Origin of the sequence: Salipiger thiooxidans (assembly GCF_900102075.1) — a bacterium.
Taxonomy (GTDB): domain Bacteria; phylum Pseudomonadota; class Alphaproteobacteria; order Rhodobacterales; family Rhodobacteraceae; genus Salipiger; species Salipiger thiooxidans.
This window is the reverse complement of the sequence record NZ_FNAV01000004.1, coordinates 57409-114142: the sequence shown is the minus strand read 5'-3', so window position 1 is coordinate 114142 and position 56734 is coordinate 57409. Positions and strand designations below refer to the sequence as shown.

50 protein-coding genes and 1 riboswitch (2 of these 51 running past the window's edge) are annotated in these 56734 nt (G+C 70.0%); of the genes, 34 read left to right on the top strand and 16 right to left on the bottom strand.

Translation table 11 applies throughout. The features are described 5' to 3' along the window. A protein-coding gene (locus BLQ77_RS06905; RefSeq protein WP_008885644.1) for a PQQ-dependent methanol/ethanol family dehydrogenase crosses the window boundary here: on the top strand, nt 1–616 show its 3' portion. The gene continues 1151 nt to the left of window position 1, outside the view; only the last 616 of its 1767 coding nucleotides appear in the window; its start codon lies beyond the left edge, outside the window; its stop codon occupies nt 614–616. A gap of 554 nt (nt 617–1170) precedes the next feature. Here BLQ77_RS06905 and cobO read toward each other — a convergent pair. Then, entirely contained in the window at nt 1171–1794 is a 624-nt protein-coding gene (gene cobO / locus BLQ77_RS06900) for a cob(I)yrinic acid a,c-diamide adenosyltransferase (RefSeq protein WP_089957146.1), read from the bottom strand. Nucleotides 1795–1831: 37 nt separating this feature from the next. Then, nucleotides 1832–2028: riboswitch (cobalamin riboswitch) on the top strand. A gap of 97 nt (nt 2029–2125) precedes the next feature. Between cobO and BLQ77_RS06895 the strand changes: the two genes are divergently transcribed. Genes BLQ77_RS06895 through cobJ form a run of 7 tightly spaced genes read left to right on the top strand, consistent with a single transcriptional unit; the run spans nt 2126 to nt 10127 of the window. Beyond that, entirely contained in the window at nt 2126–2521 is a 396-nt protein-coding gene (locus BLQ77_RS06895; RefSeq protein WP_089957143.1) for a DUF1636 family protein, read from the top strand. Beyond that, nucleotides 2518–3576, top strand: coding sequence for a cobalamin biosynthesis protein CobW (cobW, locus tag BLQ77_RS06890; protein ID WP_089957140.1), 1059 nt, complete (start codon nt 2518–2520; stop codon nt 3574–3576). The genes BLQ77_RS06895 and cobW overlap by 4 nt, the downstream gene beginning before the upstream one ends. A 9-nt stretch (nt 3577–3585) precedes the next feature. After that, nucleotides 3586–6885: a cobaltochelatase subunit CobN gene (gene cobN / locus BLQ77_RS06885; protein WP_089957134.1), complete on the top strand. Its 3300-nt coding sequence runs from the start codon at nt 3586–3588 to the stop codon at nt 6883–6885. Beyond that, nucleotides 6882–8018: a ferredoxin-like domain-containing protein gene (locus tag BLQ77_RS06880; RefSeq protein ID WP_089957131.1), complete on the top strand. Its 1137-nt coding sequence runs from the start codon at nt 6882–6884 to the stop codon at nt 8016–8018. Before cobN ends, BLQ77_RS06880 begins: the two co-directional genes overlap by 4 nt. Beyond that, nucleotides 8015–8644, top strand: coding sequence for a precorrin-8X methylmutase (locus BLQ77_RS06875; protein ID WP_089957128.1), 630 nt, complete (start codon nt 8015–8017; stop codon nt 8642–8644). Before BLQ77_RS06880 ends, BLQ77_RS06875 begins: the two co-directional genes overlap by 4 nt. Beyond that, nucleotides 8641–9381 carry a precorrin-2 C(20)-methyltransferase gene (locus BLQ77_RS06870; RefSeq protein ID WP_089957124.1) on the top strand — a complete coding sequence of 247 codons (741 nt, stop codon included), beginning with the start codon at nt 8641–8643 and terminating at the stop codon, nt 9379–9381. Before BLQ77_RS06875 ends, BLQ77_RS06870 begins: the two co-directional genes overlap by 4 nt. Next, nucleotides 9378–10127: a precorrin-3B C(17)-methyltransferase gene (gene cobJ / locus BLQ77_RS06865; RefSeq protein WP_089957121.1), complete on the top strand. Its 750-nt coding sequence runs from the start codon at nt 9378–9380 to the stop codon at nt 10125–10127. Before BLQ77_RS06870 ends, cobJ begins: the two co-directional genes overlap by 4 nt. Here the strand turns inward: cobJ and BLQ77_RS06860 are convergent. Further along, entirely contained in the window at nt 10103–10855 is a 753-nt protein-coding gene (locus BLQ77_RS06860; RefSeq protein WP_089957118.1) for a cobalt-precorrin-6A reductase, read from the bottom strand. The genes cobJ and BLQ77_RS06860 overlap by 25 nt on opposite strands. Here BLQ77_RS06860 and cbiE point away from each other — a divergent pair. Genes cbiE through cobF form a run of 6 tightly spaced genes read left to right on the top strand, consistent with a single transcriptional unit; the run spans nt 10854 to nt 16039 of the window. After that, a complete protein-coding gene (gene cbiE / locus BLQ77_RS06855) occupies nt 10854–12050 on the top strand; it encodes a precorrin-6y C5,15-methyltransferase (decarboxylating) subunit CbiE (RefSeq protein WP_089957114.1) in 1197 nt (398 codons plus the stop codon). The two genes, BLQ77_RS06860 and cbiE, sit on opposite strands and share 2 nt — an antisense overlap. After that, nucleotides 12047–12445 (top strand): cobalamin biosynthesis protein, encoded by a 399-nt coding sequence (locus BLQ77_RS06850; protein ID WP_089957110.1) that lies wholly within the window; start codon nt 12047–12049, stop codon nt 12443–12445. Before cbiE ends, BLQ77_RS06850 begins: the two co-directional genes overlap by 4 nt. Beyond that, complete coding sequence (gene cobM / locus BLQ77_RS06845) at nt 12442–13248, top strand: precorrin-4 C(11)-methyltransferase (protein ID WP_089957103.1); 807 nt, start codon at nt 12442–12444, stop codon at nt 13246–13248. Before BLQ77_RS06850 ends, cobM begins: the two co-directional genes overlap by 4 nt. Next, entirely contained in the window at nt 13241–14572 is a 1332-nt protein-coding gene (locus BLQ77_RS06840) for a cobyrinic acid a,c-diamide synthase CobB (protein WP_089957100.1), read from the top strand. The genes cobM and BLQ77_RS06840 overlap by 8 nt, the downstream gene beginning before the upstream one ends. Next, a complete protein-coding gene (cobA, locus tag BLQ77_RS06835; RefSeq protein WP_089957096.1) occupies nt 14569–15288 on the top strand; it encodes a uroporphyrinogen-III C-methyltransferase in 720 nt (239 codons plus the stop codon). The genes BLQ77_RS06840 and cobA overlap by 4 nt, the downstream gene beginning before the upstream one ends. A gap of 13 nt (nt 15289–15301) precedes the next feature. Further along, nucleotides 15302–16039 (top strand): precorrin-6A synthase (deacetylating), encoded by a 738-nt coding sequence (gene cobF, locus BLQ77_RS06830; protein WP_089957093.1) that lies wholly within the window; start codon nt 15302–15304, stop codon nt 16037–16039. 307 nt (nt 16040–16346) lie between these two features. Here the strand turns inward: cobF and BLQ77_RS06825 are convergent, their stop codons facing one another. The 5 genes from BLQ77_RS06825 to phnC form a co-directional block, all read right to left on the bottom strand. Then, nucleotides 16347–16958: an LbetaH domain-containing protein gene (locus BLQ77_RS06825; protein WP_089957090.1), complete on the bottom strand. Its 612-nt coding sequence runs from the start codon at nt 16956–16958 to the stop codon at nt 16347–16349. After that, entirely contained in the window at nt 16958–18262 is a 1305-nt protein-coding gene (gene phnE, locus BLQ77_RS06820; protein ID WP_089957087.1) for a phosphonate ABC transporter, permease protein PhnE, read from the bottom strand. The genes BLQ77_RS06825 and phnE (BLQ77_RS06820) overlap by 1 nt, the downstream gene beginning before the upstream one ends. Beyond that, the gene (gene phnE, locus BLQ77_RS06815; RefSeq protein ID WP_089957083.1) at nt 18262–19122 is read right to left on the bottom strand and encodes a phosphonate ABC transporter, permease protein PhnE; all 861 of its coding nucleotides are present in this window, start codon (nt 19120–19122) and stop codon (nt 18262–18264) included. Before phnE (BLQ77_RS06815) ends, phnE (BLQ77_RS06820) begins: the two co-directional genes overlap by 1 nt. 233 nt (nt 19123–19355) lie before the next feature. Beyond that, complete coding sequence (gene phnD, locus BLQ77_RS06810) at nt 19356–20255, bottom strand: phosphonate ABC transporter substrate-binding protein (protein WP_089957079.1); 900 nt, start codon at nt 20253–20255, stop codon at nt 19356–19358. A gap of 59 nt (nt 20256–20314) precedes the next feature. Then, a complete protein-coding gene (gene phnC / locus BLQ77_RS06805; protein WP_089957075.1) occupies nt 20315–21133 on the bottom strand; it encodes a phosphonate ABC transporter ATP-binding protein in 819 nt (272 codons plus the stop codon). A 299-nt stretch (nt 21134–21432) separates the two neighbouring features. Here phnC and BLQ77_RS06800 point away from each other — a divergent pair, with 299 nt between their 5' ends. The 7 genes from BLQ77_RS06800 to BLQ77_RS06770 all read left to right on the top strand — a co-directional run bounded on the left by BLQ77_RS06800 (nt 21433) and on the right by BLQ77_RS06770 (nt 29398). Then, the gene (locus BLQ77_RS06800; RefSeq protein WP_089957071.1) at nt 21433–22824 is read left to right on the top strand and encodes a hypothetical protein; all 1392 of its coding nucleotides are present in this window, start codon (nt 21433–21435) and stop codon (nt 22822–22824) included. A gap of 70 nt (nt 22825–22894) precedes the next feature. Beyond that, nucleotides 22895–23956 (top strand): dipeptidase, encoded by a 1062-nt coding sequence (locus tag BLQ77_RS06795; RefSeq protein WP_089957068.1) that lies wholly within the window; start codon nt 22895–22897, stop codon nt 23954–23956. A gap of 79 nt (nt 23957–24035) precedes the next feature. Then, nucleotides 24036–25637: an ABC transporter substrate-binding protein gene (locus BLQ77_RS06790; RefSeq protein WP_089957064.1), complete on the top strand. Its 1602-nt coding sequence runs from the start codon at nt 24036–24038 to the stop codon at nt 25635–25637. Between the two features lie 54 nt (nt 25638–25691). Next, nucleotides 25692–26753, top strand: coding sequence for an ABC transporter permease (locus BLQ77_RS06785; protein WP_089957060.1), 1062 nt, complete (start codon nt 25692–25694; stop codon nt 26751–26753). Next, complete coding sequence (locus BLQ77_RS06780) at nt 26750–27682, top strand: ABC transporter permease (protein WP_089957056.1); 933 nt, start codon at nt 26750–26752, stop codon at nt 27680–27682. The genes BLQ77_RS06785 and BLQ77_RS06780 overlap by 4 nt, the downstream gene beginning before the upstream one ends. Nucleotides 27683–27791: 109 nt before the next feature. Further along, nucleotides 27792–28649, top strand: a complete 858-nt coding sequence (locus BLQ77_RS06775) for an ABC transporter ATP-binding protein (protein ID WP_089957052.1) — start codon at nt 27792–27794, stop codon at nt 28647–28649. Then, the gene (locus BLQ77_RS06770; RefSeq protein ID WP_089957049.1) at nt 28646–29398 is read left to right on the top strand and encodes an ABC transporter ATP-binding protein; all 753 of its coding nucleotides are present in this window, start codon (nt 28646–28648) and stop codon (nt 29396–29398) included. The genes BLQ77_RS06775 and BLQ77_RS06770 overlap by 4 nt, the downstream gene beginning before the upstream one ends. Nucleotides 29399–29659: 261 nt before the next feature. Here BLQ77_RS06770 and BLQ77_RS06765 read toward each other — a convergent pair whose 3' ends face one another. The 6 genes from BLQ77_RS06765 to BLQ77_RS06740 form a co-directional block, all read right to left on the bottom strand. After that, nucleotides 29660–30688 (bottom strand): Atu2307/SP_0267 family LLM class monooxygenase, encoded by a 1029-nt coding sequence (locus BLQ77_RS06765; protein ID WP_089957045.1) that lies wholly within the window; start codon nt 30686–30688, stop codon nt 29660–29662. A 99-nt stretch (nt 30689–30787) separates the two neighbouring features. After that, nucleotides 30788–31429, bottom strand: coding sequence for an aspartate/glutamate racemase family protein (locus BLQ77_RS06760; RefSeq protein ID WP_089957042.1), 642 nt, complete (start codon nt 31427–31429; stop codon nt 30788–30790). Between the two features lies 1 nt (nt 31430). Further along, nucleotides 31431–32267: an ABC transporter permease gene (locus tag BLQ77_RS06755; protein ID WP_089957038.1), complete on the bottom strand. Its 837-nt coding sequence runs from the start codon at nt 32265–32267 to the stop codon at nt 31431–31433. A 52-nt stretch (nt 32268–32319) separates the two neighbouring features. Continuing rightward, nucleotides 32320–33174 (bottom strand): ABC transporter permease, encoded by an 855-nt coding sequence (locus tag BLQ77_RS06750; protein ID WP_089957034.1) that lies wholly within the window; start codon nt 33172–33174, stop codon nt 32320–32322. A gap of 123 nt (nt 33175–33297) precedes the next feature. Beyond that, nucleotides 33298–34563, bottom strand: coding sequence for an ABC transporter substrate-binding protein (locus tag BLQ77_RS06745; protein WP_008886299.1), 1266 nt, complete (start codon nt 34561–34563; stop codon nt 33298–33300). A 57-nt stretch (nt 34564–34620) separates the two neighbouring features. Then, on the bottom strand, nt 34621–35592 hold the full coding sequence (locus BLQ77_RS06740; RefSeq protein WP_040384459.1) for an ABC transporter ATP-binding protein: 972 nt from the start codon (nt 35590–35592) through the stop codon (nt 34621–34623). A 247-nt stretch (nt 35593–35839) separates the two neighbouring features. On the opposite strand from BLQ77_RS06740, the gene BLQ77_RS06735 reads away from it, so the two are divergent. From BLQ77_RS06735 to BLQ77_RS06680, 12 genes are all read left to right on the top strand, one after another. Further along, nucleotides 35840–36529, top strand: coding sequence for a GntR family transcriptional regulator (locus BLQ77_RS06735; RefSeq protein ID WP_008883639.1), 690 nt, complete (start codon nt 35840–35842; stop codon nt 36527–36529). Beyond that, the gene (locus BLQ77_RS06730; protein ID WP_089957030.1) at nt 36526–37344 is read left to right on the top strand and encodes a GNAT family N-acetyltransferase; all 819 of its coding nucleotides are present in this window, start codon (nt 36526–36528) and stop codon (nt 37342–37344) included. The genes BLQ77_RS06735 and BLQ77_RS06730 overlap by 4 nt, the downstream gene beginning before the upstream one ends. Before the next feature lie 95 nt (nt 37345–37439). Beyond that, nucleotides 37440–38024 (top strand): ANTAR domain-containing response regulator, encoded by a 585-nt coding sequence (locus BLQ77_RS06725; protein ID WP_008885510.1) that lies wholly within the window; start codon nt 37440–37442, stop codon nt 38022–38024. Continuing rightward, the gene (locus tag BLQ77_RS06720) at nt 38021–39196 is read left to right on the top strand and encodes a CmpA/NrtA family ABC transporter substrate-binding protein (protein ID WP_089957027.1); all 1176 of its coding nucleotides are present in this window, start codon (nt 38021–38023) and stop codon (nt 39194–39196) included. The genes BLQ77_RS06725 and BLQ77_RS06720 overlap by 4 nt, the downstream gene beginning before the upstream one ends. A gap of 281 nt (nt 39197–39477) precedes the next feature. Beyond that, a complete protein-coding gene (locus tag BLQ77_RS06715) occupies nt 39478–40839 on the top strand; it encodes a CmpA/NrtA family ABC transporter substrate-binding protein (protein WP_089957023.1) in 1362 nt (453 codons plus the stop codon). A gap of 202 nt (nt 40840–41041) precedes the next feature. After that, nucleotides 41042–42124, top strand: a complete 1083-nt coding sequence (locus tag BLQ77_RS06710; protein WP_040384099.1) for an ABC transporter permease — start codon at nt 41042–41044, stop codon at nt 42122–42124. Between the two features lie 100 nt (nt 42125–42224). After that, a complete protein-coding gene (locus BLQ77_RS06705) occupies nt 42225–43919 on the top strand; it encodes an ABC transporter ATP-binding protein (protein ID WP_089957020.1) in 1695 nt (564 codons plus the stop codon). A 69-nt stretch (nt 43920–43988) separates the two neighbouring features. Further along, entirely contained in the window at nt 43989–44930 is a 942-nt protein-coding gene (locus BLQ77_RS06700; protein ID WP_008884448.1) for a GAF domain-containing protein, read from the top strand. 14 nt (nt 44931–44944) lie between these two features. Beyond that, nucleotides 44945–47377, top strand: a complete 2433-nt coding sequence (gene nirB / locus BLQ77_RS06695) for a nitrite reductase large subunit NirB (RefSeq protein ID WP_089957016.1) — start codon at nt 44945–44947, stop codon at nt 47375–47377. Continuing rightward, entirely contained in the window at nt 47374–47706 is a 333-nt protein-coding gene (gene nirD, locus BLQ77_RS06690) for a nitrite reductase small subunit NirD (protein WP_089957012.1), read from the top strand. The genes nirB and nirD overlap by 4 nt, the downstream gene beginning before the upstream one ends. Further along, a complete protein-coding gene (locus tag BLQ77_RS06685; RefSeq protein WP_089957008.1) occupies nt 47706–50342 on the top strand; it encodes a nitrate reductase in 2637 nt (878 codons plus the stop codon). Before nirD ends, BLQ77_RS06685 begins: the two co-directional genes overlap by 1 nt. Then, nucleotides 50339–51301, top strand: a complete 963-nt coding sequence (locus BLQ77_RS06680; protein WP_089957003.1) for a glycosyl transferase family protein — start codon at nt 50339–50341, stop codon at nt 51299–51301. The genes BLQ77_RS06685 and BLQ77_RS06680 overlap by 4 nt, the downstream gene beginning before the upstream one ends. A gap of 277 nt (nt 51302–51578) precedes the next feature. On the opposite strand, the gene gghA is transcribed toward BLQ77_RS06680, so the two are convergent. The 3 genes from gghA to BLQ77_RS06665 all read right to left on the bottom strand — a co-directional run bounded on the left by gghA (nt 51579) and on the right by BLQ77_RS06665 (nt 56394). Continuing rightward, complete coding sequence (gene gghA, locus BLQ77_RS06675; protein ID WP_008884183.1) at nt 51579–53984, bottom strand: glucosylglycerol hydrolase; 2406 nt, start codon at nt 53982–53984, stop codon at nt 51579–51581. Between the two features lie 577 nt (nt 53985–54561). Beyond that, on the bottom strand, nt 54562–55167 hold the full coding sequence (locus BLQ77_RS06670; protein WP_089956999.1) for a 2-hydroxychromene-2-carboxylate isomerase: 606 nt from the start codon (nt 55165–55167) through the stop codon (nt 54562–54564). A gap of 207 nt (nt 55168–55374) precedes the next feature. Beyond that, a complete protein-coding gene (locus tag BLQ77_RS06665; protein WP_089956996.1) occupies nt 55375–56394 on the bottom strand; it encodes an AraC family transcriptional regulator in 1020 nt (339 codons plus the stop codon). 121 nt (nt 56395–56515) lie between these two features. Between BLQ77_RS06665 and BLQ77_RS06660 the strand changes: the two genes are divergently transcribed. Continuing rightward, on the top strand, nt 56516–56734 hold the start of the coding sequence (locus tag BLQ77_RS06660; protein ID WP_089956993.1) for an acyl-CoA synthetase. Its footprint extends 1449 nt past the window's final position; 219 of the gene's 1668 nt are visible here — the first part of the coding sequence; the start codon lies at nt 56516–56518; the stop codon falls past the right edge of the window.

Below are 56734 nucleotides of genomic sequence, written 5' to 3'. Positions count from 1 at the left end.
GGAAAACCGCCCCGGCGATCCCACCGCGGCGGCGGATGGCGGCAAGGGCGAGGTGGTGTTCTCGGCCCCGGGCTTCCTCGGCGGCAAGAACTGGATGCCGATGGCCTACTCGCAGCACACCGGCCTGTTCTACGTGCCCTCGAACGAGTGGGGCATGGACATCTGGAACGAGCCCGTGACCTACAAGAAGGGCGCCGCCTACCTCGGCTCGGGCTTCACCATCAAGCCCATGTACGAGGACCACATCGGCTCGCTCAAGGCCATCGACCCGGCCACCGGCGAATGGAAGTGGGAGTTCAAGAACGAGGCTCCGCTCTGGGGCGGCGTGATGACCACCGCCGGCGGGCTGGTGTTCACCGGCACCCCCGAGGGCAAGTTCCTGGCGCTCGACGACGAGACCGGCGAGGTGCTCTGGAGCTTCCAGACCGGCTCGGGCATCGTCGGCCAGCCGATCACCTGGGACATGGATGGCGAGCAGTACGTCTCGGTCGTCTCGGGATGGGGCGGTGCGGTTCCGCTCTGGGGCGGCGAGGTCGCCAAGAAGGTGAACTACCTCAACCAGGGCGGGACGGTCTGGACCTTCAAGCTTCCCAAGCAGCTGGCATCCGCCAACTGAGCGCTCCCCTCCCGGAGCAAGACCGGATGCGCCGCCCCTCGGGGTGGCGCATTTTTCTTTTGGTCTGTGGGTCGGCGGGGGGGCTGGTGCGGAAGCGTTGGCTTCGGTGGCGGGGCCATGGTCTGACACGGACGGGTCGACCAGGGACGCGGACTGGTGGTCCCGGCCCGGAGGTGGCCGGACGGCCGGCGCCGCTCACCCGGTCCATGCGTTTGGCGTGGCGGCCGGGAAATGCTCTGCCCACCGCTTCCGGCGCGAAACGACGTCAAATCCTGGCGCCTCTCGACCAGCTCACGAAATCCGGTCGCGGGGCGGCGGCGGCGGCGAGAATCACCGTCGGGAAGCGTTTTGCGGCGGCCGGTCTGAGCTTTGAGCTTGGCCGGTCACCCACACACCTTTTCAGGCCCCAGAGTTCGCCGATTTGGCCCCCCCCCGAGACGGGCGAAACCTGTCAGGGCCGCGAGATCGTTTCCGACTGGGGCACTCTGCCCCCTCCTGTGCAGGGTCAGGCCTGTCCGGCGGCCCGTCAGACCTCGGCCCCCACAATCCGAAACTCAGAATTCCACGCCCTTCTGCGCCTTGATGCCGTCGCGGAACGGGTGCTTGACCAGCGTCATCTCGGTCACCAGGTCCGACGCCTCGATCAGCTCGGGCCTGGCGTTGCGGCCGGTGAGGCAGACGTGGGTCATCTCGGGCTTTTGGGTCAGCAGGAACTCCACCACCTCGTCGATGTCGAGGTAGTCGTAGCGCAGCGCGATGTTGATCTCGTCGAGCAGCACGAAGCGGATCTCCGGGTCGAGGATCTGCGCCTTGGCGATCTCCCAGCCGCGTTGGGCCGCGGCGATGTCGCGCTCGCGGTCCTGCGTCTCCCAGGTGAAGCCCTCGCCCGAGATGAAGAACCGGCACTCCGCGGCGAAGCGGGTGCGGATCATCTCGGCCTCGCCGGTGACCCATGTGCCCTTGATGAACTGCACCACGGCGCAGGGCATGCCATGGGCGATGCAGCGCAGGATCATGCCGAAGCCCGACGAGGACTTGCCCTTGCCGGGGCCGGTATGGACCATGATCAAGCCCTTCTCCTCGGTCTTGCCCTCCATCAGCCGGTCGCGCGCCGCCTTGATCTTCTTCATCTTTTCCGCGTGGCGGGTGTTGACGTCCTCGACGGTTCCATCGGTCATGGCGGATACGGCTCCTTGACACTTGCCTCGTTTCGCGGCCATCTGGCGCGCAGCTGGTGCCTGTGTAAACAGGTGAAAAGGGAATGTGCAGCCGCAAGGTCAGCACAGCCGCCCCCGCGACCGTGACCGGAGAGGTCCCCGAAGCCACTGGCGCAATGCCGGGAAGGACGGGAGACCGAGGGCCGCAAGGCCCGAATCCGCAAGCCGGGAGACCTGCCAGCGACCGAAGACATGGACCGGACGGGGTGAGCCGGTGTCGGAGCAGGACCGTTGCACCGATGCGAGGTCCCGTTGCGCGCTCGTTCCCCCGCCCCTTGCGTTGGAGACCCGGATGAGCGCGACCGTCGAGCTTCTGATTTGCGTGAAGTGCCGCAAGGGCACCGAGCCGCCCGCCGACGAACGCCGGCCCGGGCAGCGGCTCTTCGACGAGATCGCCGCGTGCGAGATCCCCGAGGGCGTCACCGTGAGCGCGGTGGAATGCCTGCAGAACTGCGATGCGGGCTGCACCGTCGCCATGCGCGGCGACGGGCGCTGGACCTATGTCTACGGCGGCATCGACGAGGACAGCCAGGCCGGCATGCTGCTCGGGGGCACGGCGCTCTACCGCGCGGCCCCCGACGGGCTGATCCCGTGGCGCAGCCGTCCCGAGCATTTCAAGCGCAACTGCGTGGCGCGGATCCCGCCGCCCACGCCCTCCCCTTCCCAGCACAAAGGTGGCTCAGAATGACCGACCTCTCGAAACTCCCCGTCACGGTGATCACCGGCTTCCTTGGCTCGGGCAAGACCACGCTGATCAGCCAGCTGATGCAGAACCCCGGCGGCAAGCGCCTTGCGGTGATGGTCAACGAGTTCGGCGACGTCGGCGTTGACGGCGAGATCCTCAAGAGCTGCGCCATCCCCGACTGCCCGGCCGAGAACATCGTCGAACTCGCCAACGGCTGCATCTGCTGCACCGTGGCCGACGACTTCATCCCCACCATCGAGGCGCTGATGGCGCTCGAGCCGCGCCCGGACCACATCCTGATCGAGACCTCGGGGCTGGCGCTGCCGAAACCGCTGCTCAAGGCCTTCGACTGGCCCGACATCCGTTCGCGCATCACCGTCGACGGCGTCATCGCGCTGGCCGATGCCGAGGCGGTGGCCGCGGGCCGCTTCGCCCCCGACGTGGCCCGGGTCGATGCCCAGCGTCTGGCCGACGACAGTCTCGACCACGAGACGCCGCTCTCGGAGGTGTTCGAAGACCAGATCGCCTGCGCCGACATCGTGCTGCTGACGAAGCCCGACCTCGCCGGCCCCGAGGGCGTGGCCAAAGCGAGGGCGGTGATCGCCGCCGAAGCGCCGCGGCCGCTGCCGGTGATCGAGGTCGCCGAGGGCGTGGTGGACGCGCGCGTGATCCTCGGGATCGAGGCGGCGGCGGAAGACGACATGGACGCCCGGCCGAGCCACCACGACGAGGCCCATGACCACGATCACGACGACTTCGAGAGCATCGTGGTCGAGATCCCCGAGCTCGACAGCCCCGCCACGCTGGTCGCCGCCATCGAGCGGCTGGCAAACGAGCAGAACATCCTGCGGGTCAAGGGCTATGCCTCGGTGCGCGGCAAGCCGATGCGGCTGCTGGTGCAGGCGGTGGGCGCGCGGGTGCGCCACCAGTTCGACCGCCCCTGGAAATCCGACGAGCCGCGCGCGGGCCGGCTGGTGGTGATCGCCGAGCACGACGACATCCGCCCCGAGGCGATCGCGGCGGTGCTCGGCGCCGTGCCCGCCCCCGCAGCGGAGTAACGCCCGCCAATGCACGTCGTCTTCCGCGAGAGCCACGGGCTCGAGGAAACCGCCACGCCCACCGACCTCGGGCAGGATCCGGCGGAGCTGGTGGTGCTGTCCTTCTCGGACAGCGATCTCGGCGCCTTCGCGGCCGGATGGCATCGCGGTGGCGGCGCGCAGGGGCTGCCGTCGCTGCGGCTCGCCAACCTCGCGGCGCTGCGCCACCCGCTCTCGGTCGACACCTACGTCGAGCAGACCCTCGGCGGCGCGCGCGGCATCCTGATCCGGCTGATCGGCGGCGTGCCCTACTGGGACTACGGGCTGCAGCAGGTGCGGGCGCTGGCCATGGCGCGGGGCATCGCGCTGGCGGTGCTGCCCGGCGACGGCCGCCCCGATGCGCGGCTCGACGCGCTCTCGACGCTGCCGGTCTCGACCCTGCGGCGGCTGGCGCATCTCTGCGACACCGGCGGTGCGGTGGCGGCACAGGCGGCGCTGGCGCAGCTGTCGCTGGCGGCGGGGCTCTACGCGGCCCCGGTGCCGGGCTCCAAGGCGCTTCCGCCGGTGGGGTTCTGGACGCCCGAGACCGGGGCGCTGGCACCCGACGCGGCGGCCCACTTGTGCAAGGAGATGACCGGCGAGCGGATCCTCGTGGTCTTCTACCGCTCCTATCTCGTGGCGGCGGACATGGCGCCGGTCGAGGCGCTCTTCGCCGCCTTCCGCGCCCGGGGCTTCGCGGTGCTGGGGCTCTTCGCGCCGTCGCTCAAGGCCCCCGAGGCGGCGCCGGAACTGGCCCGCGCCGTGGCCGGGATCGCGCCTTCGGCCATCGTCAACGCGACGGCCTTCTCAGGGCGCGGCGACGGCGGGGCCTCGCCGCTGGATGCGGGCGGCGTGCCGGTCTTCCAGGTGGCGCTCGCGACCTCGACGCACGCGGCATGGGAAGAGGCGGACCGGGGGCTCTCGCCCGCGGACCTTGCCATGCACGTGGTGCTGCCCGAGGTCGACGGCCGGATCCTCGGCGGCGTGGTCTCGTTCAAGGAGCCGGGCCTGCGCGACCCCGAGCTGCAATTCGCGCGCTATGTGCACGCGCCCGATCCGGACCGGGTCGCGGCGTTGGTGGCGCGGGTCGCTGGCTGGCTGCGGCTCGCACGCAGGCCCGTGTCCGAGCGGCGCCCGGCGCTGGTGCTCTCGACCTACCCCGGGCGCGAATGGAACCTCGCGCATGCGGTGGGGCTCGACGCGCTGGCCTCGGCGCGGGCGATCCTCGGCGATCTCGACGCCGCCGGCTATACGACCGCCCCCCTGCCCGAGGATCTGGCCGCAGCCTTGCTGGAGCGGCGCGAGGCCTGGCCCGTTGCCGAGTACCGCGCGGCCCTGTCGCGCCTGCCCGAACCGCTGCGCGAGGCGCTGCACGCAGCGTGGGGCGCGCCCGAGGATGATCCCGACGTCACCGACGGCGCCTTCCGCTTCGCGCTGCTGCGCGCTGGCCGCGCAGTGCTGGCGCTGCAGCCTGAACGCGGGTCGCAGGCGCTGCGCAGCGATGAATACCATGATCTTCAGCGGGTGCCGCGCCACGCCTATGTGGCCTTCTACCTCTGGCTTCGACAGGCAAGCGACGCGCTGGTCCACATCGGCGCCCACGGCACGCTCGAGTGGCTCCCCGGCAAGTCGGTGGCGCTGTCCGACGGCTGCTGGCCCGAGGCGCTGACCGGCGACCTGCCCGTCGTCTACCCGTTCATCGTCAACGACCCCGGCGAGGCGGCGCAGGCCAAGAGGCGCATCGGCGCGGTCACGCTCGGCCACCTGCCGCCGCCGCTCAAGGCCTCGGGCACGCCGCTGCGGCTCGCCCGGCTCGAGGCGCTGCTCGACGAGTTCTCCAACGCCGACGGGCTCGACCCGCGCCGCCGCGACCGGCTGCAGGACGACATCCGCGCCGAGGCACAGGCGCTGGGGGTCGAGGCCGATCTCGGGCTCGACGGCGCCGCCTGCCCCGCCGAGGCGATCACCCGCATCGACCGCTTCGTCTGCGACGTGAAGGACAGCCAGTTCGGCGAGGGGCTGCACGTCTGGGGCCGACCGGCACAGCCCGGCGCGCCCTTCGAGACCGCCGCCTCGGTCAATGCAGAGCGGCAGGCGCTGCTCGACGCGCTCGACGGGCGGCGCATCGACGCCGGGCCCTCGGGCTCGCCCTACCGTGGCCGCGGCGACGTGCTGCCGACCGGGCGCAACCTCTTCACCACCGACCCGCGCGCGGTGCCGACGCGCGCCGCTTACGCGCAGGGTGTCCGGCTCGCCGACGAGCTGATCCGGCGCCACCTGCAGGACGAGGGCGACTGGCCGCGCGGCCTGGTCGTCGACCTCTGGGGCTCGGCCACCATGCGCACCGCGGGCGAGGAATTCGCCATGGCGCTGCACCTGCTGGGGTGCCGGCCGGTCTGGGACGCGGGTTCCGAGCGGGTGAGCGGCGTCGAGGTGCTGCCCATCGCCGAGCTCGACCGGCCCCGGCTCGACGTGACGCTGCGGGTGTCGGGGCTGTTCCGCGACGTCTTCCCCACGCTCTCGACCCTTTTCGGGCAGGCGGTGCGGGCGCTGACGGCGCGCGACGAGGCGCCGGACTGGAACCCCTACGCGGGCCACGCCGCCACGGCGCGGGTCTACGGCCCGGCGCCGGGCAGCTTCGGGCTCGGCATGGGCGCGACGCTCACCGACTACGGCGACGGGGGCCGCCACGCCGCCGGCGAGGCCTGGCTTGCCGCCTCGTCCTGGGCGCTCGACGCGGGCGACGCCCGGCACGACGCCGAGGGGCTGCGCGAACGGGTGGCGGCGGCAGAGGCCTTCGTACACCTGCAGGACCTGCCCGAGACCGACCTGCTGCTGGCCGAGGATTACGCCGCCCACGAGGCCGGTTTCGCCGCCGCGCAGGCGATCACGGGGGGGCGCGCCGCGCTCTGGCATCTCGACGCAACCGATCCCGCCCGCCCCCGCGCCCGCCAGCTTCCCGAAGAGATCGCCCGCGTGGTCCACGCCCGCGCCGCCAACCCCGGGTGGATCGCGGGCATGCGCGCCCATGGCTTCCGCGGCGGTGCCGAGATCGCCGCCACGCTCGAGCACATGGCGGCCTTCGCCCATCTCGCCGGTGCCGTGGCGCCGCATCTCTTCGACCTCTACCACGAGGCCACGCTTGGCGACCCGGAGGTGACGCGCTTCCTGCAGGAGGCCAACCCGCAGGCGCTCGAGGCAATGCGCGCCCGCTTTCGCGCGCTCCTCGACGCCGGGCTCTGGGTGAGCCGCAGCAATTCCGTCCGCGCGGCGCTGGAGGGCGGGGCATGAGCGTGGCGCCCGAAGTCAAGGGCTGGTGCCCCGGCGCGCACCGCCCGATGATGTCAGGCGACGGGCTGGTGGTGCGGGTGCGGCCGCGGCTGGCGCGGCTGGAACCTGCGCAGGTCGCGGGGCTCTGCGCGCTGGCGCAAGCGCACGGCAACGGCTTTCTCGACCTCACCAACCGCGCCAACCTGCAGATCCGCGGCGTCGCCCCCGAGGCGCACGAGCCGGTGCTGCAGGCGCTGGCGGAGCTCGACCTGCTGGACGCGGATCCGCGGATCGAGGGCCGGCGCAACATCCTCGTGACGCCGTTCTGGCAGCGCGGCGACCGCACCGCGCGGCTGGCGCGGGCGCTGTTGGCGGCGCTTGCCGACCTGCCCGAGCTGCCCGCAAAGACCGGCTTTGCCGTCGACACCGGGCCGCAGCCGGTGCTGGTCGAGGATCCCGCCGATTTCCGCTTCGAGCGCGCCAAGGCCGGGCTCATCCTGCGTGCCGACGGCTGCGCCCTTGGCCGCCCGGTGACCGACCGCAGCGCCATTCCCGCGCTGCTCGAGATGGCGGAATGGTTCGATGCCCACCGCAGCCCCGAGCGCCGCCGCATGGCGCAGGTGCTCGCCGCCCACAGCCTTCCCGAGGCGTGGATGACCACCTCGCCGCGCCCCCGTGCGCCCCGGCCCGGCCCCGGCGCGACGCCGCAGGGCGCGCTTCTCGGCGCCGCCTTCGGCCAGATCGACGCCGGCGCGCTCGCCCGCGTCCTGCACGACAGCGGCGCCACGGCGCTGCGGGTCACGCCGTGGCGGCTGATCCTGCTCGAGGGCGCCGAGATGCCCGGGGGCAGCGGTTTCATCACCGCGCCCGGCGATCCGCTGCTGAGCTCCGACGCCTGCCCTGGCGCGCCCTTCTGCCCCGCGGCCTCGGTCGAGACCCGCAACCTTGCGCGCGCCCTTGCGCCGCGCGTCGGCGGCGGGCTGCACGTCTCGGGCTGCGCCAAGGGCTGCGCCCGCTCGCGGCCCGCGGCCATGGTTCTGACCGGGCGAGACGGGCGCTTCGACCTCATCGAGAACGGCCACGCCTGGGATGCGCCCCGCCGCACCGGGCTGAGCACACAAGACATCCTGGAGGAGCCTTCCGGCACACGATGACCTACAGCTACGAAACCGACGGGGCGGCGATCTACGACCGCTCCTTTGCCATCATCCGCGCCGAGGCCGCGCTCGGAGGCTTCGACCCAGACGAGGAACAGGTGGCGGTGCGCATGATCCACGCCGCCGGCATGGTGGGGCTCGAGCGCCACATCCGCTTCTCGCCGGGCTTCGTCGCCGCGGCGCGCAGTGCGCTCGAGGCCGGGGCCCCGATCCTGTGCGACGCGCGCATGGTGAGCGAGGGCATCACCCGCCCGCGCCTGCCCGCCGACAACGCGGTGCTCTGCACCCTGCACAACGCCTCGGTGCCGGAGCTGGCCAAGCAGATGTCGAACACCCGCTCGGCGGCGGCGCTCGAGCTCTGGCGCCCGCACCTGAAGGGCGCCGTCGTGGCCATCGGCAACGCGCCCACCGCGCTTTTCCACCTGCTCAACATGCTGCAGGACCCCGACTGCCCCCGCCCCGCCGCCATCATCGGCTGCCCGGTGGGCTTCGTCGGCGCCGCCGAGAGCAAGGACGCGCTCTGGGCCGACCAGCCGGTGCCATGCTGCATCGTCGAGGGCCGGCTCGGCGGCAGCGCCATCACCGTGGCCGCGGTCAACGCCATCGCGAGCCGCAAGGAATGAGCCCGGTGCTGCAGGCGGGCACGGTCTACGGGCTGGGGCTCGGGCCGGGCGATCCGGACCTGATGACGGTGCGCGCCGACCGGCTGCTGCGGCAGGCGCGCCACGTCGCATTCTTCCGCAAGGCCGGGCGCAAGGGACAGGCGCGGCGGATCGTCGAGGGCATGATCCCCGAGGGCGCCATCGAGCACCCGATGGAATACCCGGTGACCACCGAGATCCCGGTGACCGATCCCGCCTACAACCGCCTGCTGGCGGAGTTCTACGAGGATTGCACCGCGCAGCTGGTGGCGCTTGCCGCCGCGGGCGAGGACGTTGTGGTGCTCTGCGAGGGCGACCCGTTCTTCTACGGCTCCTTCATGCACCTGCACCTGCGCCTGCTCGACCAGGTGCCGGTCGAGGTGGTGCCCGCGATCACCGGCATGTCGGCGGCCTGGACCGCCACCGGCACGCCGATCACCTGGGGCGACGACGTGCTCACGGTGCTGATGGCGACGCTGCCCGAGGACGACCTCGCCGCCCGCATCGCGCAGACCGACGCGCTGGTGCTGATGAAGATCGGCCGCAACATCGGCAAGGTCCGGCGGGCGCTGCAACAGGCCGGCCGCTACGATCAGGCGTGGCTGGTGGAATACGCCGCCATGCCCGGCCAGACCGTGCAGCGGCTGGCCGAGGCCGAGGACCGGGTGACGCCCTATTTCTCGATCGTCGTGGTGCATGGCCACGGGCGCCGGCCATGACCGGGTCGCTGGTCATCGCGGGGCTCGGCCCCGGCGCCGAGGCGCTCGTCACTCCCGAGGTCAGCGAGGCGCTGGCCCGCGCCACCGACGTGGTGGGCTACATCCCCTACGTCGCCCGCGCGCCCGACCGGCCGGGGCTGGTGAAGCACGCCAGCGACAACCGGGTGGAGCTCGACCGCTCGCGCCACGCGCTCGAGCTGGCCGCCGAGGGCCGCGCAGTGGTGGTGGTCTCGTCGGGCGACCCCGGGGTCTTTGCCATGGCGGCCGCCGTCTTCGAGGCAGTCGAGGCCGGGCCCGCAGCGTGGCGCGCTCTCGACATCCGGGTGCTGCCCGGGATCACCGCGATGCTGGCGGCGGCGGCACGGGCGGGCGCCCCGCTCGGGCATGATTTCTGCGCCATCAACCTTAGCGACAACCTCAAGCCCTGGCCGCTGATCGAGCGCCGCCTGCGGCTCGCCGCCGAGGCGGATTTCGCCATGGCCTTCTACAACCCGCGCTCGCGGTCGCGGCCCGAGGGCTTCGCCCGCGCGCTCGAGGTGCTCAACGAGGCCTGCGGCGATGCGCGGCCGGTGATCTTCGCCCGCGCCGTCTCGACCCCCGAAGAAGCGATCCGCGTCGTGCCCCTCCCCGACTGCCGCCCCGAGATGGCGGACATGCGCACCATGGTGCTGGTGGGCTCCTCGGCCACCCGGATCATCGCCCGCGACGGCGCGCCCATCGTCTACACCCCGAGGTCGGCGCCGTGACCGAGCCAGCGCATCACCTCTTCCGGAGTATGGGCCTCGGGGCGCGGCGGCACCGCGGGCCGGTCGATCATGATGACCGGCAGGCCAAGCGCCCGCGCCGCCGCGATCTTGGCGAAGGCGCCGGTGCCGCCGGCGTTCTTCGAGACCACGATCCCGGTGCCATGCTCGCGCATCAGCGCCATGTCGCCCTCGAGCCCGAAGGGCCCACGGTCGATCACCGCGCGGTGGCGCGGCAACGGCGGCGGGGTGTCGGGCGCATCGACGAGGCGCAGCAGGTAATCGTGCTGCGGCCGGGCGGCGAAGGCCGCAAGGTGCATCCGCCCCACCGCAAGGAACACCCGCGCCGCGGGCCGGTCGAGCGCCGCCACCGCGCCCGCCATGTCGGGCACGCGAATCCAGCGGTCTTCGCCGGTTTCGCGCCATTCGGCCCGGGTGAGCGCGATCAGCGGCACACCGGTCTCGGCGCAAGCGGCGGCGGCGTTGGCGCTCATCTGCGCGGCAAAGGGATGGGTGGCGTCGACCACGTGGGTGACGCCCTCGGCGCTGAGGTGATCCACCAGCCCCGCGACGCCGCCGAAGCCGCCCACGCGCAGCGGCAGGGGCAACGGCGCGGGACGGGCCACGCGCCCGGCCAGCGAGACGGTGGCGCGAAGGCCGGTGGCGGCCAGCGCCCTGGCCAGCGACGCCGCCTCGGTGGTGCCGCCAAGCAGCAGGATGTTGGGCGTCATGGCTGAGGCTCCGTGGCTGACGATCATCGGTCTGGGCGAAGATGGACCGGACGGGCTCTGCGCCGCAAGCCGAAGCGCGCTTGCGGCGGCCGAGTTGGTCATGGGCCCGCCCCGGCACCTCGCGCTGATCGACCCCGGCGCCGCCGAGCTGGTGCCGTGGCCGGTGCCCTTCGCTGAAGGGATCGACGTGCTCATAGACTTTCGCGGCAAGCGCGTGGTGGTGCTGGCCTCGGGCGATCCGTTCTGGTTCGGCGCCGGCGCGGTGCTGGCGCGGTCGCTGCCGCGTGGCGACTGGCACGCCCTGCCCGGTCGCTCGAGCTTCTCGCTCGCCGCTGCCCGCATGGGCTGGCCGCTGGAGCGCACGGGCTGTTTCGGCCTGCACGCGGCGCCGCTGTCCCGGCTGCGCCCGGCGCTGGCCTCGGGGCAGCGGCTGGTGGTGCTGCTGCGCGACGGCGCGGCGGTGGCGGCGCTTGCGGGCTTCCTTGCCGAGGCGGGCTTCGGCGCGTCGCAGCTTACGGTGATGGAGGCCCTCGGCGGCCCCCGCGAGCGCCTCACGCCCTGCCGCGCCGACGCGCTGCCCGAGCGCGCCTTCGCGCACCCGGTCTGCGTGGCGCTCGAGGTGGCGGGCGACGGCGTGGCCCTGCCGCTGACGCCCGGGCGTCCCGACGACTGGTTCGAGACCGACGGCCAGATCACCCGCGCCCCGGTCCGGGCGCTGACCCTCGCGGCGCTGGCGCCGCGCCCGGGTGAGACACTCTGGGACATCGGCGGCGGCTCGGGCGCCGTCGGCATCGAGTGGCTGCTCTCGGACCCGAGCCTTGCCGCCACCGCCATCGAGTCCCGCGCCGACCGCGCCGCGCGCATCGCCCGCAACGCCGCCCGGCTGGGCGTCGACCGGCTGCGCGTGATCGAGGGCAAGGCCCCCGAGGCGCTCGACGGGCTGGCGCCGCCCGATGCGGTCTTCGTGGGCGGCGGGCTGACGCCCGGCCTGCTCGACCTGCTCGCGACCCTGCCCAATGGCACCCGGCTCGTGGCCAACGCGGTGACGCTCGAGACCGAGGCGCTGCTGACCGCGGCGCAGGCGCGGCTCGGCGGGTCGCTGCTGCGCATTGAGCTCTCCACCATCGCCCCGATCGGGCCGAAGCGCGGCTGGAAGGCAGGCTGGCCGATCACACAGTGGAGCCACCGGCTGTGATCGTCGCGGGCTTCGGATTCCGCGCCACCGCCACCGCGGACAGCCTGCGCGAGGCCTATGCGCAGGCGGGCGGTGGCGCGGCGCTGCTCGCCACCGCCGGAGACAAGGCCGCGACGCCCGCCTTCACCGCCCTTGCCGCAGAGCTCGGCCTGCCCGTGCGGGGCATCGCCCCCGACGCGCTCACCCGGCAGGCGACGCTCACGAACTCGGCGGCCTCGCACGCGGCGCGCGGCACCGGCTCGGTGGCCGAGGCCGCCGCGCTGGCCGCCGCCGGCCCCGGTGCGCGCCTGTTCGGTCCGCGCAGCCTGTCGCCCGACCGCATGGCAAGCTGCGCGCTTGCCACCCTTTCCAGCTTGACGCCCGGCACCCCGCCGGAAGAAGGACAAGACCCATGACCGTTCACTTCATCGGCGCCGGCCCCGGCGCTCCGGACCTGCTGACCCTGCGCGGGCGCGACATCATCGCCGCCTGCCCGGTCTGTCTCTATGCCGGCTCGCTGGTGCCCGAGGCGATCCTCGCGCATTGCCCGCCCGGCGCGCGCATCGTGAACACCGCGCCCCTGGACCTCGACGCCATCGTCGCCGAGATCCGCACCGCCCACGAGGCGGGTCACGACGTGGCGCGGCTGCATTCGGGCGATCTCTCGGTCTGGTCGGCCATCGGCGAGCAGATGCGCCGCCTGCGCGACCTCGGCATCCCGGTATCGGTCACCCCCGGCGTGCCCGCCTTTGCCGCCGCGGCCGCGGCGCTCGGGGCCGAGCTCACCCTGCCCGGCATCGCGCAGTCGGTGGTGCTGACCCGCACGCCCGGCCGCGCCTCGTCGATGCCCGAGGGCGAGACGCTGGCCAATTTCGCCGCCACCGGCGCCACGCTGGCGATCCACCTCTCGATCGGCAACCTCGCCCACGTCACCGCCGAGCTTGCGCCCCACTACGGCGCCGATTGCCCCGTCGCCGTGGTCTTCCGCGCAAGCTGGCCGGACGAGCGCATCATCCGCGGCACGCTTGCCGACATCGAAGGCCGCGTCGCCGGTGTCGAGCGCACCGCGCTGATCCTCGTCGGCCCCGCGCTTTCGGGCGAGGGCTTTGCCGAGAGCTGTCTCTACTCCGCCGGCTATGACCGCCGCTACCGCCCGCAAAGCGCGGAAAGCCCGTGGCGCGGCTGGACCCCCGAGGCGGAGGGTGGCGGCAATGGCTGAGGTGCCGGGCCTGCTGATCTCGGCCCCCTCGTCGGGGACCGGCAAGACCACGGTGATGCTGGGGCTGTTGCGGGCGCTGGCCGAGGACGGGCTCGCGGTGCAGCCCTTCAAGTCGGGCCCCGACTACATCGACCCGGCCTTTCACCGCGCCGCCAGCGGGCGCGCGTCGTTCAACCTCGACGGCTGGGCCATGGGGCCGTCGCTCTGGCAGGCCATTGCCGCGCAGGCAGAGGGCGCCGGGATCTGCGTCGCCGAGGGCTCCATGGGGCTCTTCGACGGGGTGGCCACGCGCGGGCAGCAGGGCTTCGGCTCGAGCGCCGAGACCGCGCAGGCCATGGGCTGGCCGGTGGTACTGGTGATCGACGTGAGCGGGCAGGCGCAGAGCGCCGCCGCCACCGCGCTTGGGTTCCGCGACTACCTGCCCGGCCTGCCCTTCGCCGGGGTGATCCTGAACCGTGTGGCCTCGCCCCGGCACGAGCGGCTGGCCCGGCTGGGCATGGAGCGCGCCGGCCTGCCGGTGCTGGGCGCCCTGCCCCGGCGCGGCGACCTGACCCTGCCCGAGCGCCACCTCGGGCTGATCCAGGCGGTCGAACACCCGGATCTCGAGACCGCCATCGCGGGCTATGCCGCCTTCCTGCGCGAACATGTCGACCTTGCTGCCCTGCGCGCCGCCGCCCTCCGCTCATCTGCCAGCGGCGCGGCCCCGCCCGCCCATGGCACGCTGCCGCGCCCGCCGGCGCAGCGGATCGCGCTGGCGCAGGACGCGGCGTTTTCCTTCACCTATCCGCATGTGCTCGAGGGCTGGCGCCGCGCCGGCGCCGAGATCCTGCCGTTTTCGCCGCTGGCGGACGAGGCACCGGACGCGGACGCCGGTCTGGTCTGGTTGCCGGGCGGATACCCGGAGCTGCACGCGGGCACACTGGCGGCGGCGGAGCGCTTCCGCGCCGGGCTGCACCGCCACGCCGAGACCCGGCCGGTGCATGGCGAGTGCGGCGGCTACATGGCGCTTGGCGAGGCGCTGATCGACAAGGATGGCACCCGCCACGCCATGGCCGGGCTGCTGGGACTGGTGACCTCCTACGAGACGCGCCGCTTCCACCTCGGCTATCGCCGCGCGGTGCTGGATGCCGCGCTGCCCGGCCACGCGCCCGGCACGGCGCTGCGCGGCCACGAGTTCCACTACTCGACCATCCTCGAACAGCCCGACGCGCCGCTCGCCAGGGTCGCCGATGCCGACGGCAACCCGGTGCCCGAGACCGGCTCGCACCGGGGTCACGTCAGCGGTACGTTCTTTCACCTCATCGCAGAGGAGGAGGCCGCATGACCGGCTTCGTCAGCTTCGTCGGCTCCGGCCCCGGCGACCCCGAGCTTCTGACCCTGAAGGCCGCCGACCGGCTGCGCAACGCCGACGCGATCCTGTTCGACGACCTGTCCTCGGGGCCGATCCTCGAGCTTGCCCGCGCCGAGGCCGACCTCGTGGGCGTCGGCAAGCGCGCTGGGCGGCCCTCGCCCAGGCAGGACCACGTGAGCCGGCTGCTGGTGGACTACGCCCGCAGCGGCCAGAAGGTGGTGCGGCTGAAGTCCGGCGACGGCGGCATCTTCGGCCGTCTCGAGGAAGAGCTCGTCGCGCTGAAGGCCGCCCGCATCCCCTACGAGATCGTGCCCGGCGTGCCCTCGGCCTGCGCGGCGGCGGCGGCGGCGGGGATCCCGCTCACCCGCAGGCTCACCGCGCGGCGGGTGCAGTTCGTCACCGGTCACGACGTCACCGGCGCCCTGCCCGAGGACGTCAACATGGCGGCGCTCGCCGATCCCGACGCCTCGACCGTGGTGTTCATGGGCAAGCGCACCTTTCCCGCCCTCGCCGAGCGGCTGATCGCCCACGGTTTGCCTCCCGAGACGCCCGCACTTCTGGCCGAGGCGGTCAGCACACCGGACCAGCGTATCACCCGGGACACGGTTGCCGGGCTCGCTTCAAAGTTGAAGAGCGAAACCCGGGACAGGGTTGCCCTGATCCTCTACGGTCCACTCGCCGAGACATGACGGGAGGTCGGACATGATCCGCGATCTGTGGCTGGTGGGTATCGGAACCGGCAGCCCCTCGCACCTGACGCTGGAGGGCGTGCAGGCGCTGCGCGAGGCGGCGGTGGTGCTGATGCCACATAAGGGCGACGAAAAGGACGCGCTTGCGGCGCTGCGGCGGCGCATCCTCGAGGCCTCGGGCAGTCTCGCGCGCGTGGCGCCCTTCGATTACCCCGAACGCGACCCCGCCCTGCCCTATGCCGAGCGGGTGGCGCTCTGGCACGACGAGATCGCGCGGCGCTGGAAGGCGGCGCATGACGCCGTGGGCGCGCCCGGGCCGGTGGCGCTGATGGTCTGGGGCGACCCGTCGCTCTACGACAGCACCCTGCGCATTGCCGCCCGCCTGCCCTCGAAGCCGCGGGTGCGGGTGGTGCCGGGGATCACCGCGATCCAGGCGCTGACCGCGGCCCATGCCATCCCGCTCAACACCATCAACGGCGAGGTCCGGATCACCACCGGGCGCCGCCTGCGCGACGGCGGCTGGCCCGAGGGCGCCGAGACGCTGGTGGTGATGCTGGACGGCGAGTGCAGCTTCCGCGGGCTCGACCCCGAGGGGCTGACGATCTGGTGGGGCGCCTATCTCGGCAGCGGCGACCAGATCCTGTGCATGGGCCCGCTCGCCGAGGTCTCGGACGAGATCGCCAGGATGCGCGCCGAGGCCCGCGAGCGGCACGGCTGGATCATGGACACCTACCTGCTGCGGCGGGGCTGAGCGGCCGGGCTCTGCCTTCGGCGGCGGCGGGCCGGGCGGGTGGTCCGGGATCGGGTGCGTTGGGGCTTGTTCAGTTCGGGGCGCGACGGCTGCCGGCCGTGGGCGGACCCCCTGCATCTGACCTGCTGGTGGTTCCGGCGAGACTCCGGCATCGTCACAAGGCGTTTCCCGGCGTCGAAGACCGGCCACGGACGCCCCGCGCTCGCCATGACCGGGCAGACGGCCGTCACATAGCGTCGGCACCGGCGCCGCCCCCCGAGAACCGTCACTCCGGCAACCACCTCTGCGAAGACGCCCGCCCGCGCCCCTATTCGTACGTCTCGAGAAACGCCTCGACCGACAGCGTGCGGAAGTCGTCAAGCCGCGCGCGCAGCGTGGCGTGGTCCCAGTCCCACCAGGCCAGCGCCATCAGGCGCTCGGCCACCTGCGCCGGGAAGCGTTGGCGCATCGGTGTGGCGGGCACGCCGGACACGATGGTGTAGGGCGCCACGTCCCTCGTGACCACCGCCCCTGCCCCGACCACGGCGCCATGGCCGATGGTGACCTCCGGCCGCACAATGGCACCGTGCCCTATCCAGGTGTCATGGCCCACATATGTCCGGCGCGCGCGGCGATGCGCGAAGAACGCGGCATCGGGCTCGGCGTCATCCCAGTAGTCGTTCGAGCGGTAGAGGAAATGGTGCAGCGAGGCCTGTTGCATCGGGTGATCGGTGGGCCCGATGCGGGTGTGGCTCGCGATGTTGGCGAACTTGCCGACGGTGGTGTTGGCGATATCCGCCTGAGTGTCGCAATAACTGTAGTCGCCGAGCTCGGAGAAGGCGAGGATCGAGCCCGCGCCGATCTCGACGTAGCGGCCGAAACTGCACTCGACGATCTTGCAATCGGGGTGGATGAAGGGCGTCTCGCCGAGCTTCGCCATCACGCCCCCCGGATCAGCTTGCGGCGCAGCCAGCCCGACAGGCTGTCCATCGCCATGACCATCAGCACGATCAGGATGATGTAGTAGCTCACCTCTTCCCAGTCCTTCTGCGTGATCATCGCCTGCGTCAGCAGAAGCCCGATGCCGCCCCCGGTGATCGCGCCGATGATGGTGGCGGATCGGGTGTTGGATTCAAGGTAATAGAAGAGCTGCGAGATCAGCACCGGCGTAATCTGCGGCAGGACGCCGAAACGGTAGCGCTGCAGCGGCTTGGCGCCGGTCGAGGAGACGCCCTCGATTTGCTTGCCGTCGACGTTTTCCAGCGCCTCCGAGAACAGCTTGCCGAAGGTGCCGGTGTCGGTCAGCAGGATCGCCAGCGCGCCGGTGAGCGGCCCCGGCCCGAAGGCGCGGCTGAGCACGATGGTCCAGATCAGCCCGTCGACCCCGCGCAGGAAGTCGAAGACCCGGCGCACGGCAAAGCGCACGGCCACCAGCGGCGCGAAGTTCCGGGCCGAGAGGAACGCCAGCGGCAAGGCCACGAACGCAGCGCCGAAGGTGCCGAGGAAGGCCATGAGCACGGTCTCGAACAGCGCCCATGCAACATCCGCGTGGCGCCACATGTCGTTGCCCCAGAAATCGTGCCATGCGCCCGAAAGGTTCGACCGGGTCGGGTCGATGCGGTCGCCGAACAGGATCTCGCCCGCGCCGTGGCCGTGGTAGGGGCTGCCGAGGGTGAAGAAGAACAGCTCCCAGCCGGGGAAGTAACGGAAGAGCTCGGTGCGGTTGCGGGTCACCGAGATGCGCGCGTGCGAGGTCTCGACCTGCACCCTCGTGCCCGAGGCCGAGACCCAGTCGGGAATCTCGCCCTCGAGGTTCGAGACCACCTCGCGACCCTCGACCCGGACCTCGACCGGCCCGTAGCCCGGCACGTCGTAGCGGAAGCCGCCCGCGGGCAGGAAGGTCACTGCATGGCCGTCGCCAAGCGCGACCACGGTGCCCTCGGGGTCCATCTCGACCCAGTCGGGCTCGGTGCCCGCGGCGTAGGTGCCCTTGCGCTCGCCCTCGATGGCGACGACCACCTCGCCGGTGCGGTTGTCCTGCGTGACATGGGTCTTGTAGCTCCAGACGTCGGCGAGCAGCGTGCGGGCGTTGTCCATGCGTGCCCGCTCGGCGAGGCCCGCGATGTCGAAGGCGAAGAATACGTAGGCGAGATAGGCCAGCACCACGGCGGGCAGGCCGAAGGCCAGCAGCCGCTTGCGCAGGAACAGCCGGTCGGCAGAGGCGTAGAGAACGGCGTCGGCCATCAGTGGGTTCCCTTCTTCGCGATCATGGCGTTGCGGACGTGGCTCGAGAGCTGGTCGAAGATCACGATGGAGCCGAACAGCAGCAGGAAGATCGCCGCCGCCTCGTCGAAGCGCCCCTGCCCCCAGGCCATGGCGTTCCTGAGCTCGTATCCGATGCCGCCTGCGCCCACGAAGCCGAGGATCGCCGAAGCGCGGATGTTGATCTCGAAGCGCAGCAGCGCGTAGCTGAAGTAGTTGGGCGAGACCTGCGGCACCACGCCCAGCCACATGCGCTGGAGCCAGGTGGCGCCGACCGACTGCAGTCCCTCGACGGGCTTGAGGTCGGCGTTCTCGTTGACCTCGGAGAAGAGCTTGCCGAGCGCACCCACGGTGTGGAAGGCGATGGCGATCATCGCGGGCACCGGCCCGCCGCCCAGCACGAAGATCAGCACCAGCGCGATAACGATCTCGGGCACCGCGCGCAGGATGTCCATGATCCGGCGGAACAGCGGGATGAGCCGCGGCCAGCGCGCCAGCCCCCGGGTCGAGAGCAGCGAGATCACCATGGCAAGAAGTGCACCGATCAGGGTCGAGACGGCGGCGATGTTCACGGTCTCGAGCAGCGCCGGGAAGTAGCGCACGACGTGGCCGGGCAGCCGGTCGAGCTTGGGCAGCGTGTCGTCGATCACGCTGGCCGGGAAATCGAGGATCTGCGGAAGGCCGCTCCAGAAGCCGCCGGCGTTGCGGTCGTCGGCGAGCATGAAGCCCGAGACCATGAGCGCCACGAAGACGGTCAGGACCAGCCCGCCGTAGAGGCGCTTGCGCGCCATCAGCGCCATGTAATGCGCGCGGGTGTCGAAACTGGCGTCGGTGTGGGTCATGGGCAAGTCATCCAGCAGGGCAGCACTCGGGGTCGGAGGCGCGGGTCCGGGCACGGCAGGCGCACCATGCGGCGGGCCCGAGGTGGCCCCGCTTGCGCGGCGATGGCGGACGCGGCAGCGGGCGGCGGGCCCGCATCTGCGACGGAGGCGTGTGCGGCGGTAAGGTCTCCGCCGTCGGTCACGCGGCGCGAAAAGGCCCCGTCACGCGGACGGGGCCTTGGCACGGGTCTCGATCAGTTGATCTTCGACTGGCGGGCAGCGACGATCGACTCGTACTCGGCGTGAGTCACCGGGATGAAGTCCTTGGCGTCGCCTGCGGCCACGCCGTAGGCGCAGTCGGGGTCTTCTTCCCAGAGGTTCGCGGTCAGCTCGGTGACCGCGTCCTTGACGTCCTGCGGCAGCGCCTTGCGCAGCACGAACGGACCTTCGGGGATGATCTTGGACTGCCAGATCTGCACGAGGTCGTTCATGTCGACGAGGCCGGCATCGCTGGCCTTGCGCAGCGCGCCCGAGTTGTAGCCGTCTTCCCATGCGCCCTGGCCGTCGGCCCAGGTCACGCCGGCGTCGACGTCACCGTTGTTGACGGCAACGATGGTCTGTTCGTGGCCGCCGGTGAAGACGACGTCGCCGAAGTAGCTGCCCGGCTCCATCGAGTAACCCGCGGCGTCGATCTCGATCGAGGGGATCAGGTAGCCCGAGGTCGAGTTCGGGTCACCGAAGCCGAAGTTCTTGCCCTTGAGGTCGTCGAGCGAGGTGATGCCGCTGTCGGCGCGGGCGAACCCGATCGAGTAGTAGCCGATCGAGCCGTCCTCGTTCTGCTTCACCAGCACCGGCTCGACCGCTTCGGGGTCGGCGATGTAGGTGCCGGCATAGGACGAGGCGCCCATCCACGCCGCGTCGATGGTGCCGCCGAGCAGGCCCTGCATCACGCCGTTGTAGTCGGCGGGAGTGAAGACCTTGACCTCGACGCCGAGCGCTTCGGCGATCTTGTCGGCGTAGCACTGGTTGCTGGCCAGACGGTCCTGAGCGTTCTCGCCGCCGAGGATGCCGAGACGGAATTCGGTGATCTCCTGCGCGGAAGCGGCCGAGCAGAGGGCGGTGGTGGCCAGAGCGGCCGCGATGAGTTTCTTCATGGTTCTTCCCCTTTTTGACACTGAGGGACCCGTCCCTGTTGGGCCCCATGGAAGCTGGATCAGAGCGCCACCTCGGCGTGCCGGATCTCGGTCACGGCCACGGGCTCGCGGATTTCGGTGGAGGTGGCGTCCTCGGAAAAATCCGAGCCCGCCCCGTAGATGTCGCGGGCGACGCCGGTGGTGAGCTGCGCGGGCGTGCCATCGAAGACGATGCGCCCGTCGCGCATCCCGATCACCCGGTCGCAGTAGCGCCGCGCGGTGTCGAGCGTGTGCAGGTTGGCGATGACCATGCGGCCGTCCTCGTCATGGATGCGGCGCAGCGCCTTCATGACGATCTGCGCGTTCATCGGGTCGAGCGAGGCGATGGGCTCGTCGGCGAGGATCACCTTGGGGTCCTGCATGAGCGCGCGCGCGATGGCGACGCGCTGCTGCTGGCCGCCCGAGAGCGCCTCGGCGCGCTTGGCGGCGTGGGCGGCGATGCCCAGACGCTCGAGGATGTCGATGGCGCGGTGGATGTCCTCGCGCGGGTAGAGGTTGAACATGGTCGACAGCACCGGGCGCTTGGCCAGTGTGCCGTGCAGCACGTTCGACACCACGTCCATGCGCGGCACGAGGTTGAACTGCTGGAAGATCATCGCGCAGTCCGACTGCCACGCCCGCTTGTCGGCGCCCTTCAGCGCCAGCACGTTGCGGCCCTCGAAGCGGATCTCGCCCTCGCTGGCGTCGGTCAGCCGGTTCATCATGCGCAGGAAGGTCGACTTGCCGGCGCCCGAGCGGCCGATGATGCCGATCATCAGCGGGCGGTCGACGGTGAAGCTCGCGTTGTCCACGGCCGTATTGGCGCCAAAGCGCTTCGTCAGCTGGTCTACGACGAGCATGCATCCCCCTGCGTGTCCTGTTCCGGGAAGACGTATAAGCGCCCGCAGGTATCGGCTTCGTGTCGCGGCCATGTCGGAAAGGTCACCGGTGGATGAAGCTTTGACGACAGCCCCGCGCACCGCCGCTGACGTCAGGTGATTGCGCCGGGGGCGAATGCTGGTCTAAAAGGTCACGAGTCCTTACCGATCTGGCCCCGTCCGCGCCCCGTGCCCGGCCCCGGTCCGAAGCGCCGGACGCGACAGACACAGCAAAGGCCCCGGATCGCCCCATGCGACAGTCCCCGGAGCGCGGCCCGGCCATGACCGCCCCCCTTCTTCACCGCCTGACCGGGCTCCTGCTGATATCCGTGACGGCGCTCGTGGCGATCCGCGAATGGGGGCGCACCGATGCGCTCGATCCGCTGGCCTACCTGCTCTGGGTGATCCTCGTGGGGGCGCTGTTCCTGCAGGTCAGACCCGGCCGCAAGGCCTTTGTCTACGTGGCGCTGGCGCTGACCGCGGCGCTGATCATGAAGGGCGGAGACTGGCGCGGCACCATCACCGCCGCGATGCACTCGGGCACCTTCATCGCCGCCTTCTTCACCGCGCTGGCCACGCTGCGCGCCGCCGCCGAGCCGTCCGAGGCGATCCGTGCCGGCGGCTCGTTCCTGTCGCGCCAGCCGCCGGGCAAGCGCTATCTCGCGCTGACGCTGGGCGGGACCGCCTTTGCGCTGCTGCTGAACTACGGCTCGATCGCGCTTCTGGGCTCGCTCGCCACCGCCGCCGCCCACGAGGAGCCGGACGAGGAGATCCGCAACCACCGCCGCCGCCGCATGCTGCTGGCGATCCAGCGCGGCTTCGTCGTCTCGCTGCCGTGGTCGCCGCTGTCCTTCTCTGTCGCCATCTCGACCGCGCTGATCCCCGGCGCAAGCTGGGGCGGTGTCGTGCTGCCCTGCTTCATCACCGCCGTCATCATGACGCTGCTGGGCTGGGGGCTCGACACGCTCTTCAAGCCGCGGCTGTCGCACCCGCTGCCGCCGCGCGGCAAGCCCGAGGGCTCGTGGGCCCTGATGCTGCCGCTGCTGGCCCTGCTGGCGATCCTCGCGACCAGCGTCGTCATCCTCGGCGCCATCACCGGCATCCGCGTCATCGGCCTCGTGCTGGTGATCGTGCCGATCATGGCGTTCGTCTGGACATGGCTGCAGGCCCGTGACGGCGGCACACCGCTGGGCGAGCGCCTGCGCGACTACACCTTCCGCGACATGCCGGGCTACCGCTCCGAGGTGCTGCTGCTGATGATGGCGGGCTACATCGGCACCGTCGGCGCGCCGCTGCTGGCACCGCTGGTCAAGGCGAGCGGCTTCCACCCCGAGGACCTGCCGCACTGGCTGGTGCTGGCCGGGCTCATCTGGGTCATCCCGCTGTGCGGCCAGTTCGCGATGAACCCGATCCTTGCGGTCACGCTGATCGCGCCGCTGCTGCCGACGCCGGCCGAGCTGGGCGTGAGCCCCGCGGTGCTGGTCTCGGCGATCTGCGCGGGCTGGGCGCTTGGCGGCATCAGCTCGCCCTTCACCGCCACGACGCTGCTGATCGGCTCCTTCGGCAACGTCAGCGCCCGCCACGTCGGGTTGCGCTGGAACGGCACCTACATGCTGGTCTGTCTGGTGGCACTTCCGCTCTGGGTCCTGGCCTATGCCTACCTGCTGAGCTGAACCCACTTGCAGGCGAACAATTCGCGGTGCCAGTCTCCTGTCAGTACAGGAAACCGGAGCACCGCACAGAATGACCGCCGCCCCCACGACCCCGCCGATCTTCGATGGCCACAATGACCTGATCCTGCGCCTGCTGCGCGGGGCCGCAACGGCAGAAGGAGTGGCGGCGGGGCTTCCCGATGGCCACATCGACCTGCCCCGCGCCATCAAGGGCGGCTTCGGCGGTGGCTTCTTCGCCATCTTCGTGGCCTCGCCCTCGAACCGCTCCGAGCGGCAGGAAGAGATGACGCGGGCCGAGTACGACCTGCCCCTACCGCCGATGATCCCCTTCGAGGAAGGGCTCGAGACCACCCTGCGCGGCGCCGAGGCGCTCGAAGCGCTGGAGGCCGCGGGCGCGGTCACCATCTGCCGCACCGTCCCCGAGCTCGAGACCGCGATCCACGGCCCCAGGATGGCCGCGATCATGCACATCGAGGGTGCCGAGGGCATCGACCCCGAGTTCGAGACCCTGCACCAGCTGCACGCCCGCGGACTGCGCTCGCTGGGGCCGGTCTGGTCGCGCCCGACCATCTTCGGCCACGGCGTTCCGTTCCGATTCCCCTCGACGCCCGACACCGGTCCGGGGCTCACCGAGCACGGAAAGCGACTCGTCTCCGAGTGCAACAAGCTCGGAATCATGCTCGATCTGAGTCACCTGAATGAACAGGGCTTCGATGACGTGGCGTCCGCTTCGGACGCGCCGCTGGTCGCGACGCATTCCAACGCCTGGGCCGTCACGCCGCATTCGCGCAACCTAACCGACCGGCAACTCGGGATAATTGCCGAGAGTGACGGCATGGTGGGTCTCAACTTCGCCTCTGCCTTCCTGCGTCCCGACGGCCAGATGGACAGCGACTTTTCCCTTGACCTGATGCTCCGGCATATTGACCATTTGATCAAATTCCTGGGGGAGGACCGGGTGGGCTTCGGTTCCGACTTCGACGGGGCATTGGTGCCGAAGGACATCAGGGACTGCGCCGGGCTGCCTGCCCTGCGCGCCGCGATGACGTCCCACGGCATCGATTCCGTGCTGATGGAAAAGCTCTGCTACGGGAACTGGCTGCGCGTGCTGCGCCGGACCTGGCGCGACTGAGGGCAAGCGACACAAGACTGAACGGCACCGTAACAGCGGGCCGCAGAACCGACAGGATAACCAAGAGGGAGACCAAACCATGAAAACTTCACGCAGTTTCCAGGCCGCCGCGCTCACGGCGGTGCTGCTGGGCTCGGTGGCCCTGCCCGCCATGGCCGAGACCCCGCCCAACATGCTGGTGATCGCCAACCGGATCGACGACATCAAGACCCTCGACCCGGCGGAAAGCTTCGAGTTCGCGGGCGCCGACGTGTCGCGCAACGTCTACGAGAAGCTGGTCAACTTCGATCCGCTCGACCTCGAGGCGGGCTTCGAGCCGCAGCTCGCCGAAAGCTGGGAGATCTCCGAGGACGGCACCGAGATCACCTTCACCATGGCCGACGGCCACGTCTTCGCCTCTGGCAACCCGGTGACCGCCAAGGACGCCGAGTTCTCGCTGCGCCGCGCGGTGACCCTCAACAAGACGCCGTCGTTCATCCTCACCCAGTTCGGCTTCACCCCCGAGAACGTCGAGGAGACCATCGTCGCCACCGACGACAAGACGCTGGTCATCAAGCTCGACCAGAAATACGCGGTCTCCTTCGTGCTGAACTGCCTGACCTCCACCATCGGCGGCATCGTCGACATGGCGACGGTGATGGAGCACGAGACCGACGGCGACATGGGCGCCGAGTGGCTGCGCACCAACACCGCCGGCTCCGGCCCCTACAAGGTGGTGGACTGGAAGCCCAACGAGTCGGTCCTGATGGACCTCAACCCCAATTACGGCGGCGAGAAGCCGGCGATGGAGCGGGTGATCGTCCAGCACATCCAGGAATCCGCCACCCAGCGCCTGCAGCTCGAGCGCGGCGACATCGACATCGCCCGCAACCTCTCGCCCGAAGACATCGCCGCGGTGAAGGAGACCGACGGCCTGCAGGTCGTCGACGAGCTCAAGGGCCGGCTGATGTACTGGTCCGCCAACCAGAAGAACGAGATGCTCTCGGATCCCAAGGTGGTCGAGGCGCTCAAGTGGGCGACCGATTACGCCGGCATGTCGGGCAGCTTCCTCAACGGCCAGTACACCGTGCACCAGGCCTTCCTGCCGCTGACCTTCCTCGGCGCGCTCGAGGACAAGCCGTTCTCGTATGACATCGAAAAGGCCAAGGCGGCGCTCGCCGAGTCCGGCTTCCCCGACTGCGGCGCCATCGAGATCTCGGTGCGCGACGCGCAGGAGCGCATCGACATCGCCCAGTCGCTGCAGAACACCTGGAGTCAGCTCGGCTGCGACGTGTCGCTGATCGTCGGCACCGGCGCGCAGACGCTCGACCGCTACCGCGCGCGCGAGCACGACATCTACCTCGGCGCGTGGGGTCCGGACTATCCCGACCCCAACACCAACGCCGGCACCTTCGCCTATAACCCCGACAACTCGGACGAGGCCGGCGCCACCGGCCTGCTGGCATGGCGCAACGCCTGGGGCATCCCGGAGATGAGCGAGGAAACCCTCGCCGCCGTCACCGAGAACGACACCGACACCCGCAAGGAGATGTACCTGGCGCTGCAGAAGGAGCACCAGACCGTCTCGCCCTTCGGCATCATGTTCCAGCAGATCGAACAGCACGCGATGCGGGACAACGTCCAGAACTTCATCTCCGGGGGCGCCACCACGGCGGCGTCCTACTGGGTCGTGACGAAGTAAAGTCCTAGGGGCGGGCCACGGCGCCCGCCCCCCATTCCCGAGGACCGACCTCTTTTGCCCCAGAACAACGCCCCCGCACCCTACGCCCGGCGCTCTCCCTTCGCGCCGCGCTGGCCGCGAAAGCTGCTCGGCACGCTGCTGACCATCGCGGTCACGCTGCTCGGCCTGCTCTTCGTGACCTTCATGATCGGTCGCGTCATGCCCATCGACCCGGTGCTCGCGGTGATCGGCGAGCGCGCGACGCAGGCGCAGTACAACGCCGTCTACCTCGAGCTCGGCCTCGACAAGCCGCTGCTGGCGCAGTTCGCGATCTACGTGAACGACGTGCTGCACGGCGATTTCGGCACCTCCATCCGCACCGGCCAGCAGGTCTCGGACGACATCCGCCGGGTGTTCCCCGCGACGCTCGAACTGGCGACGCTGGGCACCCTGATCGGGGTCTTCATCGGCGTGCCGCTGGGCGTGCTGGCGGCGGTCTACCGCGGCACCTGGATCGACCAGCTGGCGCGCCTCGTGGGGCTCGTCGGCTATTCCATGCCGATCTTCTGGCTGGGGCTCGTGGGACTGCTGGTGTTCTACGGCATCCTCGGCTGGGTCGCGGGGCCGGGCCGGCTCGGCGTCTTCTACCAGGGCATCGTGCCCACCCGCACCGGCCTGCTGCTGCTCGACGCGGCGATCGCCGGCGACTGGACGGTGTTCAAGGACGCCTTCAGCCACATCATCCTGCCGGCCTCGCTGCTCGGGTATTTCTCGCTGGCCTACATCAGCCGCATGACCCGCAGCTTCATGCTCGAACAGCTGAATTCGGAATACGTCACCACCGCCCGGGTGAAGGGGCTCAGCGAATGGAACGTGGTCTGGCGCCACGCCTTCCGCAACATCCGCATCCAGCTGGTGACGGTGATCGCGCTGGCCTATGCCAACCTGCTCGAGGGTTCGGTGCTGACCGAGATCATCTTCGCCTGGCCCGGCATCGGCAGCTACATCACCACCTCGCTGCTCTCCAACGACATGAACTCGGTGCTGGGCGGAACCGTGGTGATCGGCACCATCTTCGTGGCGCTGAACATCTTCTCCGACCTGCTCTACCGCTTCTTCGACCCGAGGGCCAAATGAGCGACCGTCCGACCCCTTCCCCCCGCCCCGGCCTGCGCGCCTGGCTGCTCTCCGACGCCCCGAGCTCGCGCCGGCAGGCCCGCGCCGCCGCATGGTACACCGGCTGGCTGAAGCTGCGCGCCAACACGCTGGCGATGGCGGGGCTCGTCGTGCTGGTGCTGCTCATTGCCATGGCGCTCTTCGCGTCGCTCGTGGCCACGCAGGATCCCTTCGTGCAGGACCTCGGCGCGCGGCTGCTGCCGCCGGGCACCGACGCGCATCTCTTCGGCACCGACAGCCTTGGCCGCGACATCTGGTCGAGGCTGGTCTACGGCGCCCGCATCTCGCTCTACATCGTGGCGCTGGTGGCGCTGGTGGCGCCGCTGCTCGGTCTCATCATCGGGACGGTCGCGGGCTACATGGGCGGCATCGTCGACGTGGTGCTGATGCGTTTCACCGACATCTTCCTCGCCTTCCCGCGGCTGATCCTCGCGCTCGCCTTCGTGGCCGCCCTCGGCGCCGGCATCGAGAACGCGGTGCTTGCCATCTCGCTCACCGCCTGGCCGCCCTACGCCCGCATCGCCCGGGCCGAGACCCTGACCATCCGCAACTCCGACTTCATCCACGCCATCAAGCTGCAGGGCGCGGGCCCGATCCGCATCATCACCCGCCACGTCTGGCCGCTCTGCATCTCGAGCCTGGTGATCCGCGTCACCCTCGACATGGCCGGCATCATCCTGACCGCCGCGGGCCTCGGCTTCCTCGGCCTCGGTGCCCAGCCGCCGAGCCCGGAATGGGGCGCCATGGTCTCGGAGGGGCGCAAGTACATCCTCGACCACTGGTGGGTCGCCACCATTCCCGGTCTCGCGATCTTCACCATCTCGCTCGCCTTCAACCTGCTGGGCGACGGTCTGCGCGACGTGCTCGACCCCAAGGAGGCCGGCAAATGACCGCCCCCGCGCGACCCCGCCCCTTCATCTTGCCGGGCAAACTCCGGGGGAGTCGCCCCCCGGGCGACGGGGGCAGCGCCCCCGACCTCGGCCACCACGGGCAGCAGCCATGACCAATCTCCTCGACGTCGAAAACCTCCGCGTCAGCTTCCCCACCCGCTCCGGCCGCTTCGAGGCGGTGCGCGGCATCTCCTTCTCGCTGGGCCGCGAACGGCTGGGCATCGTGGGCGAATCCGGCTCCGGCAAGTCGATGACCGGCCGCGCCCTCCTGCGCCTCATCCGCAAGCCGGGCGAGGTCACCGCCGACCGCATGGAGATGGGCGGCACCGACCTGCGCACCGCCTCCGAAAAGCAGATGCGCAGGATCCGCGGCCGCCACGCCTCGATGATCATGCAGGACCCCAGGTTCTCGCTGAACCCGGTGATGACCGTGGGCCAGCAGATCACCGAGGCCCTGCTCACCCACGAGAAGATCTCCCGCGCCGAGGCCCGCACGCGCGCCATCGCCATGCTCCACGCGGTGGCGATCCGCGACCCCGAGCGGGTCATGGGGCTCTACCCGCACGAGGTCTCGGGCGGCATGGGCCAGCGCATCATGATCGCCATGATGCTGATCCCCGACCCCGAGATCCTGATCGCCGACGAGCCCACCTCCGCCCTCGACGTCTCGGTTCAGCTGCAGGTGCTCGAGATCATGGACAAGCTCGTCACCGACCGCGGCATGGGGCTGATCTTCATCAGCCACGACCTCAACCTCGTCTCCAACTTCTGCGACCGCATCCTGATCATGTACGCGGGCCGCATCGTCGAGGTCTGCGAGGCCGGCCGGCTGCACGAGGCGACCCATCCCTACACCAGAGGCCTGCTCAACTCCGTGCCCGATCTCGAACACCCCCGCCCCCGCCTCGACGTGCTGAGCCGCGATCCGCAATGGCGCGAGGCCGCCTCCGTGAGCGCCCTGCTATGAGCGCGATCTCGATCCGCGACCTGAACGTCTGGTTCGGCGAGGGCGCCGAGCAGGTCCGCGCCGTCAGGGGCGCCGCCTTCACCGTGGCTGAGGGCGAGAGCTTCGGCCTCGTCGGCGAATCCGGCTCGGGCAAGTCGACGGTGCTGCGCGCGCTGGCCGGGCTGGTGGACAGCTGGAGCGGCGACATGTCGGTGATGGGAACCCCGCTCGGCCGCCGCCGCGCGCCGGCCTTCTTCAAGACCGTGCAGATGGTCTTCCAGGATCCCTATGCCTCGCTGCACCCGCGCCACACGGTCGACCGGGTGCTGGGCGAGGTGCTGAAGCTGCACGGCTTCGGAGACATCGACGCCCGCATCGACCGGCTGCTCACCGACGTGGGCCTCGGCACCGGCTTCCGCTTCCGCTACCCGCACCAGCTCTCGGGCGGCCAGCGCCAGCGCGTCGCCATCGCCCGCGCCCTCGCCCCCGAACCGCGCATCGTGCTGCTCGACGAGCCCACGTCGGCGCTCGACGTCTCGGTACAGGCCGAGATCCTCAACCTGCTCTCCGATCTGCGGGCCGAACGCGGCCTGACCTACCTGATGGTGAGCCACGATCTCGGCGTCATCGGCCACATGTGCGACCGCATCGCGGTGATGCAGCACGGCGAGATCGTCGAGCTGCTGGACGTCGAGAAGATGCGCGCCCTCGAAGCCGGGCACAGCTACACGAAGCACCTCCTCGACAGCTCGATCCGCAGCATCCGCTGATCCGCCAGCCCCTGCGAGGGGCGGCCAGCGCCGGATGCCTCCGGCGGGAGTTTATTCGGCAAGATGAAGACACATGCCGCCCCGCGCCGGCCTCCGCCCTTCATCTTGCAAGGCAAACTCCGGGGGTGAGGCCGCAGGCCGAGGGGGCAGCGCCCCCCTCTTGCCTTGTCACGCTCGCCGCCTCCCAAATCCTTCATCGACGTATTCACGCGCAGCCAAGTCCCGCGATGATACCGCCGCAAGCAACGCCCGGACCGGCCTTCAGCCCGCCTTGCGCAGTTCCGGCGCGACCTTGGTGCCGAGCACCTCGATCGCCTTCAGCATCTCCGACTGCTCGATCACCCCGATCGCCATCTGGATGGTGACGCGATCAAAACCGAGGTCCTCGCGCAGCGACAGGATCTTGTCGACGATCTGCGCCGGCGAGCCCACGAACTGCGCGCCTTCCGGGCCGATGCCCGCCTCGAACTGCGCCCGGCTCTGCGGGCCCCAGCCGCGCTCGCGCCCGAGCTGGTCCATCACCGCCTTCTGCGCCGGGAAGAAGATGTCCGCCGCGCGCTTGCCGTCCTCGCCCACGAAGCCGTGCACGTTCAGCGACACCCGCGCCTTGTCCTCGTTGCCCGCCTGTGCGGCGGCGCGACGGTAGAGATCCGCCAGCGGCGCGAAGCGGCGCGGCTCGCCGCCGATGATCGCCAGCGCCAGCGGGCAGCCGAGCGCCCCCGCCCGGACCATGCTCTGCGGCGTGCCGCCCGCCGCCACCCAGACCGGCAGCGAGCCGTCCACCGGGCGGGGGTAGACCCCTTGCCGGTCGACCTTGGGCGTATGCGCCGTCCCCGGCCAGTTCAGCCGCTCCTGCTCGTTGATGGCGAGCAGCATGGCGAGCTTTTCCTCGAAGAGCGCGTCGTAGTCGTTCAGGTCGTAGCCGAAGAGCGGGAAGCTCTCGATGAAGCTGCCACGCCCGACCATCAGCTCGGCCCGCCCGTCCGAGAGGTTATCGACGGTGGCAAACTGCTGGAACACCCGGATCGGGTCGTCCGAGCTCAGCACCGAGACCGCCGAGCTCAGGCGGATGTTCTTCGTCACCGAGGCCGCCGCCGCCAGCACCGTGGAGGGCGACGAGATCGCGTAATTCGGCCGGTGATGCTCGCCCAGCCCGAAGACATCGAGCCCGACCTCGTCGGCGAGCCGTATCTCCTCGAGCAGGTCCTTCAGGCGCCGCCGCGCGTCGATGCGCTCGCCCGTGACGGGGTTGGTGCCGACGTCGCCGAATGTGTAGAGACCGATTTCCATGTCACGCTCCTTGTTCGGCGGGAACATAGCCCGCCGTGGCGCGAGCGAAAGCGTGAGCCGCCGCACAGGCCCTGTGCAGGCAGCCGCCGTCAGAGCCCGTCAGAGCCCGGCAAGCGCCTCGGCCAGCCGCGCCGCCGCGCGCACCCCGTCGACCACGCGCACCGGCATGCCCTCCTGCAGCGCCGCGTGATGGGTGCACATGCCGGCGCAGCCCAGCACCACCGCCTCCGCGCCCGCCGCGCCCAGCTTGGCGAGCCCCTTCCGAAGGTCCGCCAGCACCTGCGGCGCGCCCTCCTCCACCGCGAGCACGCCGTAGCCGCTCGGCCGCACCTCGGTGCAGGCCCCGGCAAAGCCCTGCGCCGCGATGTTGCCCGCGATCACCGGCACCGAGACCGCGAGCGTGGTCAGCACCGCGAAGCGCGCCCCGAGCAGCGTTGCCGCGTGGTAGCCCGCCTGTCCGATGCCGATCACCGGGCAATGCGCCGCGGCCCGCGCCTCGGCCAGTCCGGTGTCGTCGAAGCAGGCGATGACGATGGCCCGCGCGCCCGCCGCCTGTGCCGCCGGCAGCAGCGCCAGCAGCCCCGGCACCGCCGCCTCGCCATCCTCGGCGCCCTGGATCGCCACCGGACCCTCCGCGTTGGTCCAGCCCTCGATCGCCACCCCGGGCAGCGCCCCGCGCGCCGCGGCCACGATGCTCTCGGTCATGTGGGCCGAGGAATTCGGGTTGATGAAAAGGATCACCTCAGAGGCCCTTGCCCGCGTCCGACCCGAGCCGCGCCCGCCGCTTGCCCAGCCCCCAGACGGTGACGATGAAGGCCCCGATGATGAGGAAGGAGAACAGCGTCGTCAGCGTGCCCAGCGCGTAGATCACCGGCGTGGTGACGTTGGTGGTCATGCCGAAGATCTCGAGCGGCAGGGTGTTGTAACTGCCCGATGTGAGCAGGGTCCGGGCGAACTCGTCGTAGCTCAGCGTGAAGCCGAAGAGCGCCACCCCGATCAGCGAGGGCGCGATGATCGGCAGCACCACGAAGCGGATGGTCTGCCACGCGCTGGCGCCCTGGTCGCGGGCGGCCTCCTCGTAGGAGCGGTCGAAACGGTTGAAGACCGCGAACATGATGAGCAGGCCGAAGGGCAGCGTCCAGGTCAGCTGCGAGCCGAAGCCCGAGGTCGCCCAGTGCACCCGCAGACCGAACTGGTTGAAGATCAGCCCCACGCCCAGCGAGATCAGGATCGAGGGAATGACCAGCGACGCGATGATCAGGTAGAAAAGCGCCCCCGACCCGGCAAAGCGCTTGCGGAAGGCGAGCCCGCCCATCACCGAGACCACGACGGTGGTGACCATGACCATCAGCCCCAGCGCGAGGCTGCGGCGGAAGGCGCCCCAGATGTCTCCCACCGCCTGCTCCTCGAAGAGGTCGCGGAACCAGTGCAGCGAGACGCCGTTCATCGGGAAGGTCAGACCGCCCTGCGGCCCCTGGAAGCTCAGCACGCCGATGGTCAGCGTCGGGCCGTAGAGGAACAGGATGAAGAGCGCGAAGAAGGCGGTCAGCACGTAGAAGGAGCGGGAACGCTTTTCCATGTCAGCTCTCCTTGCGGGCACGCGCGGCGCGGGTTGCGATGAGGGGCATGGCTCAGAGCTCCTTCCGGATGTCGACGAAGCGCAGCAGGATGCCGATCACGATCAGCACCGTGCAGAGCAGCACCACGGCGGTGGCCGCGGCAGAGGGATACTGCAGCAGCGAGATGTCGTTCGAGATCAGCCGGCCGACATTGGCCTTCTGCGAACCGCTCATGAAGCGCACGGTGATGAAATCGCCCATGATCAGCGTCAGCACGAAGATGGTGCCGATCATGATCCCGGGCTTGGTCAGGGGCACGATCACGTGCATCAGCGTCTGCCAGCCGCTCGCGCCGTTGTCGTAGGCCGCCTCGATCAGCGAGCGGTCGATGCGCATCATGGTGTTGAAGATCGGCACCACCATGAACAGCGTGTAGAGATGCACGAAGGCAAGGATCACCGAGAAATCGGAATAGAGCAGCCACTCCAGCGGCGCGTCGATCAGCCCGAGGTCGATCAGCGTGCTGTTGGCGATGCCGTTGCGCCCGAGGAACGGGATCCACGAGATCATCCGGATGATGTTCGATGTCCAGAACGGGATGGTGCACAGCAGGAACAGCGCAATCTGCACCGTCTGCGAGCGGATGTGGAAGGCCAGGTAATAGGCCACCGTGAAGCCGATCAGCAGGGTCAGCGCCCATGTGATCGCGGCATATTTGAAGGTGGCGAGGAACACCCGGTAGGTCACGTCCGAGCCGAACAGGAACGCGTAGTTCTCCATCGAGAACGCCGGGATGATCGAGAACTCGGTGGCCTGCCAGAAGCTCACTGTCACGATGGTCGCGATCGGCAGGATCAGGAACCCCGCGAGGATCAGCGATAGCGGCGCGGCCTGCAGCCAGCCCGTCACATGGCGGTTCTTCAGCATTTCGGATCAGCCCCTCGGCACATGGCCCCTGTCTTCATCTTGCCCCTGAACTCTCGGGGGGTCCGGGGGGCGGAAGCCCCCCGGCCGGTCGCCGGCGTCAGCCGGCGAAACCGCTCGTCACGCTCAGGACGCGATGAACTCGTTCCACTTGCGGACCATGTACTGGTTCTCGTCCATGACGGCGTTCCAGCAGGCGACCGAGCCCATGCGGTCGTAGAACGAGCCGCCGTCGCGGGTGTCGCCGGCCTGCGCCAGCACGTCGCCGAAGGGCGAGGTGATCTCGGCGGTGGCTTCCTTGCCCTCGAACCAGTAGCCCCACTCGTTCTCGGACATGAACTCCTTCGAGGTGTCGGGCACCGCCGAGTAGTAGCCCTGGCGCATCAGGAAGCCGCCGACCCAGCCCGAGAGGTACCAGTTGATGTAGTCGTAGGCCGCGTCCAGCTCCATGCCGGTCAGCGACTTCGACAGGCCGATGCCGCCGCCCCACGAGCGGTAGCCCTCTTCCAGCGGCTGGTAGACGCAGTCGATGCCGCGCGACTTCACCGCGGTGATGGCGGGCGACCACATCGACTGGATCACTACCTCACCCGAGGCCATCAGGTTCACCGACTCGTCGAAGGTCTTCCAGAAGGCGCGGAACTGGCCGTTGCGCTTGGCCTCGGTGAAGATCGCGAAGGTCTTGTCGATCTCCTCGCGGGTCATGTTGCCCTTGTCGCCGTACTGGATCTCGCCCATCGACTCGCAGACCATCGCCATGTCCATGATGCCGATCGACGAGATGTCGAGGATCGAGGCCTTGCCCTTGAACTCGGGGTTCAGCAGCTCGGACCAGTTGTTGATCGGACGGCCGATGAGATCCGGGCGGATGCCCAGCGTGTCGGCGTTGTAGATCGTCGGGATCAGCGTCATCCAGTTGGTCTGCTCGGTGGCGAAGGTGGTCGACCCCTCGCCCTCGACGAAGCCCACGGTGTGCGGCGCGGTGCCCTGCGCGATCTCGGACTCGGGCGTCAGCTTGCCGTCCTTGAAGATGCCGACGATCTTGTCGTAGTTGGCGATCTTCGAGACATCCATCGCCTGCAGGTTGCCGGTCGGCCAGACCTTCTTGCAGATCCAGTACTCGATGTCGGCGATGTCGAAGCTGTCGGGCTGGGTCGCGGCGCGCTGGGTCACGCTGTCGGAATCGAGCGCGGTCATCTCGAGCGTGAAGCCGAGATCCTCCTTCACTTTCTGGCCCACCTCGTTGAGGTTCGACACGCCGGTGCCGAACTGGCGCAGGGTGATGTTCTTGATGTCCTGCGCCCACAGCATCGGGGCGGGCAGCGCCGATGCGGCGGCCGCGGCGGCGCCTCCCTTGAGCAGCGCACGGCGGGTGTATCCGGTTTTGGCCATGATTGGTCCTCTCTCCGTTGGACGGGTCTGATCTGTGGTGCGGACGTTGCGCGTCCGTCAGGCTTCGAGGCGGTGCAGCCGCCCTTCTTCCCAGGCGAGGCTGACCGCATCGCCGGGGCTTTTCGGATCCGCGAAGAACGCAGCCTCGGGCACGTAGGCGAGGATCTCCTGCTCGCCCATCGCCGCGGTCATCGCGACGTGGTGCCCCTGGTATTCGACGGTGCGCACGACCGCGGGCTGGCCCTGCGGCGCCAGCAGCACGTCGTCGGCGCGCAGCGCGTAGCGGCCGCCGTTCCACGACAGCACGTTGTGCCCGCCCATGAAGCGGGCAACGAACTCGGTGCGGGGGGCGGCGAAGACGTCGCGCGGGTGGCCCGCCTGCTCGATCACCGCGTTGTTCATCACCACGATCTCGTCGGCGAGCGCCAGCGCCTCGTCCTGGCCGTGGGTGACGTGGATGAAGGTGATGCCCAGTTCGCGCTGCAGACGCTTGAGCTCGGCCCGCACCCGGATGCGCAGGAACGGGTCCAGCGCCGAGAGCGGCTCGTCGAGCAGCAGCACCCGCGGCTTGGTCACCAGCGCCCGCGCCAGCGCCACCCGCTGCTGCTGCCCGCCCGACAGCTGTGCCGGCAGGCGCGCGGCGAGGTGGCCCATGTCCACGAGTTCGAGCATCTCGTCGGCGGCGCGGTGGCGCGTGGCCCTGTCCTCGCCCTTCATCCGCAGCGAGAACGCCACGTTGTCGCGCACCGAGAGGTGCGGGAACAGCGCATAGCTCTGGAACATCATGGCAGTGCCGCGCTTGGCGGGCGGCAGGTGCGCGATGTCCTGTCCCTGCAGCAGGATCGAGCCGTCGCTCACGTCCTCGTGCCCGGCGATCATGCGCAGCGTCGTGGACTTGCCGCAGCCGGACGGCCCCAGCAGGCAGACATAGGTGCCCTTGTTGAAGACGTGGTTGATGTCGCGCACCGCCACGGTGTCGCCGTAGCGCTTGGTCAGGTGCACGAGTTCGAGATCGTCTTCCGTCCGCATCATAGGCCCCCTGTTGCGATCTGTGCTCACGCTGCGGCAACACCCGGTTCGCAGGGAAAGGCTTTTCGCACCGGTGCCGGTGCCAGACCGGGAATGCCCGGGAATTCAGCTTATGCGACAGGATTGCGCACATGATTGAAGCGAGAATCGTATACAATCATGCTCACAAACGGCATGTGCCTCCCTTCGGCTTGAGAATCGCTGCCGCCGCCCCACAGTTGGCGGACAAGCTGACGGGACGAGAACCATGGCGCGGGCAGCGCAGAAAACCGAGAGCGGCGACGAGCGCATCGTCGACAGGATGGCGACGGCGATCCACGAACACCGGCTGGCGCCGGGCATGAAACTGAGCGAGGACGAGGTGGGCGAAGTCTACGGCGTCAGCCGCACCGTGGTGCGCGCGGCGTTGCAGAAGCTCGCGCACATGCACCTCGTGGACCTGCGCCGCAACCGCGGCGCCTTTGTCGCCCAGCCCACGGTCAAGGAGGCGCGCGAGGTGTTCGAGGCCCGCGCCCTGCTCGAACCGCGCACCGCACGCTCCGCCGCCGAGCGCATGACACCCGCCGCCCTCGCCCGCCTGCAGTCGCACATCGACGACGAGCACCGCGCGCTCGACGAGGGCGACACCGGCCGCGCGCTGCATCTGTCGGGGCTCTTCCATGTCGAGATCGCCCGCATCGCCGACCAGAAGACCGTCGAAGAGTTCATCGCCCAGCTGGTTTCGCGCTCGTCCCTGATCATCGCGCTCTACTGGCAGCGCCGCGCGGCGCTTTGCGAAAGTCACGCCCACCACGCGCTGCTGCAGGCCTTCGCCGCCGGAGACGGCACGCTGGCCGAGGACCTGATGAAGAGCCACTTGCTCGATCTGCTCACTTCGCTAGACCTGCGCGAGCGCGGCTCGGTGCCGCAATCGCTCAGGGAGGCACTATCGGAATGATGCGGACTGCGACGGCGGAAGAGGTCGGCCTGATCATCGACTGGGCGGCGGACGAGGGCTGGAACCCGGGCCTAGACGACGCGCGGGCCTTTCACGCTGCCGACCCGGTGGGGTTCTTCGTGGCCGAGGAGGACGGCGAGATCGTCGCCGCGATCTCGGTGGTCAACCACTCCGACAGCTTCGCCTTTCTCGGCCTCTACCTCTGCCGCCCGGACTGGCGCGGCAAGGGGGTGGCCTTCGCGCTCTGGAAACACGCGCTCGCGCATGCGGGCGAGCGCACCGTCGGGCTTGACGGCGTCGCCGAGCAGCAGGCCAACTACGCCCGCTCGGGCTTTGCGCTGACCGGCGCGACCTCGCGCTTCGAAGGCGCGGCACGGCCCGCCCCTGCCCTGCGCGGCGCCACGCCCGAAGACCTGCCCGCGCTCACCGCGCTCGACGAGACCGCGAACGGCATCACCCGCCCGCGCTTCCTCGGGGCGTGGCTGGCGGACTGCGACACCCGCCGCACGCTGGTGCTCGACGGGCCGGAGGGCCCCGCGGGCTTCGCCACCGCCCGGCTCTGCCGCGAGGGCTGCAAGATCGGCCCGGTGGTGGCGCCCGACGGCGAGACCGCGCTGGCGCTGGCCGATGCGGCCGCCGCCGCGCTCGGCGCAGAGGCCTTCATCCTCGACGTGCCCTCAGCGCAGGGCGGCTTCCGCGAGGCGCTCAAGGCGCGCGGCTTCGTCGCCACCTTCGAGACCGCCCGCATGTACCGCGGCACGCCCCCGGAGGCGGCCGACACACTCTATGCGGTCGCGACGCTCGAGCTCGGCTGACGCACTGCACAAGAAACGGGCACGCTGCCCGTTTGACAGGCCCCGGCGCGGGCGGCTGCTTTACTTCCGCCCGCCGCCCGGCCTTTTGTGGCGCCATGACCGCCGCACTTTCCATCGTTGTCGTCGAACCTGACCGCGACCGCGCGCTGCTGATCGTCGACAGCCTCCGCGATGCCGGAAACTACGACATTCACGTGATCTCAGAACCCACCGGGCTTGCTCGCCGCATCCAGGCGTTGAACCCCGACGTGGTGCTCATAGACATCGAGAGCCCCTCGCGCGACATGCTCGAAGAGCTGGCGCTGGCCTCGGGCCCGCACGACCGGCCGGTCGCCATGTTCGTCGACCGCGACGGCGCCGGCCTCACCGAGGCCGCCATCGAGGCCGGGGTCTCGGCCTATATCGTCGACGGCATGAAACCGCAGCGGGTGAAGCCGATCATGGACGCGGCCATTGCCCGCTTCCGCATGTTCCAGCGCATGCGCACCGAGCTTGCCGAGACCAAGCGGGCGCTGGAAGAGCGCAAGATGATCGACCGCGCCAAGGGCATGCTGATGAAGGCCCGCGGCATCAACGAAGACGAGGCCTACGCGCTTTTGCGCAAGACCGCCATGGACCAGGGCCGCCGGGTGGCCGAGGTCGCGGCGGCGCTGGTCACCGCGGCGGGACTGCTGGGATGATCGCGGCTCAGCTCTCTGTCGGCTTCCTGCCGCTGGTCGATGCCGCGCCGCTCATCGTGGCGCACGAGATGGGCTTCGCCGCCGAGGAGAGCATCGCGCTCGACCTGCGGCGCGCGCCGTCGTGGTCCTCGGTCCGCGATCTGCTGACCTTCGGCCGGGTCGAGGCCGCGCACATGCTCTCGCCCGTGCCCGTGGCCGCGGCCCTCGGGCTCGGCGGCACCGGCACGGCGCTCTCGGCGGTCTCGGTGCTGTCGGTCAACGGCAACTGCATCGGGGTCAGCAACGCGCTCGCCGCCAAGCTGCGCGCGCATGGCCACGACTTCGGCTTCCGCGACGCCCGCGCCGCCGGCGAGGCGCTGATCGCGGTCTGCGACCAGCCGCTGCGGCTGGGCGTGCCCTTCCCCTTCTCGATGCACGCCGAGCTGCTCTACTACTGGCTCTCGGCGCTGGGGCTCCCCGCCCCGCAGAGCGTCGATATCCGCACCGTGCCACCCTCGCTGATGGCCGACGCGCTCAAGGCCGGCGAGATCGACGCCTTCTGCGTCGGCGAGCCATGGGGGAGCATGGCGGTCGAGAACGGCGTCGGCACGCTGCTGCTGCCGGGCAACGCGATCTGGAAGTTTGCCCCCGAAAAGGTGCTGGCGGTCCGCAGCGACTGGGCCGCGGCCGAGCCCGACCTGCTCGGCCGGCTGATCCGCGCGACCTGGCGCGCCGGCCGCTGGCTGGCCGAACCCGGGGCGCCGACGCTCGCGGCCGAGCTGCTGAGCCGCAAGGAATACCTCGACCTGCCGCCCGAGATCCTCGACCGCGCGCTCACCGGGCGCATGGTGATCTCGCCGCAGGGCGAGGAACGCTCGGTCGAGGGCTTCGTCGAGTTCCACTGCAGCGCCGCGAACTTCCCGTGGCGCAGCCAGGCGGAGTGGATCGGCATGCAACTCGCCGCCCGCACCGGGCTCGACCGCACCACCGCCGCGCGCGCCGCGCGCGGGGTGTTCCGCAGCGATCTCTACCGCGAGGCGCTGAGACCGACCCGCGCCGACCTGCCCGGCGCCTCTTCGAAGATGGAGGGCGCGCTGAGCGAAGAGACCGCAGTGGCCTCGGTCGGGGGACGGCTCTTCCTCGGGCCGGATTCGTTCTTCGACGGCCGCATTTTCGAACCCTCGCGGAACTGACGCGACTTTTTTGTGCATCTGCAGCATGAACCGTTTTACCACCCGGTAAAAGATACGTCTTTCGTGCGTTTTCATTTGCCCGGCGCGCCGATTCACCCGCATAGAAGCTTCACGAAGCATGCAATGGCGCCTGCTTCCCGAAATTCTCCCAGCGTTTGGGATATCCGAGCAAAGCCGCTCGACTGCCGCGACCTTCCTCCGTCGCGGCCAGTCGGCGGCTTTTTTGTTTTTTCGGTCCGGGACGCAACATCCGGACCAGCACCCAGGGACGGAACGGACGAATGAAGAACCTTCTCCTCGCACTTACCGCCACCACGGCACTGTCCTCGCCGCTTCTCGCGCAGGACCTCGAAAAGGACGAGCTGACCTTCGGCTTCATCAAGCTCACCGACATGGCGCCCCTCGCGGTGGCCTACGAGCAGGGCTACTTCCTCGACGAAGGCCTCTTCGTGACGCTCGAGGCGCAGGCCAACTGGAAGGTGCTGCTCGACGGCGTGATCGGCGGCCAGCTCGACGGCGCGCACATGCTGGCCGGCCAGCCGCTCGCGGCCACCATCGGCTACGGCACCGAGGCGCATATCATCACCCCCTTCTCGATGGACCTGAACGGCAACGGCATCACCGTGTCGAACGCCGTCTGGGAAGAGATGAAGCCCAACATCCCGACCAACGCCGACGGCCTGCCGCAGCACCCGATCAGCGCTTCCGCGCTGGCGCCGGTGGTCGAGAAGTACCGCTCCGAGGGCAAGCCCTTCAACATGGGCATGGTGTTCCCGGTCTCGACCCACAACTACGAGCTGCGCTACTGGCTCGCCGCCGGCGGGCTCGAGCCCGGCTACTACTCGCCCGAAAACGTCACCGGCCAGATCGGCGCCGAGGTGCTGCTCTCGGTGACCCCGCCGCCGCAGATGCCCGCCACCCTCGAGGCCGGCACCATCTACGGCTACTGCGTGGGGGAGCCGTGGAACCAGGCGGCCGTGTTCAAGGGCATCGGCGTTCCGGTGATCACCGACTACGAGCTGTGGAAGAACAACCCCGAGAAGGTCTTCGGCATCACCGCCGAGTTCGCTGAAGAGAACCCGAACACCACCAAGGCCGTCGTCAAGGCGCTGATCCGTGCCGCCATGTGGCTGGACGAGAACGACAATGCCAACCGCATGGAAGCGGTGCAGATGCTCTCGCAGCCGGAATACGTGGGCGCCGACGCCGAGGTGATCGCCAACTCTATGACCGGCACCTTCGAGTACGAGAAGGGCGACAAGCGCGAGGTTCCCGACTTCAACGTGTTCTTCCGCTACAACGCCACCTACCCGTTCTACTCGGACGCGGTGTGGTACCTCACCCAGATGCGCCGCTGGGGCCAGATCCCCGAGGCCAAGCCGGACGCGTGGTACGACGAGATCGCCAGGTCGGTCTACAAGCCCGAGATCTACCTCGAGGCCGCCCGCGCGCTGGTCGACGAGGGGCTCGCCGACGAGGCCGACTTCCCCTGGGACAGCGACGGCTACAAGGACGCGACCCCGGCCGAGGACGTCATCGACGGCATCCCATACGACGGCAAGCAGCCCAACGCCTACCTCGAGAGCCTGCCGATCGGCCTGAAAGGTGAGCAGAAGGTCATCGGCAACGAGATCCAGGGCTGATGTTGCTTCCAGGCTGTGCCCTGACGGGCGCAGCCTGGGGGCGCTCCAGGACAGATGGCAGATGCACCTTCGGGTGCGCCTGCCGCCCCTTCCCCGAGCCCCACCTCCCCGAGTCCCACCTCCCGAGACGACAGACCACGGGACGGTGGGCGGGGCGATGCGCCCGCCCCGTCCCGATCCATCCAACCCCGAGGACCCTCCGATGACCACCGTCGATCCCGAATACGCCCGTGACGCCGCGCGCGAGGCCCGCCGGGCGCGCCTCTTCACCCGCATCAACAAGGCCGACGCATGGTTCCGCGTCCTCGGCCTCGCCTGGATCACCCCGATCCTGAAAGCCGCCGCCGGCGACAATCCCCGCGCCCAGATGAAGGACATCTGGCTGCTGCTGGGCGTGCCGCTGGTCGCCATCGTGGCCTTCCTGCTGCTCTGGGGCACGCTGGCGCCCAGGGTGCAGACCTCGCTCGGCGCCGTCCCCGGCCCGGCAGAGGTCTGGCACGAGGCCGTGCTCCTGCACCAGGACGCCGAAGCCAAGGCCGCGAAGAGGGAGAAGTTCGAGACCATGGTCGCGGCGCGCAACGAGAAGCTCATCGCCGCGGGCAAGGAAGACCAGGTCAAGGACGTCGCCTACACTGGCGCGCCAAGCTACTACGAGCAGATCTGGACCTCGATCAAAACTGTGTTCTTCGGCTTCCTGATCGGCTCCTGCGTCGCCATCCCGCTGGGCATCCTTGCCGGCCTCTCGCCCTACGCCAACTCGGCCATCAACCCGCTGGTGCAGATCTTCAAGCCGGTCTCGCCGCTGGCATGGCTGCCCATCGTGACGATGATCATCTCCGCCGCGGTGGCCACCAACGACGGGCTCTTCTCCAAGTCCTTCCTGATCTCGGCGATCACCGTGACGCTGTGTTCGCTGTGGCCGACGCTGATCAACACCGCGCTCGGCGTGGCCTCGATCGACAAGGACCTCGTCAACGTCTCGAAGGTGCTCAAGATGAACACCTGGACCAAGATCACCAAGCTGGTCCTGCCCTCGGCCCTGCCGCTCATCTTCACCGGCCTGCGCCTGTCGCTCGGGGTTGGCTGGATGGTGCTGATCGCCGCCGAGATGCTCGCCCAGAACCCCGGCCTCGGCAAGTTCGTGTGGGACGAGTTCCAGAACGGCTCTTCCTCGTCGCTGGCCAAGATCATGGTCGCGGTCTTCACCATCGGCATCATCGGCTTCCTGCTCGATCGCGTGATGTTCGCCCTGCAATCGCTCTTCACCTTCTCGAACAACCGCTGAACCGGTCCCGTCCGGAGACCATCGGCGCTCAGGCAGCGAAGCGATGGCGCAAGCAAGCCAGCGCTCAGGTCGCGAAGCGATAACGCGAAAGGATACCTCAATGAGCATTCTCAAGTTCGACAACGTCTCGAAGAGCTTCGGCGAAGGCACCCGCAGGACCGACGTCCTCAGGGACATCGACCTCGAGGTGAAGGAGGGCGAGTTCCTCGTGCTCCTCGGCTTCTCCGGCACTGGCAAGACCACCCTCATCAACCTGATGGCGGGGCTCGAGAAACCCACGAAGGGCAAGGTCACCTTCAAGGGCGCCGCGATCGACGGCCCAGGCCCCGAGCGCGGCGTGATCTTCCAGAACTACTCGCTGATGCCCTGGCTCACGGTGAACGGCAACGTCCGGCTCGCGCTCGACAGCGTCTTCCCGAAGATGCCCAAGGCCGAGAAGGACGCCACCGTCGCCAGGTACGTGAAGATGGTCGGCCTCTCCCACGCCACCACGCGCCGCCCGGCCGAGCTTTCGGGCGGCATGCGCCAGCGCGTCAACGTGGCGCGGGCGCTCGCCATGAGCCCCGAGGTGCTGCTGCTCGACGAGCCGCTCTCGGCGCTGGACGCGCTGACCCGCGCCAACCTCGCCGACGAGATCGAGCACATCTGGGAGCAGGACAAGAAGACCTGCGTGCTGATCACCAACGACGTGGACGAGGCGATCATGCTGGCCGACCGCATCATCGCGCTGAACCCGGACGGCACGCTGGGGTCCGAGTTCCCGGTCACCATCCCGCGCCCGCGCGACCGGGGCGAGATGAACCACGACGAAACCTTCAAGCGCCTGCGCGCCGAGGTCACGACCTACCTCATGGACGTGGGCATCAGCGCCAAGACCGAGGGCTCGCGCAACCTGCCCGACGTCACCCCGATCCACGGCGCGGCCTCGGACATCCCCGCGGCGGTGGCACAGGCGCAGGAAGGCATGATCGAGGAGCGCTTCCTGGACTTCTCGCAGCTGCACAAGATCTACCCCACCCCCAAGGGGCCGCTGACCGTGGTCGAGGATTTCAACCTCAAGGTCAACAAGGGCGAGTTCATCTCGCTGATCGGCCACTCGGGCTGCGGCAAGTCCACGGTGCTGACCATGGCCGCGGGCCTCAACAGCATCTCCAGGGGCGGCATCCGTCTCGACGGCCGCCACGTCGAGGGCGCCGATCCCGAGCGCGCCGTGGTGTTCCAGTCGCCGAACCTCTTCCCGTGGCTCACCGCCCGCGAGAACTGCGCCATCGGTGTCGACAAGGTCTACCCCCGCGCCAGCCAGGCCGAGCGCCAGGAGGTGGTCGAGTACTACCTCGAGCGCGTCGGTCTCGCCGATGCCATGGACCGCGGCGCCGCCGACATGTCGAACGGCATGAAGCAGCGCGTGGGCATCGCCCGGGCCTTCGCCCTCTCGCCGAAGCTGCTGCTGCTCGACGAGCCCTTCGGCATGCTCGACAGCCTCACCCGCTGGGAGCTTCAGGAGGTGCTGATGGAGGTCTGGTCGCGCACCAAGGTCACCGCGATCTGCGTCACCCATGACGTGGACGAGGCCATCCTGCTCGCCGACCGCGTGGTGATGATGACCAACGGCCCGCAGGCCACCATCGGCAAGATCGTCGATGTCGACCTGCCCCGCCCGCGCACCCGCAAGGCGCTGCTCGAGCACCCGGACTACTACCTCTACCGCGAGCAGGTGCTGAATTTCCTCGAGGAATACGAGCACGGCAAGCACGGCAAGACCGACGCGAAAGCCGAGAAGAAGAAGGCCGCCTGAAAGGCAGGTGCCCCGGACCACGCGCCGGGGCGCGACCCAACGCAACCTCTATGACAAGGGGGCAGATTCGTGGACACCGTTCTCGACGCACCTGTGAAGACCTTCATCCAGGTCACCGAATACTGGATACCCGAGGGGGACCGGCTGGTTCTCGCCACGGGCAATTACGGCGGGCTCGCCGCCTTCGAGGAGGCCACCCGCGCCATCAGCTTCGGCAAGGGCGAGGGCCTGCCGGGCAAGGCCTGGGCCGAAGAGCGCCCGGTGGTGCTCAAGGGCTTCGACGGCTCGTATTTCAAGCGCATCGAGGCCGCGGCCGAGGCCGGGCTGACCTCGGCCGTGGCGGTGCCGGTGTTCGACGGCGACACGCTCAGGGCGGTGCTGGTGGTGCTCTGCGGCGATGACGCGAACCGCACCGGCGCCATCGAGGTCTGGCACGAGGCCGACGGGCTTCTGATGCTCGACGACGGCTACTACGGCGCCGCCAAGCATTTCGAATGGGTGTCGCAGCACACGCATTTCCCGCGCGGCCAGGGCCTGCCCGGCGGCGTGTGGTCGGCCGAGACGCCGATGCTGTTCCGCGACCTCGGCTCGGGCTACCGCTTCATCCGCGCCGACAGCGCCGGCAAGGCCGGGCTGACCACAGGCCTCGGCCTGCCGATCCCGGTGCCCGGCGACAAGACCTTCGTGCTGACGCTGCTTTCGGCGCGCGGCACCCCCATCGCCCGCCGGTTCGAGATCTGGGACGCCCGGCCCGTGAAGGTCGGCAAGGACAAAGCCGCGATCCTCGTCGACGGCATCTGCGAGCGCGAGGGCGCGCTCTGGACCGACGACACGCAGGAGCCGCCGCGCCGCATCGCCGCCAATCAGGGCAACGTCGGCCGCGTGCTGGCCTCGGGCCTGCCCGAGATCTTCGCCGGCTCACCCAAGCTGACCGAGGGCTACGACGCCATGGTCGCCCTGCCCATCTACGACGACGGCGCCATCGCGCACATCGTCGCCTGGTACGTCTGAGAGGAGCCGCAGCAATGCAGAAACTCGTCGTCATCGGAGCGGGCATGGCCTCGGGGCGGATGCTGGAGCATCTCCTTGACGCCGCGCCCGACGCCTTCGAGATCACCGTCTTCAACGCCGAACCGCGCGGCAACTACAACCGCATCATGCTGTCGCCGGTGCTCTCGGGCGAAAAGAGCTACGCCGAGATCGTCACCCACGACGACGCCTGGTACGCCGCCAACAAGGTCACCTGCCGCTTCGGCGAGAAGGTCCTGAGCGTCGACCCCTCGCGCAAGGTCGTGGTGGGCGAGAAGGGCGAGGTCGCCTACGACAAGCTGGTCTTCGGCACCGGCTCGTCGGCCTTCATCATCCCCTGCCCGGGCCATGACCTGCCCGGGGTGGTCGCCTTCCGCGACCTCGAGGACACCACCGCCATGGTCGAGGCCGCGGGCAAGCCGGGCTCGAAGGCGGTCGTCATCGGCGGCGGCCTGCTCGGGCTCGAGGCCGCGGCGGCGCTGCGCCTGCGCGGCATGGAGGTGACCGTGCTGCACATTGCCTCGCATCTGATGGAGCGCCAGCTTGATCCGGCGGCGGGGTACCTTCTGAAGAAGGATCTCGAGAAGCGCGGCATCACCGTGCTGCTCGAGGCCTCGACCAGGGAGATCATCGGCAACGGCCGCGCCGAGCAGGTGAACCTTGCCGACGGCACCGAGCTGCCCTGCGACATCGTGGTGATGGCGGTGGGCATCCGCCCCGCCGTGACGCTGGCGCAGGACAGCGGCATCCCCTGCGGCCGCGCCATCAAGGTCGATGCGCAGATGCGCACCGAGACCCCGGACGTCTTCGCCGTCGGCGAATGCGTGGAATACAACGGCAACCTCTTCGGCCTCGTGGCGCCGCTCTACGACCAGGCCAGGGTGCTGGCGAAGACCCTCGTGGGCGAGCCCGAGACATTCGCCATGCGCGAGCTCTCGACCAAGCTCAAGGTCACCGGCTGCGACCTGTTCTCGGCGGGCGATTTCGCCGATGCGCCGGGCCGCGAGGACATCGTCTACCGCGACCCCGCCCGCGGCATCTACAAGCGCCTCGTCATCGAGAACGACCGCCTGATCGGCGCGGTGATGTATGGCGACACTGCCGATGGCAACTGGTTCTTCGGCCTCATCAAGGAAGGCGGGGACATCTCGGAGATGCGCGAGACGCTGATCTTCGGCCCGTCCTACCAGGGGGGCGCCTCCGCGGACCCTCTGTCAGCCGTTGCAGCATTGCCGCCTGATGCGGAAATTTGTGGCTGCAACGGCGTCTGCAAGGGCGATATCGTCAAGGCGATCGAGGCCGGTGCCTCGGATCTCGGCGCGATCCGCGCCACCACCAAGGCCTCGGCCTCCTGCGGGACCTGCACGGGGCTGGTGGAACAGGTGCTCTCGGTCACGCTGGGCGACGATTTCGTCATCCCCGCCGCCCAGCCGGTCTGCGGCTGCACCGACCTCACCCACGAGGACGTGCGGCGCCTGATCAAGACCGCGGAGCTGAAGTCGCAGGAGGCTGTCTGGCAGGAGCTTGGCTGGAAGACCCGCAACGGCTGCCACGTCTGCCGCCCGGCGGTGAACTACTACCTGCTGGCGGACTGGCCGCTGGACTACAGGGACGACCCGCAAAGCCGCTTCGTCAACGAGCGCAACCACGCCAACATCCAGAAGGACGGCACCTATTCGGTCATGCCCCGCATGTGGGGCGGCATGACCACGCCGGAAGAGCTCATCGCCATCGCCGAGGCCGCGAAGAAATACGACGCGGTGGTCAAGGTCACCGGCGGCCAGCGCATCGACCTGCTCGGCGTGAAGAAGGAAGACCTTCCGGCGATCTGGTACGACCTCAACGAGGCCGGCATGGTCTCGGGGCACGCCTACACCAAGGGCCTGCGGACGGTGAAGACCTGCGTGGGCTCGGACTGGTGCCGCTTCGGCACGCAGGACAGCACCGGGCTCGGCATCAGGCTCGAGAAGAAGCTGTGGGGCAGCTGGACGCCGCACAAGGTCAAGCTCGCCGTCTCGGGCTGCCCGCGGAACTGCGCCGAGGCCACCTGCAAGGACGTGGGCATCATCTGCGTCGACAGCGGCTACCAGGTCGGTGTCGCGGGGGCCGCGGGCATGGACGTGAAGGAGACCGAGCGGCTCGTCGACGTCCGGACCGAGGACGAGGCCATCGAGTGGACCACTGCCTTCATCCAGCTCTACCGCGAGACCGCCAGGTATCTCGACCGCCCCTACAAGTGGGTGGCCAAGGTCGGGCTCGACTGGGTGAAGGAGGTGCTTGCCGACGACGCCGAACGCAAGGCGCTGGTCGACCGTTTCGACGTGTCGCAGAGCGTCTACCAAGTGGACCCCTGGGCCGAGCGGGCCGTACCGGACGCGGCGCGCCGCTTCCAGCCCCTCGCCGATCTTACCGTGGAGGCTGCGGAATGAGCTGGATCGACATCGGACATATCGACGACGTGCCCCTGCGCGGAGCCCGTCTGGTCAAGACCCACGTGGGCTGCGTCGCGGTGTTCCGCACCGACGAGGCCGAGGTGTTCGCCGCGTCGAACACCTGCCCCCACAAGAAGGGCCCGCTCTCCGAGGGCATCGTGCATGGCCACAAGGTCACCTGCCCGCTGCACAACTGGGTGTTCGACCTCAACACCGGCGAGGCGCAGGGCGCCGACGACGGCCGCATCTCGACCTACCCGGTGCGGCTCGAGGACGGGCGCATCCTGCTGGACGGCGCCGCCGTCTCGAGGCGGAGTGCCGCGTGATGACCGACGCGCGAGCCTGCGAAATCCGGTCCACCTGCCCCTATTGCGGCGTGGGCTGCGGCGTGCGCCTGCGCCCCACCGGGGACGGCGGTCTCGAGGTCCGGGGCGATCCGGTCCACCCCGCCAATTTCGGCAAGCTCTGCTCCAAGGGCTCTGCCCTCGCTGAAACCCTCGGGCCGGAGGGCCGCCTGCTCTCCCCCGTCGTGCGTGGCACCGAGACCGGCTGGGACGAGGCCCTCACCCTCGTCGCGGACCGGTTCCGGGAGACCATCGGGCAACACGGGCCGGAGAGCGTGGCCTTCTACGTCTCCGGCCAACTGCTGACAGAGGATTACTACATCGCCAACAAGTTGATGAAGGGCTACATCGGCGGCGCCAACATCGACACCAATTCACGGCTCTGCATGGCCTCGTCGGTGGCGGGCCACCGCCGCGCCTTCGGCACCGACACCGTGCCCGGCACCTACGAGGACCTCGAAGAGGCCGACCTGATCGTGCTGGTGGGCAGCAACCTCGCGTGGTGCCATCCGGTGCTCTACCAGCGCATCCTCGCGGCAAGGAAGACGCGTGGCACCAGGCTCGTGGTGATCGACCCGCGGCGCACTGCGTCCTGCGACGGGGCGGACATGCACCTCGCGCTTCGGGCCGGGACCGATGCGGCGCTCTTCAACGGGTTGCTCTGCGCCATCCACGACGCCGATGCGGTGGACGAGGGTTTCATCCCCTCCGTGCAGGGCTTCGACGACGCGCTCGCCGCCGCCTCCAGCGACCGGGCCGAGGTGACGGGGCTGTCCGAGAACGATCTCGCCGCCTTCTACGACCTCTGGATCCGCACGCCGAAGGTGGTGACGATCTACAGCCAGGGCGTGAACCAGTCTTCGTCGGGGAGCGACAAGGTCAACGCCATCCTCAACTGCCACCTCGCCACCGGCCGCATCGGCACCATTGGCTGCGGGCCGTTCTCGGTCACCGGCCAGCCCAACGCCATGGGCGGGCGCGAGGTGGGCGGGCTTGCCAACATGCTGGCGTGCCATCTCGACATCGAGAACGCCGACCACCGCGCCGCCGTGCACGCGTTCTGGGAGAGCCCGCGCATGGCCGCCGCCCCCGGCATGAAGGCCGTCGAGATGTTCGAGGCGGTGGGCGACGGGCGCATCAAGGCGCTCTGGATCATCCACACCAACCCCGCCGTGACCATGCCAGATGCCGATGCGGTGACGTCGGCCATCGCGGGCTGTGACTTCGTCGTGGTTTCGGATATCACCGGGGCCAACGACACGGCGCGGCTGGCCGATGTGCTGCTGCCCGCCACCGCCTGGGGAGAGAAGGACGGCACGGTGACCAACTCGGACCGCACCATCAGCCGGCAACGCGCCGCCCTGCCCGCACCGGGCGCGGCGCGGCCCGACTGGGCGATCCTCGCCGAGGTCGGTCGCCGCATGGGCTGGCACGACGCCTTCGACTACGCCACGCCCGCCGAGATCTTTCGCGAATACGCGGCGCTTTCGGGCATCGCGGGCAAGCTCGGGCGCGACTTCGACATCTCGGGCCACGCAGACATCTCCGACAGCCGCTACGAGACGCTGGAGCCGTTCCGCTGGCCCTTCGCGGGCGAGCGCTCCGGCGGGCGCTTCTTCGGCGACGGCCGGTTCTACCACGCCGACGGCAAGGCCCGGATGCTGCCGATCCGCTACCGCCCGCCCGCCGCGAAGCAGGGTCCGCGCTTCCCGTTCCGGCTCAACACCGGGCGCATCCGCGACCAGTGGCACACGATGACCCGCACCGCGCGCTCGCCCCGGCTGGCGGCGCATCTGGCAGAGCCCTTCCTCGAGATCCACCCGCGCGACGCAGAGCGGCTCGGCATCGCCGCCGCCGACCTCGTGCGGGTCGAGAGCACGCAGGGCTCGGCGGTGCTGCGCGCCCGGATCACCGACGCAGTGCAGCCGGGCGACGTCTTCGCGCCGATGCACTGGACCGGCGAGACCGCGCCCAGCGCCCGCATCGACGTGCTGGTGGCGCCGGTGACCGACCCGGTCTCCGGCCAGCCCGAGAGCAAGGCCAGCGTCTGCGCCGTGCGCCGCTTCGAGGCGGCGTGGTACGGCTTTGCCATCGCCGCCGACCGGCTCGATCCGTCCTGCGACTACTGGGCCCGGGCCCGCACCCGCGCCGGCTGGCGGGCCGAGCTTGCCGGTGCCACCGTGCCGCAGGACTGGGAGGCCGAGGCCCGCGCGCTCTTCGGTCTCGCCCCCGGCGACGCCGAGGCGCAGGTGCTGATCGACGCCCGGCGCGGCCTCGCCCGCATTGCCTTCCACCGCGAGGGACGGCTGATCGCCGCGCTCTTCGCCGGGCCAGAGCCTGTGGCGCTCAAGCGCGACTACCTCGCCACCCTGCCCGGCACCGAGGCCTGGGACGCGCTCACCGGGCAGCCGCCCGCCGACCGCCCCGACCCCGGCCCGCTGGTCTGCTCCTGCTTCAACGTCGGCGTGAACACCATCCTCGCCGCCATCGAGAGCCAGGGTCTCGTGTCCGTCGAGCAGATCGGCGCGGCGCTCGAGGCCGGCACCAACTGCGGCTCCTGCCGCCCGGAACTGGCGGCGATCCTTGCTGCCGCCCATGCAAAGGAAGCCGCCGAATGAGCCTTGGCGCCCATGTCCGCACGCTGGGGCGCGGCCCCGGACGGTCGCGATCCCTGACCCACGAGGAGGCGCGCGACGCGATGCGCCTGATGCTCTCGGGCGAGGCCGACCCACATGCGGTGGGGGCGCTGCTGATGCTGATGCGGATGAAGGGCGAGACCGCGGACGAGATCTCGGGCTTCGCCGCCGAGGCGCAGGCGAGCCTGCCCGCGCTGCCGCGCCCGGCGCTCGACTGGCCCTGCTACGCCGCCGGGCGCACGCGCGGGCTGCCGTGGTTCCTGCTCTCGGCGCGGCTGGTGGCCGCCGGCGGCCACCCGGTGCTGCTGCACGGCTGGAACGGCGCCGACCGGGCGATCCGCGACGGGCTCGGCACCCTCGGCATCGCGGTGGCCGGCAGCGGCGCCGAGGCCGGCGCGCTGATGGCGCGGGACGGCATCGCCTACCTGCCGCTCGAGACGCTGTCGCCGGCGCTCTTCTCGCTGCTGACGCTGCGCGACGTGCTGCACCTGCGCTCCTGCATCAACACCGTGTGCCGGATGCTGAACCCCGGCGCGGCCCCGGTCAGCGTGCAGGGGGTCTTCCACCCGCCCTACCGGCTGCTGCAGGCGGATGCGGGCGCGCTGCTGGGGCTCGAGGCGCTGACCGTGATCAAGGGCGGTGGCGGCGAGTTCGAGCGCCACCCCTGCAAGGCCATCGCGGGCTTCGGCCTGCGCGGCGGCGCGGCGTGGGAGACCAGCTTCCCCGCGCTCCTGCCCGAGGAGACCCGGCGCCTCGACGACGGCGCCACCGACGGGGCGATGCTGAGCGCGCTCTGGGACGGCAGCCTGCACGACCCCTTCGCCGAGGCCGTGGTCACCGGCACCGCCGCGCTGGCGCTCGACACGCTGGGCGTGCCGGAGCCGCTCGACGTCGCCCGCGCGCTCTGGCACGCCCGCGCCCCGATCGCCGTCTCGGCCTGAGGGCTTTTCCGGCCTGGCGTCCTTACCGCCCCGGACGACGCTCTGCCCGATCCCGGTTCCCCCCGCGGCGCGACATGTATCGGAGGCCCTCAGCCGGTCCCAGGCCCGAGCTCAAGACCGGACCCAGATGCAGTTGTCGACCGCGCTCGGGCCACGCTTCACGCCCGGGCCCCAACCGAGACCCGGACAAAGACCACGCCCATGTCACGGCTCACGCTCAGGTCCGAGCGCAGGCCCCGGCGCAGGCTCAGGTCAGAGCGCAGGCCCTGGCGCAGGCTCAGTGCGGCTCGCCCGCGAGGTGGGTGATGTCGAGCCCGCGGGTGAACACCAGCCCCATGCTGTCGCGCAGCACCAGCGGGCCGCCGATGTAGTCCGCCCCGATCCCGGGGCCGCGGATCGTCAGGTGCCAGTCGTTGCGGCTGACGCTGTCGGGCAGCAGGTCGAGCGGGTCGATGTCATCGGTCTCGCCGCCCTCCATGTGGCAGACGGTGAAGACCTCGCCCCCCTGCGGCGCATTGCGCAGCGCCACGAAGACCGTGCGCCCGTCGATGGGCTCGAGATAGCGGAAATGGTCGTCCGGGCCCAGGTTCTGCCGCAGCCACGGGTTGTTCAGCCGGAACATCCGCAGCCGCCGCATGGCGTTGGTCTGCACCGGGTCGAGCTTCGAGGTCGAATGCGAGACGTTGCAATATTCGTGCATGTCATCCATCCACGCCCGCGCGATCTGCTTGAGCCCGCCCACGGTGATCGGGCGCGGCCCCGCCAGCGGCGGCTCGACCGCGTTCAGCAGCGTGGCAATCGTGTTGAGGTCGTAGTCCGTCACGTCGACCAGTGCCGGCAGGAACTCGAGGAAGCGGGCGAGATCCTCGCGGGTCTCGAAGCCCAGTTCCTTGAGCCAGCGGAAGGCACCGGGCACCGAGTAGCTGTACTCGTCCACCTGCCATTTAAGCGAGATCGCCTCCTCGGAGACGACCTTCACCCCGTACTTGTCATCCTGGTTGCGGATGAAGCCCCAGCTGGCCCGGGCGGTGGCATTGAGGAAATCCATCGGCACGCCCGGCAGCGCGGCATAGGTCAGGATCGACACCGCGGGGTTGTCGTAGGCCTTGTCGAGGATCTCCATCTTGGTGTCGCCGAGACGGGTGTTGATGTTGAGCTTGGGGTTCACCTGCGTACCCCGGCGCAGCGTGTCGTGGTTCGCGGTCCCCGAGATCCAGTTCGAGCCGCGCTTCAGGATCTCCTGCAGGCGCCAGTACTTGGACAGCCAGAAGGTGTAGATGAAGGGCGTGTTGTGGGCGAAGGTCAGCGGCCCCCACTGGAACACGTCCGGGTCGGTCTCCTTCTGGTTCTCGATGACCGCGCGGTAGTCCGAGCTCAGCTCCCAGTCTTCCTGCGGCCACGGCCGACCGTCCTCGAAGACGAACCACGGGCGGTAGTCGACACCGGCCACGTTCTGCACGAGGTCGGACATCTCCTGCAGGTAGGCGTCGTCGTGGCGCATCTCCTGCGTGGAGGCGTCCCACCACTTGAAATCCTGCGCCCCGTCGACGCGCACCCCGTCGGCGCCGAAATCCACCTTGCGGCGCTGCATCTCGAGCAGGATCGCCCGCACGAAGGGGTTATGGTAGGCGAGGTTCTGGCCGTACATGTTCGGCCCGGCGAAGAAATGGCTGTTGAGCACGCCGAGGCCCTGATTGTCCGAGTGGCCGAAGACCACGTCCAGCACCAGCATCTTGGGCCAGTGCGGGAAGTTGTGCAGCACCGCGGCAAGGTCCACCAGCTCGTCCGGACGCGCGGTCTCGAGCAGCACCGGGTTCACCGTGGCCATGCCCGAGATCACGATGTCATAGCCCCAGTTCGTGGTGTCGGGCCGCATCAGGTGGGCGGTGACGCGGGTCTCGTCGCTGTCGGTGTCGGTCCAGAACGCGGGACCGGCCTCGTAGACCGTCGTGGGCTCCACCGGCAGCAGCTGCACTGCGTCGTACCCCGCGAGGAGCTCTTCGTCGGGCTCGAGCGTCAGCCCCGCCCCCACGCGCGCGGCGAGCCGCTCGAACTGGCGGGTGAGCGAGGCCAGCGTGCCGCCGGGGGTGGCGGTGGGCACGTGCACCTGCAGGATCGAGGTCGGCGGCGCGAACTTGTGCGGGCCGTCCTTGCGGACCTGCTCGAAATAGCCCTTGTCCTGCCGCCGGGCCTGCATGGCGGGAAGATCGTAGATCTCGGCCGGGGCGAAGGCGCCATAGGGCAGCGAGGCCGCCAGCGGGTCGAGGATGCGGTGGTAGTCGCCCTCCTGCCCGCGGTAGACCAGCGCGTAGAAATCGCCGACCCGGTCGCGGTCGCCGGCGTGCAGCCCGGTGGCGGCGGCAAAGGTGAAGGCCTCGCAGCGGGACACCGGCAGCAGCACCCGGTCGAAGGACACGTCGCTCTGGCTGGCGGTCAGGTCGATGGCCTCGTCCGGGCGCAGGATCTCGAGGAAGACGTCGCCGTCGGCAATGCGCCAATCCTGCAGCTCCGGGGTCCAGAACCCGAACTCGACGCGGTCGCCCTCGACCAGCGCCCCGAGCCGCCGGGCGATGTCCCGCCCCGCCGCGAAGCGGTCGGGCGCGGTGTTGAGCACGTCCTGACACCACTGGGCGCGGTGCTGGGCGGCGTCGCAGTCACTGGCGATTTCGGGCATGTCCTTCATGTCGTCTCCGTTCTGTCGTTGCGCGACGCCGGACGGCGCATCGGCGCGTGAACCCCGGTCGGGGCGCCCCTTGCTCGGCGCATCCGCCGTCGGGCGGCGGCGCGAGGGGCCGGCTCTGCGCCTCTTGGCGCACGGGTGGCCCTGCACGTGCTGTGTGAGGGGCCGGGTTGCGCCGGTGGCGCAGCGGGTCGGTGCGGCGCCTGTGGCGCGTGTCGGTCTCGTTGCGCCGGGCGGCGCAGGGCTGCCCCTTGCGGAGCGGATGTCAGGTCCCGCACCTTCCGCGCGGGGCTTGGTGGCCGTACCACGGGTGCAGACGTCAGCCCCTGCACCCGTGGCGCAGGGCTTGGCTGCCGCACCTCAGGTGCTTGTTTCAGCTGCTCCACCTCCGGCGCAAGTCACCGCCCATGCGCCTGCGGCGCGGGACGGCAACCCTGATGCCCAAGACTAGCCCGCATGCCCGGGTCTTCAACGCAAAACGCCCCGTCCATGCCCGGACGGGGCGCCGATGGAGACGTCTTCGGCAGGTCTCTGCCCGACGGGCCCGCCTGTCAGCGTGACGCTGGTCGGTCCCGACCGTTCAGGCGGCGACCTTGCGCAGCGCCTCGCGCATGAAATCCAGCCGATCCTGGCCCCAGAAGCGCTCGCCGTCGATCACGTAGGTGGGCGAGCCGAAGACGCCAGCGTCGATGGCCGCCTGGGTCACCGCGACGGCCTCGTCGCGCAACTCCTCGGTCTCGGCGGTGTGCAGGAGGTCCATGCAGGGCATGTCGATCTGGCGCAGGGCCTCGCCGAGGTCGCCCGGATCGGCGATGTTGCGCCCTTCGGCCCAGGTGCCGCGCAGGCAGGCCATGGCGATGCTGTCCTGATCCAGCCCCAGCCGCCCCGCCGCGAGGATCACCCGGCAGGCAAGCCGCGTGTCGGCCGGGTAGTTCTCGGGGCCGACCTTCATCCGCAGGCCCCGCATCCGCGCCAGACGCCGCTGGTCCTCGACCCGGTAGCTGCGCGCCGCGTCGGACTGGTCGTAGGGCGGGCGGAGACCGCTTGCCTCGTAGACCTTCACCATGTCGATGGGCAGGAAACGGACCCTTGCGCCGGTCTCGCGCGCCAGCGCCATGAGCGCGGCGTGTCCGAGATAGGCGTATCCTGAAATCGGTCCGAAGTAATAATCGATGACCTTGCTCATGCCACTCCCCCGAGAGTCGTAACTGGCGGCCCGCCGTTTCGCCCCGGGCGCATCAGGGTCGCCCCCTGCAGCGCCTGGGCCGTCTCGCCCTATCGGCGCCCGTCCCGTTTCGCTTGTCAACGAAGCCGCGCGAGCGGGCCTCGCAGCCGCAGAAAGAGCCGCCGGATCACGCAGAATACGCGCGGCGAAATGCCGTTTGCCGGTTTTTCAGGCAGAGTCCGGATCCGCACCACCGCCGGCCCCGGCCCGCGCCGCCTGCCGGAAGGCGCCGGGGCTCTGCCCGGTCCAGCCCCGGAAGGCGCGGTAGAAGGCCCCGGCCTCGCTGTACCCCAGCGCCTCGGCGATCGCCGCCACCGGCCGGTCGGTCTCGCGCAGGAGCCGCTGCGCCGCCACCGACAGCATCTCGCCCCGAAGCGCGGCGTAGCTCTGGCCCTCGGCCCGCAGCTGCCGACGCAGCGTTGCCTCGGACAGGCGCATCTCGGCGGCCAGTGCGGCCACCCCCGGCCACACGGCGGGCGGCGTCTCCTTGAGCCGCGCCCGCACCCGCGCCGCGGTGCCCCGGTCGTGGCGGTAGCGTACGAGGATGTTGGCGGGGGCCTCGCGCAGGAACTGCGCCAGGGCCTGCTCCGAGCGCACGGTGGGAAGGCGCAGGTAGGCCGCGTCGAAGCGCAGCCGGGTCTGCGGCTGGCCGAAGCGCACGGGCGCGTTGAAGAACTGGTGGTAATCCTGCCGGTGCTGCGGCGCGGGACAGGCGAAGTCGAGATTCCGCAGCGGGATCCGCCGCCCGATCAGCCAGCAGGATACCCCCATCAGGATCAGCCAGTAGGTGCGGTAGGCGAAGGCCGGGCGCTCGGTCACGTCCTCGAGCACGATCTCGGCGCTGCCTTCGCGGATGCGCAGGGTGCCGCGCGGGCGGTCGAGCACCACGCGCAGGAAATCCAGCGCCCGGCGCAGCGCCTGATCGAGCGTCCTTGCGTGCAGCACCGCGTGGCAGAGCAGGTCGAAGCTGCCGGGCCGCATCGGCCGCGCGGCGAGGCCGAAGAACTCGTCCTCGATGGCCTGCGCGATGGCCCACCAGAGCTGGCCGTAGGCGATGTTCGAGACCGGCTCCGTCACCTGCCCCGGCAGGCCCGCGGCGCGCAGAAGCGGCGACGGGTCGATGCGCCGCTCGTGCAGGCAGTAGAGCGCGTCCTCGACGAAACCGGGGCTGATGCTGCGGCGTTCCATGACGCCACGTACATGGCATTTCCGATCACGATTCAAGACCTCTTCCGTCATTGTATGCCATGGGCCGCGCCCTTACCTCTTCCGGACCACCGCGCGCTGCGCGGAACGGGAGGAGACCGCCATGAACACCAGACCCGACAGCGGGACACGGCCGAGCTATGCCGAGGCCGTAAAGCTCTTTCGCATCGAAAACGCCATCGCCGGACTTCAGGGCGACATCGCGACCGGCCTCAACGCCTGCGTCGAGTGCTGCGACCGCCATTGCGGCGAGGATCGCATTGCCCTCCGCTGGATCGCCGCCGACGGCCGGTTCGAGACCTACAGCTTCGAGGACCTGCGC

Bases quoted from the DNA above. Each gene is read 5' to 3' on its own strand.
- BLQ77_RS06735 (WP_008883639.1), top strand. From the start codon at position 35,840: ATGGCGCGGGCAGCGCAGAAAACCGAGAGCGGCGACGAGCGCATCGTC.
- cobO (WP_089957146.1), bottom strand. From the start codon at position 1,794: ATGACCGATGGAACCGTCGAGGACGTCAACACCCGCCACGCGGAAAAG.
- BLQ77_RS06795 (WP_089957068.1), top strand. From the start codon at position 22,895: ATGACCGCCGCCCCCACGACCCCGCCGATCTTCGATGGCCACAATGAC.
- cobM (WP_089957103.1), top strand. From the start codon at position 12,442: ATGACCGTTCACTTCATCGGCGCCGGCCCCGGCGCTCCGGACCTGCTG.
- BLQ77_RS06670 (WP_089956999.1), bottom strand. From the start codon at position 55,167: ATGAGCAAGGTCATCGATTATTACTTCGGACCGATTTCAGGATACGCC.
- BLQ77_RS06740 (WP_040384459.1), bottom strand. From the start codon at position 35,592: ATGCGGACGGAAGACGATCTCGAACTCGTGCACCTGACCAAGCGCTAC.
- BLQ77_RS06665 (WP_089956996.1), bottom strand. From the start codon at position 56,394: ATGGAACGCCGCAGCATCAGCCCCGGTTTCGTCGAGGACGCGCTCTAC.
- BLQ77_RS06770 (WP_089957049.1), top strand. From the start codon at position 28,646: ATGAGCGCGATCTCGATCCGCGACCTGAACGTCTGGTTCGGCGAGGGC.
- BLQ77_RS06745 (WP_008886299.1), bottom strand. From the start codon at position 34,563: ATGGCCAAAACCGGATACACCCGCCGTGCGCTGCTCAAGGGAGGCGCC.
- BLQ77_RS06710 (WP_040384099.1), top strand. From the start codon at position 41,042: ATGACCACCGTCGATCCCGAATACGCCCGTGACGCCGCGCGCGAGGCC.
- cobJ (WP_089957121.1), top strand. From the start codon at position 9,378: ATGACCGGGTCGCTGGTCATCGCGGGGCTCGGCCCCGGCGCCGAGGCG.
- BLQ77_RS06800 (WP_089957071.1), top strand. From the start codon at position 21,433: ATGACCGCCCCCCTTCTTCACCGCCTGACCGGGCTCCTGCTGATATCC.
- BLQ77_RS06895 (WP_089957143.1), top strand. From the start codon at position 2,126: ATGAGCGCGACCGTCGAGCTTCTGATTTGCGTGAAGTGCCGCAAGGGC.
- phnE (WP_089957083.1), bottom strand. From the start codon at position 19,122: ATGACCCACACCGACGCCAGTTTCGACACCCGCGCGCATTACATGGCG.
- BLQ77_RS06880 (WP_089957131.1), top strand. From the start codon at position 6,882: ATGAGCGTGGCGCCCGAAGTCAAGGGCTGGTGCCCCGGCGCGCACCGC.
- BLQ77_RS06685 (WP_089957008.1), top strand. From the start codon at position 47,706: ATGACCGACGCGCGAGCCTGCGAAATCCGGTCCACCTGCCCCTATTGC.
- phnC (WP_089957075.1), bottom strand. From the start codon at position 21,133: ATGCTCGTCGTAGACCAGCTGACGAAGCGCTTTGGCGCCAATACGGCC.
- BLQ77_RS06750 (WP_089957034.1), bottom strand. From the start codon at position 33,174: ATGCTGAAGAACCGCCATGTGACGGGCTGGCTGCAGGCCGCGCCGCTA.
- cobA (WP_089957096.1), top strand. From the start codon at position 14,569: ATGACCGGCTTCGTCAGCTTCGTCGGCTCCGGCCCCGGCGACCCCGAG.
- BLQ77_RS06790 (WP_089957064.1), top strand. From the start codon at position 24,036: ATGAAAACTTCACGCAGTTTCCAGGCCGCCGCGCTCACGGCGGTGCTG.
- nirD (WP_089957012.1), top strand. From the start codon at position 47,374: ATGAGCTGGATCGACATCGGACATATCGACGACGTGCCCCTGCGCGGA.
- cobN (WP_089957134.1), top strand. From the start codon at position 3,586: ATGCACGTCGTCTTCCGCGAGAGCCACGGGCTCGAGGAAACCGCCACG.
- cobF (WP_089957093.1), top strand. From the start codon at position 15,302: ATGATCCGCGATCTGTGGCTGGTGGGTATCGGAACCGGCAGCCCCTCG.
- gghA (WP_008884183.1), bottom strand. From the start codon at position 53,984: ATGAAGGACATGCCCGAAATCGCCAGTGACTGCGACGCCGCCCAGCAC.
- cbiE (WP_089957114.1), top strand. From the start codon at position 10,854: ATGGCTGAGGCTCCGTGGCTGACGATCATCGGTCTGGGCGAAGATGGA.
- BLQ77_RS06730 (WP_089957030.1), top strand. From the start codon at position 36,526: ATGATGCGGACTGCGACGGCGGAAGAGGTCGGCCTGATCATCGACTGG.
- BLQ77_RS06680 (WP_089957003.1), top strand. From the start codon at position 50,339: ATGAGCCTTGGCGCCCATGTCCGCACGCTGGGGCGCGGCCCCGGACGG.
- phnD (WP_089957079.1), bottom strand. From the start codon at position 20,255: ATGAAGAAACTCATCGCGGCCGCTCTGGCCACCACCGCCCTCTGCTCG.
- BLQ77_RS06870 (WP_089957124.1), top strand. From the start codon at position 8,641: ATGAGCCCGGTGCTGCAGGCGGGCACGGTCTACGGGCTGGGGCTCGGG.
- BLQ77_RS06775 (WP_089957052.1), top strand. From the start codon at position 27,792: ATGACCAATCTCCTCGACGTCGAAAACCTCCGCGTCAGCTTCCCCACC.
- BLQ77_RS06705 (WP_089957020.1), top strand. From the start codon at position 42,225: ATGAGCATTCTCAAGTTCGACAACGTCTCGAAGAGCTTCGGCGAAGGC.
- BLQ77_RS06725 (WP_008885510.1), top strand. From the start codon at position 37,440: ATGACCGCCGCACTTTCCATCGTTGTCGTCGAACCTGACCGCGACCGC.
- BLQ77_RS06825 (WP_089957090.1), bottom strand. From the start codon at position 16,958: ATGGCGAAGCTCGGCGAGACGCCCTTCATCCACCCCGATTGCAAGATC.
- phnE (WP_089957087.1), bottom strand. From the start codon at position 18,262: ATGGCCGACGCCGTTCTCTACGCCTCTGCCGACCGGCTGTTCCTGCGC.
- BLQ77_RS06875 (WP_089957128.1), top strand. From the start codon at position 8,015: ATGACCTACAGCTACGAAACCGACGGGGCGGCGATCTACGACCGCTCC.
- BLQ77_RS06780 (WP_089957056.1), top strand. From the start codon at position 26,750: ATGAGCGACCGTCCGACCCCTTCCCCCCGCCCCGGCCTGCGCGCCTGG.
- BLQ77_RS06755 (WP_089957038.1), bottom strand. From the start codon at position 32,267: ATGGAAAAGCGTTCCCGCTCCTTCTACGTGCTGACCGCCTTCTTCGCG.
- BLQ77_RS06840 (WP_089957100.1), top strand. From the start codon at position 13,241: ATGGCTGAGGTGCCGGGCCTGCTGATCTCGGCCCCCTCGTCGGGGACC.
- BLQ77_RS06720 (WP_089957027.1), top strand. From the start codon at position 38,021: ATGATCGCGGCTCAGCTCTCTGTCGGCTTCCTGCCGCTGGTCGATGCC.
- nirB (WP_089957016.1), top strand. From the start codon at position 44,945: ATGCAGAAACTCGTCGTCATCGGAGCGGGCATGGCCTCGGGGCGGATG.
- BLQ77_RS06715 (WP_089957023.1), top strand. From the start codon at position 39,478: ATGAAGAACCTTCTCCTCGCACTTACCGCCACCACGGCACTGTCCTCG.
- cobW (WP_089957140.1), top strand. From the start codon at position 2,518: ATGACCGACCTCTCGAAACTCCCCGTCACGGTGATCACCGGCTTCCTT.
- BLQ77_RS06860 (WP_089957118.1), bottom strand. From the start codon at position 10,855: ATGACGCCCAACATCCTGCTGCTTGGCGGCACCACCGAGGCGGCGTCG.
- BLQ77_RS06765 (WP_089957045.1), bottom strand. From the start codon at position 30,688: ATGGAAATCGGTCTCTACACATTCGGCGACGTCGGCACCAACCCCGTC.